Genomic DNA, 57671 nt, shown 5'->3' with positions numbered 1-57671 from the left:
TAAGTGACGTTCGGCGGGGTGTGGTTGGTGTGGTCGAGATTGCAAACGTAGCTCGACCCACTGAGCGTTGCGACGTCGCCAGCGACGTAATCGGTGTCGCTGTCCCACGCGCCCGTGAGGTTGAATCCCTTGTAAATGCCAAGGAAGGTCGAGATACTCGCGATCTTTGACCACAGCTTGCCCGTAGTCGGCTGGAACGCATACTGTTCATTGTCGCCGAGGGACGGGTCGGGCTCGGTCTGGTTGATATTTACAAAGACAAAGAACCCACTCGTGTCCAGCGCCCCCACGATCTGGTCAACCGATCGCGCGTAGGTCTCGCCGACAATGCGCTGCTGCGACACTTTCCAGACAACATAAGACGCGCCGCTTAGTGTCGAGCCCGGCCGGGCGTAATGACAAGATGCGTGTCGTCGGTGACGTCGGTAATCGTTGCAGAAAAGCGACCGTTCTGAAATATGTCGCCCGACTTGACGTTGCCGGCGCTCGACCAAATCGTGCCTGTGACTGTCGTGCCGTCTGCGGTAACGTCAATGGTGCCGGTGGAAACGAATTAAGTGCGGTCATTATGATTTCTTCATCGCCTCTCTGCTCGCAAGCGCTTCATCAAGGGAGCCATTCGCCGTCGATCCTCCACCAAAACTTGCCGCTGGATGGCTGGTAGGCGAGCCAGCCCTTTGCCTCCGGTGGCGGCTCGGTTAGGTCGGGTGGTAAGTTGCTGAGATTGATCATTTGACGCCTTAGTGCGTCACGCGGCCAATCTCTGCCCGACAACGTCTTCAGGCAAGCGATGAATGATGCGCGTGGAAATGCCTCCAGCGGAGATTGTGGTCGTTTGCGCAAAGCCGCCAACCAGCAAGGATTCCGGCCTGCCTCAAAGTCGCGTTGAGCAATCTCACGCTGGGTTTTCAGCGCAGCAATAGCGTGTGCCTCCAGGCTTGCCGGCGCAGCTGCTAGTGCCGAGCGGATCACCTGTTCGTCCGCTTCGGTATTGCAGGGGCATGGATTAAAGCCGCGCGGCGCGTCAATTGCGCACCAAGGCTCTAGGTGCTCGCTGCCGCCCGCAAGGGTCGTGATCCTGAAACCGGAGAGACCATGCCGCTCCGAAATTCAGCGACCGAAACCTCGAATGGACCCGTCGCGCCCATCGCGGCCATCCGCTCGTTCAACTACATAAGGGTTGGACCGATAGTGTTCTTGAACTCACCAAAACTGCCTGCCGTCATCGTCGACAGAGCAAGCCCGACCGCCTGGAAGACAACAAACTGCTCGGCTCGTATCGTCGCTGCGGCGTTGAACTGGGGCAATAAGATCGCCTTGTTGCAGATCGCTACGATTGTCTGGTCCTTCGTGTCCAACACCAGCGCATCTGAAATGAGTCCTCACCAGAGGGCCAGCAAACGCCGCCACGGCGACCAATGCCAACAAGCCATTGATCTGCTTGGCGCCACCATCACCACCAAGCGGATAGGAAACAAAACGCACGACATCCTTGGAGCCAATGCGCCGACGCCGCCAATCGCGGCGCAACACCGCTTCGCCGTTGATTTCAAGGATAGTTGGCAAGCCTTTCTTGAATCGCCAACCATACTTGTGATCTCGCGTAGCCCAGCCCGAACGGCGCAGGAACGCCGTCACGGTCTCTCGAGGCAGCGCCTTTACGCGCGCGGCTTCAACGCCGGGCATGACGAGATGCAGTACCGGCCGGCGCGCGGCGCTAGTCGGAATCGCGCGGCGATTGCTGCGCGGTTTTCGCTTGGTGGATCTGGCTGATCTTTTCGGTGTTCGCGGTCTGCGCCATGTGCTACCGAAGAATTTCGACGTTCAGCGCTTGATGCTTTCCGGTACGCGCATCCAAGCCGATCTCGAATTCCACTCTCTGCCCTTGCTCGAGCCAGAGCGCACTACCAACGAGGCTTTTTCGGTGCACGAAGATATCACCGCCGCCTTCGTCCGGCCTGATGAATCCGAAACATCGATCCTCTTTCCAGCCGACACATGTGCCCAGCGGCATTTCAGTGCGCAATTCAATTCGGCAGCGCTGCGCTAAACGCTTGCAGCGCCGCTCGCCGATAATCTCGGATGTCATCCGGGTCGAAACCAAGGTCCGCCAGAAGCGCAATGACCGCTTCGATGCATTCGCGCGCCGTCATGTCTGCTTGAGCGGCTGCTGAACCCAGTTATCGCAACTGCAGAACATCGGGCGGGCGACGCCTTGCGGGATCGCCTGGAAACGCTCCGAATTGGTTGTGGTGCTCAGCTCGGCGAGGCCGAGCCGGCGGCTGTTTCCTTGTTCATTGGACCTGCAGCTGCCCAGTTTCAAGGTGCCTGCTCGCGCGGGCTTAAGGTCTCAATAAGAACTTGAGGTTCCCGACCGCCTGATAGGCAAATGCACGACGGGCAGGGCAAATTGGAAAGTCGCGCCGGGCTCTTTCTTGCGGACGATTGATAAGTGCCCTCCGTGAGCCTCTATGATCGAACGACATATCGCAAGACCCATGCCAAGGCCAGTCGATTTGGTTGTGAAGAACGGATCCAAGATCCGAACTCTATCATCCTCAGCAATCCCGACGCCGCAATCAGTCACGGAGAGCTGCACGCGTCCCCTATCATCCCTGGATGACTGAATCAGAAGTTCGCGGGGCCTGTCGGCAACTGTATGCATGGCCTCGATCCCATTCATCACCAGATTGATGATCACCTGTTGCAGCTGGACCCGGTCGCCGAGGATCGTGGGAAGTGTGGGCGCCAACTCGGTTCGCAGGCTCACTTGGTGATTAACCAGCTCACGTGTCAAAAGCGCGATGGCCTCGTTGATAACATCATTGATATCGAGCGCTACCATCTCGATATCGCCTTTCTTCGCTAGTGTGCGGACCCTGCGGATCACCTCGCTTGCCCGTATAGCGTCGTCGATGATCCACTGCACCGATCTGCGCGCGGCGGACACATCGGGAGTTTCGCGCGCCATCCAGCCAAGGCACGCATCGGCGTTGCTGACAATGGCCGCGAGTGGCTGGTTTACTTCGTGGGCGATGGAGGCTGTTAGTTCTCCCAGCGTCGTCACGCGCGTCACATGCGCAAGATCCGCTTGTGCCTTACGCAGCTCCTGCTCGGCCTGATCTGCGCGAATGTTCACAGTAATGTCGCTGCTGACGCCACGGTAGCCAAGAAAGTTGCCGCTTACATCAAAAAAGGGCTTGCCACTTGTCCGGACGTAGATCGCAGATCCGCTCCTGTTGACGGTGCGATAAATCAGATCGCGAAATGGGAGGTGTACGTCGAGTATTGCCCGATGCTGCCGCCATTTCTCAGGTTCTTCTTCGACGTCGCACGCAATTTCCCAGCGAGGCTGGCCGAGGAGCCCTGCGGCCAGGATGCCCGCAGCGCTGGCGTGTTCTGATAAGAGGGTGACCGCGTGGTCTGGCCCGGTCTCCCAGAGCCAGTCGGAAGCAGTTTCGGCATAATCACGAAAGCGCTGCTCGCTCTCACGTAGCGCAGCAAGAGTGTTTTCCAGCCGTTCCCGAGCTGCGTGTTGCTCGGTAACATCCATATGCGTTCCGATGAGTTCGACGGTGGAGCCGTCGCTTCCCAACACAGCGTGCGCAACTGCGTGTATATGCCTCACCTTGCCATCGGGAAGACAGATCCGGAAATCGTATTCGAAGTTCCCTGTCTTCTGTTCGATAGCCTGACGCTGCACTACCTGCTGCAGGGGCAAGTCGTCTGGATGGATGCGCGACCGGAGGGCCTCAAGCGAGATGGGCTCATCAGGATCAAAGCCAAATAGACGACTGACTTCGGCGGAGCGATATGCAAAACAGCGACGGTGACAGTCCCAGCACCATGTTCCCATGTGACTGAGCTGCTGCGCGTCGGCCAGATAGCCCTCACTGCGACGCAGCTGTTGTTCCGTCTGCTTTGCTGCCGTGATGTCCGTCGCCGCCCCGACAAATTCGATATCGCCAGACGCGGTTCTCGTCGCCCGTGCCAGCGCGCGAATATGCTTTATCGACCCGTCGGGCATCAGCAGCCGGTATTCGTGCTCGAAATCCTCGCCTCGAAACCCTCGATCGATCGTCTCTCGGACCTCGGCTTTATCTTTCGGGTGAGTGCGGTCAAGGACGTGCTGCGGTGTCGGTTTCGTCTCCGGATCGTATTGGAATATCCGGAAAGTCTCCTTGGACCAAAAGACCTCTCCGGTGGCGACGTTCCAGCCAAAGCTACCAGTGCGGCTCAATTCCTGCGCTTGGGCCAAATGGGCTTCGCTCCGCTGCAGCGCAAGCTCCGTTCGCTTTTGCTCGGTGATATCTTCGCAGGCAATGAGGACGAGTGGCTTGTCGTCAGGCCCCAGCATGGCCTTGGCGCTTTCGCGCGCCCACAGCACCGAACCGTCCTTTCTGACCTTCTGGATGTCCCAGGTCCGCGATTGGCCGATATCTGAAAGACACTCCCCGATGCGTTTGCGAACGACCTCACGATCGGCTTCCAGAAAGACTTTCAGCACGGATAGATCGAGTAATTCCGAAGGCGTATAGCCGAGTTGAGTCGCGCCGAAAGTATTGACGTTAAGAACCGTCCCGGCTTCATCGACCATGAAATACATGGCCGGATTATGCTCAAAGATTGCGCGCCACATTTTCTCGCGATTATGCAGATCGGACGCGCCGCGCCGTACCTTGGCTGCGGCCTCACGCGCAGCTTCCATTTCGTCGTGGGCTTTTCCGATCAGGTACGCTCCGACAGTTGAGGCAGCAAGGAAAGCGACAAGCACCAGCAGGTCCTGGTGGTCGTCGATTCGAAGTCCAAACATGGACGGCGTAAACACGTAGGCCAAAGCAGCGACGGAGACGATGGAAAGCGCCAGTGACGCGATGAAGCTGCCTATCTGCGAGAACAGCAAGATCACCACCAGGCAGGCGAACGCGGTCGCTGCGAAAGAACTGTGAGTATGCAAGGAAGCCAGCGTCACTACCGCTAGCGTAATCCCACCGAAGACAAACTGCCTCGCGGAGCGTCCCAACGTGGTGAGCTGGTTAAACATGTTTGTAGCCGTCAGGCCCTTCTGGCGGGGAGAGATTAATAATCAGACAAAATACAGCAAGTTATTCGACTGCGACAAGCGCTCAAAAGAGCGGTTTAGAGATCGACTGCTGAAACTCAGTACAGCTGAAGAAAGGCGCATTACATACCTTCGTATAGTTGTCTTTAGGCGCCAAATACGAACGCACACATCGAAAATTGCACTTTGGTTTCGCTCTTTCAGTTATTCTGCTTGGTAGCAAGCGCGTCCCGCCGCAACTATGATTACCGCGAGGCCGACAGAAAGATGGCGCGATGAGATCCTGAACAATCCGAACTCCACCGTCCAAGGCCCTAAACTTTTCAACCGCCATCGAGCGAGTACAACGACGAAAATAGCTCGCGGCAGAAGATTTGCCCAAGATGCCGTACTTGATGAATAGGCAACGACAACATCAAGCGCTTATTCGCGTAGGTACCGACGATCCAGCATATGTCGATAGTCGCCAGCTATCGGCAGCATTTCACGAAGCGCCGCGCAGAAGTCAGCTCGTTGCCGGAGCTTATGCCAGCAAAGCTCTTCGGAGGCGCGACTCCGCAGACTCGTTGATCGTAACAAAATTGGATTACGAGAATGGAGCATTGAGCCGGAGCGCGCCCTAATGACACTCAATGTGTGGGGATCGGAGACGACCATGGTGTCTGAAGGCAATTGATCCAGGGCCTCTGCGGTCTTGAGGGGGGCAATATAGAATGCAGGCGCAACAACGACCGAAAGCATAGATGCAGATTCCTATAGACCTGCATCAATCGCGTCAGTTCAGGGTAGGCACCGGTCTGGATGCGTAACGTCAGCCGAGGTCAGGTTTTCCGACGATTGATGGGCTGCGGCTGCATGTGCGCCTCGAGATCGGGACATGCTGACCAGAGCAATTCAGCAATTCCTCTGAGCTGTGCCGGATAAGTGTGCGTCACGTGACGCAATTTTTGGCTGTCCAAGCTCACGTTGCTTGCGCATGACTTTGGATCCGCGCCTCACATTGGCTTCTGAAATGACGAGGCCTGCCCAAGCCGCACGATCTTGCCCCACTCATCATATCGCGGCGGTCACCATGAAGGGTCGCCAGACCGTGCGCCTTGATCGGCCTTCAAAGCCGTGAGCTCCTGGTGCAACTGCGTCGCGATTGAGGTTACCACCTGCAAACTCTCCTGCTTCTTGGACACTGCAAGACGATGCGCCTCCCGAAGTATTGAGGGACTAAAAGCCAACAAGTTCTCCTCCACCTGCTGAGCACTACTGCTTGGCTCGGCGCCATCGCCAGGGATATCGATCGATCCTCCAATGTTGCCGCCCAGGAAATCCCAGCAAGTCCGAAATAACTGGCGATAGCCTTCGGTTGTTTCCCGACCCTTATCAAGGACGCCCGCTTGTTCTGCGAACCGAAGATCCTGCTCATAACCGAGCTCTATCAAAAGCTCTGTCCCGACTAGATCGGTCACAACCTGCATCTCTTCGATGCTCAATTCGGTTTGCCAAGCCTTGACTGAGCGGTCGTCGACCGTCTTCTTCTCTAGGATCTTACGATCTCCGAAAGTGCTGGACTGGAGATAGTCGGTTTGCTCTGCCGTTGCTGATGTCATGTCAGTCGCCGCATAGCCAAGACCGGCAAGCACGCGCCGAATTTCCTCATCGGGATGTGCCACGAGGACTTCGTAATGCACGGTTTGTGTCTCACGCTGACCGCGGCAGGCGGCAAGCGCAGGCAGACCCAGAACGAGATCGGCGAGAGAAGATGCGATCGCAGGCGTAGGCTGACCCAGCACGATGTCGGCGACGCATGATGCGATTGCGGATGGGGAGCTTGCGGCCAGGAGGGGAACGGCCCACGTCGATTTCAGTGACGCGGCAATGGCGTAGGGACTCCGCATCAAAACGATTCGCGGCGCTTCCGGGTAGAGGGATTCCAAAAAATCGAGCACCGCCCAATAGCGCGGTGTCTTGTCTATCAAGGTGCGCTTGCCCGCCGCTGCCAAATACTGGCCATAAGCTGCATCGGCCAAAGCGCGGGTGACGACAGTTCTGTCTATTCGGCTCAAGAATTGCGAGGTCGCTGCCTGAACGAGTGACGCCCCGGCGGGGTGACGGTGGTCCACGCTGCCAAATGCCTCGAGTGCCAGCATTAGCCAGGGCTCAGGCGGAGCCACAATATCTGGGTGCCGCTGAAGCAAATGCGCCAGCAGGGTCGTTCCCGATCGGGGAATACCCAGAAGAAAGCAGAGCGCAGGCAAATGGCTTACATCATGACTCATGATTCATTGAATAGTGAAGGTGATCCATTTGGCTCCAAACAGCGCTTCTCACCTGCAATTGCTAGCTAGCGATTGCTTGCGAGGCCAGAGCGCTCCAGGGTTCCCTCGGTCGCACGGAGATACCAATAGGGAAAAGGCTTGGCAAGCCATACCGAGGTTTATTGGTAGCAGGCGCACTACGCGATAAGTAGGACGTTTCCGCATCGAGCCGGCGCGATGCCGCTGGCCTAAGCGGAGTGGATTAGCGACATGCGCCTCGGATGCTGCTCGGCGCAGCCCTCGGAATTCTTCTCAGGGGCGGGACAAAGATGATAGCTCACTCGGAAATGCTTGATTTGATTTCTACTAAACTGAGCTCTTATCCACCGTTTGTAAGATGGACAAAAATCAATCGTTTTGATCGAATGCATTCAGACCGTGGATAGACCGCGCGACAGCTGCGCGGCGGCTCAGTGATCAAGACGGCGCGCGCCAAAGGCACGGCGTATCTGAAAAGCGGTGAAGCCGATCTTCTCGTCGGCCCTTACGACGTGCATGAGAGCTTCTATCATCGCCATTTGCTGGACGACCACTATGTGTGCGTCATGCATCGCGGCCATCGGCTCGCCGACAGGAGGCTGCGCGTGGAGGACTATGTCAAGGCGAGCCACGCCGTCGTCACCTATGGCGGCACCTGGGGGTCAGAACTCGATGAACGTGGTCTATCGCTCACTTTGGTGGTCGCGATACCGAGCATTTCCGACCTCACGCACATTCTACCCGCAACGGATCTTATCTCGACGGTGCCAAGCCGCATTGCTTCAAACATCGCGACATCCGTCGTGGCAACATCGTGTCCCCTCCCCGAGCCGTTTCAGATTGGCATGACCTGGACGAACCGGCCCATCATTCCCGCCGCTCACCGGTGGCTGAGACAACTTATCGGCCGAATTGCCCGCGCTCTGCCGTACAAGGCCGCTCCCGCTGCGCCCACTGGGCGCAGCGGGAGCGGCGCCAATTCCAGGGATTGAAGTGCCGTCCGCCGGACGCGGGCGTCTTGTCACTGGTTTAGAGCCAAGCTCCTCGATTCGAGGCCGATCGTCAGCTTTTCCAACGGGCCGTCATGACGAACTCGGTGGCAGTCCCATCTCTGCGTTCTCCAATCGGACGAGCCGTCCCGATCGAAACAAGAGAACTGAGGTTGCGGGCCTTGCTATCGGCTTCAAGACCGCTCCTCCTGAGTAGATCGAGCGAGTGTCCCGCGCGAGGCTACCGTCTCGCACGCCACAACCAGCGCAAGTGTAGAGCCCTTGCCGTCAAACAGGTTCGGCGTAGTTGCGCGAGCAGGTACACGAATCTATCACACGCGCTGCTTTTGGTAGATTTTACGCGAGGCCTTCCCGGGTTTAAGCACCGATATGTGTATGTGTCCGACCGGGTCGCCAGCCTATGCGCTTGATAGATGGTGATTGCGCCGTGCCGCCGACACGCGAGGCTAGGATCGCATGAACTCATATCTTCGGCGCCGGCTTGCGGACCACGTGGAGTATCATCGCGCCCCCTGGAATTGTGCGATGCATGTGTTCGGCATCCTATTCTTGTTCCTGGCTACCCTTCTTCCTCTTAGCCTCTGGTTCATCACAGTATTCGGGATCGAGGTCACCTGGCAACCATCGCGCTCGTGCCGGCGCTGATCTTTTGGCTCGTGGTCGACTTCGGGCTTGGCGCTGTTATCCTTGGCGCTGCGATCGCATTCCTTGAAGCAGCTGCCATGATCCTTAACCATGTGACGACCGCCGGAATGTGGTCGCTTACTGCTATCCTGATGGTCACCGGCGCTGCATTGCTGATCATCGGGCAGTTGGTGTTCGAGCGACGGCGGCCGGCCATGATCGACAATCCTGCCCATCTGCTAATCGGACCGGTGTTCATCGCAGCGAAGTTGGTTGTCGCACTCGGATTTCGGCACGATCTCGACATCATCGTCGGGAAGCGTCATCAGGCATCTTCCCGGTAAACCAGGCTTTATTGTTACCGCTCGCAAGTTGTTCATTTGAACATCTATGATTGTTTGTCTGCAGGTCAAGATAAGGTACTGATGACGACCTCTGGCTGCCTGACGGAACATAGCGAATGCATCTATGTGTACTCGTCTCGCTGCTTAGACTTACACGCGTTCTCCATCGCGTAGGGGCCACTGCAATTCATCAACGCGAGTCGGGGGCTTATGATTGCATGTTCTCCAACCATAGGCGCGCGCGAGGGCTAAACGTGCTCCATCGTACTGCTAATGATGTCCGGGACGGGCATGCGTCAAATTGGTTTCTCGCGCGGTGGTCTCCGGCATCTTGCTAGTCGAGGACCCAGGTCGGCGAAGGCCTCGATCAACTTCCGTAACTCGCAGCAATCAGTCGAAGGTCCATCTCGATATCAAAGGTGGAAAGATCGGGACGTTCCTTCCCCTTGCAGGCTCATGAGAGCCTCGACTTGCCGGAGCCTATCGGTCCGAACACCAGCGCATGATTGCGGCGATCTTCCAACTGAATTCGCGCGGTCTGTACGTCCGGCGCAATGCCGGCGTTGATACCGCATCGTCCAATCCGGCCTCGACCTGACCGACCAATTGAGGAAAGGTATCTCCAACAGCATCATCGGCGATCAGACCCGAGGTGCAACACTTCTAGCCCGCACTGCCGCAGCCCGACACACCAACGCCAGCAAACAATGCGTTTTCTTGGCGGGCGAATGGCGCGCATGCCGGCCAACTCTGCCGCCTATGACTCACCGCTCGACATCAATCTGATTAAGTTCCAGACAGGCTCTGCGACGGCGACGAGCAACGCCGCGCCGGCAAAATGACGACACACCTGTCGTCGCAGCGGGGCGCGCCGATCTGAATAAGGCGCGTTGCGCGCCGGCGTTAGCGTGAAGAACATTGATTAGAACCAACAGGCAGCGAAAGAGGACTTCTTCAACGCGGACCTCAGAAGCTCGGCTTTCTCCCCGCAAAGGTTGTCACGCCGACGTCCCGCTTACGAATTGAAGCGCGGCTCGATCATTCCCGCAACACTAATCAGCGGCATCAATTCCAACCTTCCCGGAATGCATCACGGCCGGGCCAGCCAGAACGTCTTATGACAGCGCGGCGGGCCACGCCTGTTGATTCCGCAGGGCGCCGAACTCCTGGGCTGCTGGGCCCTTCACAAAGCTGAGGATGACCCTATGGATGCCACTGTTACTGAAGATCACTGACACTCAGCGAGGGAAAGAAGATTGTCGGGCTGAATGTCGTCCGCCGCCGTCTTGATGTACTTGTGCCCATTGTGTTGTGCGACGAGCAAACCAGCTGTGAGTCCGTTTTCTTCGACATAGAACTCCCATTCTCCACTTTCGATGTCTTTGATCGTTTGACTGACAGATTTCTTCCATCGACGTCCGTCTGGATATACGCCGCCGACAATGCTAATCCTCTCGTGGGGATTCATCCTGTCGGTCTTCTTGACGCAACAAATCCGTGCGAGTCTGGCCACGTGGGTCTCTCCTTCGTCTGCAATGCTAACTGACTAGCTTAGACTTCGGCCATGGAATAGGCCGCCCACCGATCCTGGTAGGTGCGATGCAGTCCTTTTGCTGATACACTTTGGCGGCTCTCGGGGCCTTCTGTCACCGCAGGAGCGCGGTGGTCAGCTTTGGGGTCAGGGCGGCCAGGTCGTTGGAGTGCGTGATGAGGGAGAGCGCTTTGTCAATGACGCTCCAAGGCGGCCGAGTCATGCTCGAGGCGCGGGCGCGTTAGGAGAGATCAGTCAGATGTTTCTCGGCGCCGAGTCGCGTCCGCGCTGTCTCCTATGGTCATCCTGGCGATGGCCATTGACCCAGGGAGAAGTTGCGGCGCGAAGCTGGTAGCAACGAGTCTTCGCCGAACCACCCATCAGATAATGGAAGATCAACCGTCCTGAAGCGGGACTCCATAACGTCGTTGAGGTGATAGAACCCAAACTCGGACAACTTAAACATCGTGCCCGGACTTAGGTCGCCCACCGATCCGGGTAGGTGCAATGGAGATCTTTCGTCGATACAGCTTCGAGAGCATGCTCGTGGATTCGCATCCGCGGGCCGTGCCAGTCAGTTTGCTAGGCAAACGGTAAAGCTGACCATCGAAGTTAGTAGCGTGTGACAGGGACAGCGCTTTACCGGGAAGGACGAGCGCCGAGTCACATCGCCACTGAACTTCGCGAGCAGCGCGGGCGCGGTAGGGACAGCGTCGTCACGCGATCCGTCGACGCCGAGCCGCGCTCGCGCTGCCTCGTTCGAGATAGCGAATGACGGCCCTTGACATTGAATTGGTTGTCGTCGGCACTCGCATTAAGGTGAGCCGAGAGGTCAGTGCGACTCAACCGAGGTGCCATCGCAAACAATGACCGAATGGTTCGAGAAACAGCACGCAGAATTACAGGGCGAAATCACTACTGGTATGGCGGATCTCTTGAACTACCGCGATTCTGACTTTATTGCGCTCGACAGCGAAGAACAAAGGATTTGTGCGGCAATGGTTGAGCGAGGGAATTGCCCGCGCATGCAGTCATCGGCCGGACTTTGACGTTCCGCGCCTGTCTTGCCTTTTTTCGCGGAGAGCAGTTTAGCGAGGCTTGATGGAAACATTCTGAAGAACTTCTTCGGACAAGCTCTTGACGAGACTAAGCGCAAAGCTAGTTTCCGATGCTGCGGATTGTGCTCCATTTGCACGAAGAATGTTTGATGATATGTCCGCCCGAAAAAGCAGGTGGATTGAAGTCTGGCATTCTCGGAGAGAACTTGCCGATCGAAATCTGACATCCACAGCTCTCAGGGAACGGGTTACCTCGCAAATGGCGACGCTAGCAATGGCCGATCGTCGTAGCGAATTTGTTTGGCTGCTTGGGCCGGAAACAAGCCCTACGAAGGCACGGCGCATACGTTCCGCCGCGTTCTCGATGATCTGCTTCAAGTTCACCATTCGTGTACAAAACATAGCTACTCGGCTTTTTGCGCGTCTTTTGCAGCTTGCCTAACAGGAAGATCGAGTCCTCCTGTGCGGAATAGCTTTGTGATGAGCGTTCAACCGTAGCTCAGCCTCAGAAGCGCGCCCCAAACAGCTCTTTATGTCCGTCGCCTACAAATTCCTGTGGTTGACAAGCACGGTGCCCCCAGATGAATCAGTATCAAAGCCACACTCCGAGAAAGAGAGCAAAATATGTCTCCATTGGAAGCCGTCACCCGTTGGCTGGAATCACAAGACTTGGACATGCAACTTGAGATCGCGGGCTTCGCGACGTTCTTGACTTATGGGAATGAAGGTGTGCTCGCGCTTGGCGGATCAGAACAGCTCGAATCACTTCATCGATGGTTGAACGAGTCAAACTTGGCCTCATGCATCGCCGCAGACCGAGCTTTGTCTTTTCGCACTTTCTTCGACTGTTTTGTCGCAGAAAGAATGACGGATGTCGGATGGAAACGAACCGAGGAGCTGATGCGCAAAAGACTGAAAGAGGCCAAACGCGACGGGAAGTCCGCAGCTGCGCGAAAGGCGCAAAGGATGCTAGAGCTTCTGCCCGCTCGAAAGGAAAGTTGGAGGAGGGTCGTGAAGTCCTGGAATGAACTGGCGGGAACTAACTTAACACGCGAGGCCGTCTCAAGTTGGTTCGCCGCCGAGAGGCGTATAGGGCTGAGAGTTATTTCAAGCGGCGTACCTGTTGTTGCGCCCAGGTGGTCTCAGCCGGGCACTGGTTAATGCTGACCTTGAGGAGCATTAGGGCTGTATTGAGACCCCCACGGAGATGGAATCAGGGTCGAGTCGCCCTTGATCTTCATCGCTTTGCATTAGGGTCAAAACCCAATCAGCGGGTTGAGCAGGTTCGGTTTTCCTGATTCTCAGAGGGTGTGGATCTCGGGAGGCGACGTATGGCGTTGTTCTGGTTGTCGGATGCGGCGTGGGCGGCGATCGAGCCGCATCTGCCGAAGAACCAGCCCGGCGCGCGGCGCGTCGATGACCGACGCGTGATCTCCGGCATCCTGCACGTGCTCAAGGTCGGTTGCCGCTGGTGCAATTGCCCGGCCCGACTACGGACCTTCGACAACGATTTACAATCGGTTCAACCGCTGGTCGCGCCGAGGCTTCTGGCTCAAGCTGCTCGACGCGCTGGTGGAGGCAGGGGCGGTCACGAAGAGCACCGCCATCGACAGCACCTACATCAAGGCGCAACGCGCGGCGTTCGGAGCAAAGGGGGGCGTGCGGCCCAGGCGATCGGTCGCTCGCGCGGCGGCTGGACGACCAAGGTCCACGCGCTCACTGACGTCATTGGCCGTCCCTATGCCCTGATGCTGACACCCGGCAATGTCAGCGACATGAAGGCCGCTGCCGCGCTTCTCGAACGGGCCGGGCCGATGCGATACCTGCTGGGTGACAAAGGCTATGACGCCGACCGGTTACGCCGCCTCGCCCGCCAAGCGGGCGCCACGCCCGTCAGACCCGGCCGCCGCAACCGCCGGCGCACCATCCGATATGACAAGCAGCGCTACCGGGGCCGCCACTTGATCGAGAACGCCTTCTGCCGCCTCAAGGACTTCCGGCGCGTCCATACCCGCTATGACAAGCTCGCCGCCAATTTCCTGTCCGCCGTGGCGCTCGCAACCGCCGTCGCCTTCTGGCTCTGATCGAGTCTCAGCCCTTAATTAGATACGGACCCTAGGACGCACTCCGGGTCGGTTAAGCAAGAAAAAACTCGGCAGAGCCATTCCGTCGACGGGCTGGAGCTGCAAAAACCTGAGGGATCGTCGAGCTGTGCATTGGTGTCGGCCCGTCCTGCGGCCTCAGCGACGAAAGCCGGCCCCGTCGCTGCAAGCGCGATGGCGGTCGCAGTCACAAACAAGCATTTTTTCATTCGAGCGTCACTTCCTTAGCTTAACCCCAGCCGTCCTTCTGCTTAACAGAGCGAATGCAAAACGCAAATCTAACGCTACGTCAGGTTACATCTTGTCCCTGTCCGCCGTGGCGCTCGCAACCGCCGTCGCCTTCTGGCTCTGATCGAGTCTCAGCCCTAGCTTCTCCCCGCGAATTTGATAGTCCCTTTGTATGAGTCGATTTTGCGCGAGTCAGACATGCTGTACAGTGTGAAGAGGCGCGAATTGCGGTTGATTTCGCGGAATGTCTCAGCTCTCGCAAGCTCGGAAGCACCGCGTCCGAAGCATTGGCCAAGATCGAGTCAAGGCATCGGCCTGGCTCGGCGCGAGCCGCTCGGGGATTTCGTCAAAGACAGCGGGGAACGATCAGAAATCCTGACCCGAATCTGAATCTTCGTTGATTCTGAGCGCGTCGTGCACTTCGGCGTGCTTGGCTAGCTTGTCGTATTCCTCAGCGATTTTCAGGAGCCTATCTCTGGGTTTGCCGGGTCCGAGCGAGTCCGCTTTGAGCCGCGTTGCTTGCGCACGACCTCGCCAGAGTTGTGGATCGTAGATTGGTCTGTATGGTTTCATGTAGATGAGGATGCATTTCGAAGATCAAGAAAGTGCGACGGCTGGCCTCCGTATCATTACTTAGGTTGCGATCTGTACGGACCAGAACGCAGTCCTCCTGAATTCTGAGTACGCGCCAGCGAACGAGCACAGCTTTGCGCAACACTTGGCGCTCGTCGTCCACAACGTCGCTGAAGGCGATTCGCGAGTTCGTGATGGTGCCCAGGCGATATGCAACGAGCGTACGTACCAACACCGGCGGGCCAGCGTTAACGAACATCCTCGGTACGGCATCGGCGTCTCTGGCTGAATCCGGAGAACCGCTGCTTGGGCCATCCACAGCTTTGCCGGATAAGCCTGGACAATCCGAGTGGTCTGATTTGCTCTCCTGAGCTGGCGCCGCTGTTCGCTCGCAGGGGCAGCTGCCTATCCGTTTCTCTAAACAAAGCATAGAGTGTACGTTCGCGGCATAGTCACGGTGGATCATTGCGCACCTGATCAAACGGCCCACCATTGCGCCGGCGGCAAGCGCAATTAGGCTGGCCAGATAATTGTCCGACCAACTCCAGGAGACATGGGGGCCATCGAGAAACGTGACGAGCATCGCGCCCTTGCGGATCAATCGCATCTTCTAGAGATAGCCGCCAAGATGCGCATCGAAAGCTGCCAAAAACAATGGCACACAAGCCGCGCAGAAGCTCTTCGCTGGGCTACCACCCGACAAATGCAGGAACGCAACGCAAGAGGCCCCGGCGAGCGAGGAACACGCATCGAGCTTCGATATCTTGTCCGAAGGAACGACGACCAGGTGCGGATTCGCATTTGTCATTGCAGCGTCTTCTGGATATGTGTTTACCTGCCTGTGTTGCTTTCCTTCAATGAGCGTTCAGATGGAACACTGCGTGATTGTGCGTGCTTACGGGAGATTATTGGATCAGTTGCGCGAAGAGGCATACTTCGTTTCGCGAGGACACAGGGCGGATTGGTGGATCGAGCGTGGAGACCACGGGGCACGCTTTGGCTTCGAGAGCGCCGAGGCAAAAAAGGCATTTGCGTCGATCTGTGAAACCCTCGCTATTCCGTACAGGGAAGTCTAGGAAGGGGATCCAAATCAGAGGCCCGCAGAGCTGATAGATACCAACGGCATGGATTGTCGTCCGGGCATATGCGTGCACCTACGCTTCCGGCACGGCAACGACCGGAGCCATTCGGCCCGCGTAAATCACTGCCCACGCAAAGGTGGAATTCCAAGGAAGCCGAGGAGGACCACCCACCGGTTCGCTGCCCCGATGCACCATCGACTACTGCGACAATGATCCTTTCAACGCGCCGCGCTATTGCTTTCAGTGTCAACCAGTACGGCGCTCACGCGTCGTCCTTGCCAAACTTCAGATCGGGATGGGGAGCTTCTTCGCCTTGTCGGCGAGGTTGGCAGGAGGCACGGCTGTTTTGTTTCGCGCTGGGCAGCCCTGTTCATTCTGTCCAGTTGCATCTGTTGGCCAGCACGGTTTTCATAATGGACTGCATTCGACCGATTATGTCCTGAAGTTCTCCCCCTCCTGCGATAGTTCGATTTAGACGATTCTTGTCTTCGTGGATGTATTGCAATGTAGAATGGGCAGCAGATTCACTATCGAAAACTCGTGTCACTTCTGCCCAAGTGAAAAATGTCGAGCCCGGACCGCCGAGGACAAATTGATCTTCCGACCGAATCGAGACGCCATCGCTCCGATCGATCCCGGCCGAAAACCGGAACTTCTTATGCCACCACTCCGTAAGTCAGGACCGCGCAGAGCGGTGCCGCGTATGTCCTCGCTGCGTCTCGCATTGAGCCAAATGAAACGAGGCAGCGGTCCAAGAAAAAGTTCGTTAGCTCCTCTGTGCCTAAACTTGGAGCGTGCCGCCTACCGCCGATTGCGGCACATGGAATGGGAATGCCGCCCCCGGCCGCTTACCCCATCCGTGGCTGGGGCCGTTTGAACTTTGTCAGCATCGTTCGATCCGGACCACAATCATGCTAGAGCCATTGCTATTGCGCGATTTGGAGTCGGCAACTTTTCTCAGCTTGATGGAGACGCTCTTCAGTGCGCGTCACTACTGACGCCAAGATCAGGCATGCGAGAGATCGGGCGCGGATTTGGCTTAAGACCCGGCGATCATCCGAAAATCGATTCCAGGTCTACAACCCCCGACGTCCGGCACTTGGCTGTCCCTGATGCGCGGTCCGTCGCGCTATGCGGGGAATGGGCTCTTGCCTGCCAATCAAACTCGCGAGCAGCAAAGTTGAGCTCCAACTCTCTGAGCTCTTCGACTAGCTGCTCTATGATCTCTGCATAGCCAGATGGCGTCAAGGAATGCACGCCGCCCAATGGCCAGTTGGTTCTGAAGGATTGTCGAGGTCATCGCTTTAACGCTCATACGCCTTTTTCCAGAAAAATCCATCTCATGTAGACGCAATACATCTCGCATGTGCATCGTCCGGAAAACTATGTCCGCAAGTTCAGACGCACTTCACTACTTCTTCACCAGTATTCACATTTAACCCGAAATGGGCACCTTCGAGAAGATTTGCGAGTTGAGATCCCACTACCTGACGTCGCGTTCGAGAAGTCAGCCACTATCATCGATCCGCGACCGGTGTGAGATCCACAATTCACAGAACGCCGCACGGTCTACTGCGATCGCAACCAATCCGCGGGAGAGCATTGGAAGGGCGTCCAATTACCGTTTTCTGTGTTCCCCGCCACGGCCAGCCAAGCTTGCGGGTCGACGCATCCCCTACCGTCGCCTCAAGCTGCGGCCACGATTTGCGGCAATCCGCTTTCTGGCGAGGAGCTCCCGCATCCTCGCCAATGATGAGGAATTCTAGCGGCCATTCCGCCTGAGCGTTTTGCTCAGGTTCTGATGCAGTGGCATCGGCGAGGCGCCGCGGCTCCGGCAGCCAGTAAATACGAGCCGCTCGACGGACTATTCAACTGACGTCTCGGGAGTCCTTACGTTACAAATCCGGTGAACGCCTTCGACGATCAATGAACAAGGCGCCCTCGCGCGAAGGCAGCTACCTCTTCGATCGAGGCCATGCCTTCGTGGAGCATCGGCGCAAACAGTTGCCAGGAGTGGCACATGCCGTCACAGACCTTCAGCTCCGCGAAGACGCATGCCTGGCGCAGTCGTTCAGCGAGTTGCACGCTGTCGTCGCGCAGCAGCTCCCACGATCCGACGTGAATCAAAGTCGCCGGCAGCTCAGACAGATCGCGATTCAGCGGCGCAAGATAAGGCGATGTGTGAACTCTGGCGCCGAAATAGACGTACCTGAACAGCTCGGCCAGTTGCGGGGTGAGAAGTGGGGCGTCGGCGACGGAGCGGAACGAAGCGCTCTGGCCGGTGAAATCGAGCGCCGGCGACATCACAACCACCGCACCCGGATTGGGCAGCCCTTCGTCGCGGGCACGCATCGCGGTCGATATCGTGAGGTTACCGCCCGCCGAGTCGCCGGACAGGCAAATCGACGATGGCGCGAAACCCTGCTCAAGTGCCCATTTGTATATGGCGAACGCGTCGTCATGGGCGGCGGGCGCCGGATGTTCGGGCGCGAGCCGATAGTCCCCAACGAGGACGGCAACGCCGGAGGCACGTGCGAGGTTAGCAGCGACGACCCGGTGCGAGCGGGACGAACCGAAGAGAAAGCCGCCACCGTGGAGATGGATAATCAAGCACTTGTCGTTCGAGTTGGAATAGCGGATCAGGTGGTCACCGACAGGCCCCGACGATACCCTCTCGATCATGGCGCCGTCCAGGATCGGCGTCTGCGCATTGACCGCCTCGAACCATGCGCATATGTCTGCGGGGCTGCCATTGGCGGTGGCGGGAACTGCGCGCTCTTCTGCAAAATCGCTGCGAGCTGCTGCTTGGACATGTTTCCTCCTTTTTCGATGGTGAGCGGTATGCCGGTGGATCGGTCTGTTGCCATGTTGTCCTGAAAGGACGAGGTGCCACGCCCGGCCCCTTGCCCGCTACGATTGACCTTTCCTTCAGTTCATTCGCACGATCGGTTTGATTACGGCGCCGGTTTCGGAATCGTTGATCGCAATGTTGATCTCATCGAGAGTGTAGAACTTGACGAGCTTATCGAACGGGAAACGGCCGCTACGGTAGAGATCGATCAGGGTCGGAATGAAGATGGTCGGATCCGAGTCGCCTTCGACGATGCCGATCAGGCGGCGACCGGCGCTCATGAAATGCGTCTCGTTGAGCACGATCTCCGCATCCGGCCCAGACGCACCGAGAATGCCGCAGGCGCCGCGCGGGCCAAGGCTCTCCACGGCGTTGCGGATCACCGCAGGTAGACCGGTCGTGTCGAGCGCGAAATCCAGACCCGTGCCGGTGATCCGCATGATCGCCTCGATCGGATTGGTTTGGCGCGAATCGATCGCATGTGTGGCCCCAAGGGATCTGGCGCTCTCGAGCCTTGCGGGGTTGATATCGACCGCGATGATGGTGCTGGCACCTGCCGCGTGCGCCGCCATCAGCGCGGACAATCCGACCGATCCGGGTCCGAACACCGCGAAGGATTTTCCGGCCGAAATCTTCAGCACGTTCATCACCGCGCCGGCGCCGGTTTGCATGCCGCAGGCGAGCGGCCCGAGCAGTTCGAGCGGGACGTCGGAGGTGACTTTCACCACATTGGCCTCGTGGCAAAGCGCATGGGTCGCGAACGACGACTGGCCGAAGAAATTGCCGTTTATACGAGCGCCGTCCGCCGAGAGCGCGCTCGATCCATCCGCGCGCGCGGCGAAGAAGTTGCGCGGGAAGAATTCATGGCAATAGCTCGCGGCGTGGTCCTGACAGCTCGGGCAGCCGCCACAGGAATTGAACGTCATCACCACGTGATCGCCGGGTTTCACCTTGGTGATTGCAGCACCTACCGCTACGACGACGCCGGCGCCTTCGTGGCCGAGCACGACCGGCAGCGGCGTCGGCAGCATGCCGTTGCGGACGACGAGATCGGTGTGACAGACGCCAGTGGCTTTGACCTTGACGAGGATCTCGTCGGGGCGCGGGGCTTCAAGGTCGATGGTTTCAAGCTTCAGCGGCGCGCCCTTTTCGCGGGCGACGGCGGCACGAATCTTCATTCCTAATCTCCAAAAAAAAATCAGACGGTTCGAGGTGCAAGGCTTCCGGCACGCAAGCGCCGGAAGCTATGCGATATTGCGAACTGGTTCAGAACGGATAGGGCGTCGCCTGCGGCTTCTCCGAGGTCCACACCCACTGCGTGAACTCTTCCCAGATGGCGGGCCCGCCGATGCGGCTGCCGTTGCCGGAACGGCCGCGCCCGCCGAACGGCGCGAACGGCCCGCCATTCACGGTCTGGTCGTTGATGTGAAGCTGGCCGACAGCAAGGCGATCGCCGACAGCCCGCGCCCGCGCGATCGAGCCGGAGATCACGCCGGCGGCGAGGCCACAGTCGGAGCGATTGGCCAGCTCGACAGCTTCATCGTCGGTCGCGAAGATTACGAGGCAGGCGACAGGCCCAAAAATCTCCTCCACAAAGGCGCGCATCCCCGGCTTCACGCCCGCGAGCATGGTCGCCTGGTAATAGCGTCCCTCGTGGCCACCGCCGGCCAGCAGCCGCGCGCCCTTGGCCACCGCCTCGTCGACGATCGCCTGGATCTTCGCGACCTGTGCGTCGCTGATGATGGGGCCAAGCGCAACCTGCCTGGATGACGGATCGCCGGCGGGCAGATGCCGCGCCTTCTCGGCGATCTTTGCCGCTAGCGCATCGGCGATGTTGGCATGCGCGAGCACGAGGCCAGTCGACATGCAGATCTGTCCCTGATGCAGGAAGGTACCCCAGGCGACATTGGAAGCCGCGACGTCGATATCGACGTCGTCGAGGACGATCAGTGAATTCTTGCCACCGAGCTCGAGCTGCACCTTCTTGAGATGGCGGCCGGCGACCTCGCCGACCTTGCTGCCGCCTTCCGCCGAGCCGGTGAAGGAGATCATCGCGATGTTCGGATCGGCGCACATCGCCTCACCTGCCGCAGCTCCGCCCGGCACGACCTGCAGCACTCCCTTGGGCAAGCCCGCATCCTCGAAAATGCGCGCGATGATGATACCGCCTGATACCGACGTTCGGGGATCGGGTTTATGAACCACGGCATTACCCACTGCGAGCGCCGCGGCGATGGCCCGGATGGAGAGCACCAGCGGGAAGTTGAAGGGCGAGATCACGCCGACCACGCCATGGGGCACGCGTTTGGCTGTGTTGGATCGCCCGTGCTCCATCGACGGCAGCATGATGCCGTTCGGCTCGATCGCGATCGCCGCCGCATGGCGCACGAGGCCTGCACCGTGCTCGATCTCGATCGCAGCCTTAGGCTCGATCGAACAGCTCTCGCGCATGATCCAGCCGATCAGCTCTTCGCCATTCCGCTCGAGCAGAGCGGCCGCCTTGTTGAGGATTGCTGCACGTTCCTGCGGTAGTTTCAAAGCCCATGCCTGCTGGGCTTGGCGCGCCTCGCGCGCGGCCTTCGCGATGTCGTTCGGATCGGCGATGCCAACCGAACCGAGCAGCGCGCCCGTCGCCGAATCACAGATATCCATGCCGCCGCCGTCAGTGACGCTCCATTCCCAAGAACGCCTTGCCGCGCCAGCGGTCGACGACAATGAAATCGCGCGTTTGCATATTCATCTGGAGATTCTCCCCTCCGCTTAACGCGGAACAATTGACGGTGCGGCCGTTGTGACCGCGGCTTGCCGGGGAGAAAAAGAGCAAGGAAGTTGCCCCGCGCGGCGACCTGATGGCGCGCCGCACTTCTGGTTCGAGACCGTAAACCGGTCCTCTTGCCTCGCTTCCTCCCGCGAATGGCTCACCGAATAGCAAAGCCGGTGCCAGCCGCCCCGGCGGCTGTGACCAAATGATGAGCCAAAATAAATTACATAGCTAAAACAGCTGCTTAGTTCTGGCACCGCAATACACGGCTTAGACGTCTCCAACGCCCTTCCATCGCCAAGAATTCATGAAATAATGAAGTCCCTCATCGACCTATTTGCGAATTCATGAATACCAAGGCAACCTCATGAGAACTGATGAAACGCGGATTTCCCTAGCGGAAGCATCCCGCCGCGCGGCCCGGATTCTCACCCGCGGTGCCAGCAGCGAGCTCAAGAGCGGCGCTGCGCCAACCTTCAACGATCTCGCCGAGTCGCTGCATTTCGTTCTCGGCGACGGTCGCACCTGGTTCAGCGACCAGCGCATGGTGCTGATGCAGTCGCAGGTGCTGGGGCGCTTGCGCACCGAGATCATCGACGCTTTCGGGATCGAGACCGCGAAAGCGCTTTTCATGCGTGTGGGTTACATGCAGGGTACGCGCGACGCCGAGTTGATCCAGAAGCGTTTCCCAAACCAAGACCTCACCCACGCGCTCGCCGCCGGGCCGCGCGTGTATACGCTGGAGGGCTTCGTCAAGGTGACGACGCGGCATTTCGAATTTGACAGCGACAAGTGCACGTATCTAGGCGAATTCCTGTGGGAGGACTCCTCGGAAGCCGCCGAGCACCTTGCGAGCTATGGCCTCGCCAGCGAACCGGTCTGTTGGCTTCAGGTCGGCTACCCTCCGGCTACACCACCAAGCTTTGCGGCTGGCCCGCCATCTTCCGCGAGGTCGAATGCGCCGGCATGGGCGCGTCACGCTGCATGGTTGTCGGCCAGCACGCCGATGCATGGGGCGACGACGCGCCGGAGCGCAAGTATTTCGGATTGGAATGGAAGAGCCGCTCGGTGCACGCCACCGGCAAGGTCCCGGTCGCGGCAGACCAAAGCCCGACCGCCGCAGGCGATGGCAGCAGCGTCGCGGTCGGCGTCTCGGCCGCGTTCGTTCGCACCCGCCGCCAGCTCGAACGCGTCGCCGAGACCGACGCCACCGTGCTCTTCGTCGGCGAATCCGGCGTCGGCAAGGAGCTGTTCTCCAGTCAGTTGCACGCCATGAGCCGGCGCAGCAGCGGTCCATTTGTAGCGATCAATTGCGCGGCTATCCCGGAGCAGCTCGTCGAGTCCGAGTTATTCGGGGTGGAGAAAGGCGCCTACACCGGCGCCATCGCCTCGCGCGCCGGCTATTCGAACGCGCTTCCGGGGGCACGTTGTTCCTCGACGAGATCGCGTCACTGACCTATTCGGCCCAGGGCAAGGTGCTGCGCGCGCTGTAGGAGCGCAAGATCGAACGGGTCGGCGGCGCGAAGACCAACTCACTGGACCTCCGTGTGGTGGCGGCATCCAACGTCGATCTGACCGCCGAGGTCGCGGCCGGCCGCTTCCGGCAGGATCTGTATTTCCGGCTGAGCGTGTTTCCGATTGCGATCCCGCCGCTGCGGGAGCGGCGCGACGACATCCCACTTCTGATGGCGCATTTCGTCGGAATCTATTGCGCGCGCCACAGCCGGCAGCTTGTGGGCTTCAGCCGCCGCGCCACCGACGCGCTGCTCAAATACGACTATCCTGGTAACATCCGCGAATTGCAGAACCTGATCGAGCGCGGCGTCGTCTATGCCGACGACGGTAGCATCATAGATATCGGTCATCTGTTCAGTGGCTCGGAGCTGCTGCCGCCATTCTCAATCCAGCTCACGAGTGAGGGACGACTGGGACGCACGCCGCTAATTGGAGTGAATGCACCTGCAGCGCAAGACAACAACACTGTCTCGGAGGGACGCGCATCATTGCCGAACGGATCCTTTGCAGAAATGGAGGTTGCCGCCTATCGCTCCGCGCTGGCCCAAGCAGACGGCAACGTATCGGCCGCCGCCCGTCTTTTGAAGATCAGCAGACCAAAACTCGACTATCGACTTCGCCGTCTTGGCCTCAGGCTATAGCGGCATATCGTCCTACTCGCATTAGTGCACCGCGCTTTTTGATTGGCTCTTCTCTTTTGCGAACCAGAGACCCCGATCGAAACACCCTACTGTTGCTTGATGATGTCCAGGGACCTTGAAAGGAGAACGGCACATTAGCCTTGTACCCTCGTTCTTCAGCCAACGTGGGTTATCGTTCGATGACGCCGCGGCGGCGACCATCGCCGGGCACTCATTTGGCGGGATTTCGGCGCGCTGAGGCGCCGCCGTGGGCGCAAAAGGCTTGAGCGGCGGCACTCGCAGCCTCGACGTCTCGATCGAAAGCACAGGCGCGCGGCCGCCGACGTGTTTGGCGCGCGATCTACACGAGGCAACGACTCGCCGTTTGAAGCTTTCACGCGGCGACGGGGCACGCAGGTGACCTCGCTATCGTATGGGCCGGTCACACCATCGGTGACCAGCGCCGAAATGATCAAGCTCACGCTCACAAATTCACAGGTAAGGAGTCTAACATGCGCCTCAGTTGGTTCGCTCGATTGTCGGACTTCCGACGAGGCACCGTTGAGCTGCGCACACGATACCTGCTCCAAACGCACCCCTTCACAATCCGGCTGCATGGCATGGTTGTTGCCAATTTCTTGAATGTCGCATCAATAGGACAAAGAAGATGTCACGATTATCCGCGGTCACGCTGCGCACGCTCGCGCTTCTCTACCCAATATTTGGCGAGCACGCTAACGCGATCACTACGGTGCCGCGCGATCTCGGCGGTCCTAGAGGCGCCGACTTTACCGGAACCTGGTCTAATGAGACTCCGAACACTGGTACTATCACACACATCTTTCAGCGCATGTAAATTCGCTTCCGCGCAATCAGATTGGTGGCTCGAAGCGAATCCGGCTGCTGCCCATTGGCAATAGCCTCAAGACCCAGCCCTGAGGATCGATCATTATGTTCAATGGTATACGATAGCGGCGTAAGGCGCCCACGCTTACCGCCAGGACAACGAGCAGAGAGCCTCTCTCAAGCACCCGGATGAAATTCTCTACGTCGCGCGATCGGATGGAAGAGCCGGTAAGTCCATATCGGGTTATACTCCGTCGATCGAGAGCAGGGCGATGCTGATATAAAGCAGGGGATAGTCACCGTTGCAGACGTCAATCTTGAACAAGTATTTCGATGCCCGCCTGCCTTGGTACACCATCTATCCAACTGTACCCCAGTTCTCCGCCGCGGTCGGTCCCGAAGCTTGTGAGCAATGGCTGAAGAGAATGCCGGCCGACGAGCCAGTCTCGGTCTATATCCACGTTCCGTTCTGCCGATCGATTTGTTGGTATTGTGGTTTTCCGACGACGATGACTCAGCGGGATGCGCCGATCCTCAACTATTTGGCGGTGCTGCGCGAGGAGATCCGTTTGGTCGCAGAGCAAGTGCCGCAAGGGTTGCCAGTGAGCGACATACATTTTGGCGGCGGATCGCCGACCCTCATCAGGCCAATGGAGTTTTTGGACTTGATGAAACTCTTGCGGTTGCGCTTCGCATTCAGGAAATCGGCTAGCTTCGCCATCGAGATCGACCCGCGCACGTCTACGGTCGAGATGGCCGAGGTTTTCGGGGCGGCCGGTGTGAACCGCGCGAGCCTCGGCGTGCAGAGCTTCGATCCCATCGTTCAAAAAGATAAACCGGGTCCAGAACCCGGCGCAAACGGCTACGGCCGTTGAAAATCTGCGCCAACATGGAATATGCCGCATCAACTTCGATCTCATCTACAATCTTCCAAGGCAGACAGTGCAGTCATGCGTACGGACCGCAGCAATCGCGGTAGGCATGTGCCCCGACCGGCTCGCGGTTTTCAGCTATGCGCACATTCCGTCATTTAGGAAGAATCAGCTCCTCATCAACGAGACGGCGCTGCCAGATAGCGGTGCCCGCGCCGAACAGGCAGCCGCGGTAGCCGGTACCCTGGTCGCCGCCGGCTACGGCCCAATCGGACTTGACCATTTTGCCTTGCCTGAAGACGAGCTCGCTCTGGAGCAGAAAGCCGGTCGCCTGCGGCGCAATTCTTTGGGGTACTCGGCAGACACCTGTAGAACCTGATCGGCTTCGGAGCTTCGGCCATTGGTCGTCTTTGCGAGGGTTACGTCCAAAACGAAGTTGCAACCGGTTCCTACAGCCGGCACATCAGAGAGGGTCTACTGGCGACATCAAAGGGCTGCCGTCTCACCCACAAAGATCGCGTCCGAGGAGCAATCATCGAGCGGCTGATGTGCGATCTGGAGGCCGACGTTCCGGCCATCTATGCCGTGCACGGATTTGATCCGATTCCTTTTCTTAGTTCAGCTGAACGCTTGGCGAGGCTCGCCGAAGGTGGGATTGTGGACATCGAAAATGGATTTATCCGCGTGAGGCAGGAGCACCGCCTTTTGATTCGGGCTGTCGCCGCCGCATTCGACGCTTATCCGTACCGCTCACTCTGTTAGCACATCCTAGCGAGCGGAGCATAGCGAGCGCAAAGCCGTACGCGGCCTGGCGTGCAGCGACGTGACCATTCGACGGGACAAGGCATTGATTGCGCATCGGCAAACGCGAGCCCTACCGCAAGTTTACCTGGCGGTGAACTACAAGGAGGATCCCGGACTGCTAAAGCCGCGACTCTGTGACCTACGCCGAACGGATATGAACGCGCTTCGAAGCCGAATTCTCGGGCGGATGCGCATCGCTCAGAGTCTCTCTTTGACCCGCGGGCCGGCTATCAGCCATAATGGGACACGTGTTGCGCCGACGCTATCCGGCAGTCGCTTGGGTTAGGCGGATATTTACCCGCATCATCGATATTCGAGATTTATCACCCCGAGCTGGTCGGAGAGGCAAGCATGATGCTCCCGTCTTGGCTTACTATGCATGCTCGGTTGATGACGCCAATGTTACGAACTCGACAAACCGTCGCGGCTCATTGCGCGGGCATCTGCCGTGCATGCGTGCTTCACTTTTCCAAGCAAGCGAAACCATACTTAGGCCTGGCACGCCGATTGCTGGGATGAAGCAAAGAGGCGCCGCCTGCAAGCCGGTGGTAGCGGCCGTCCCAGGAGTCCAGGAGATCGATAGGCTCGATCTTCCGCATTCTCGCATCAAGCACTTTGCTCCGGCCAGCTATGCACAAGCCGGACAAGACATCATTCTGGAAGGAATTTTGTCTGCGAGGCTCTTCAAGAGCCAAAAATCTCGGGATAGTGCTTTCTACGTCGAGATCGGCGCCAATCACCCCGTCTCTAGCTCGAGTATATATCTTATGTACCAAAGAGGCGCGCTAGGTGTTCTGGTTGAACCCAATCCTGAATTGGCGACGCTGATCCGAACGGCGCGCCCCAGAGAACCGTCTGTTGTCTTGCCCGCTCCGCAGGCGTTTGCCACGCTCTTCATCGGAAATGCCCATGAGCCTCCTCAGTGAATGAAGCACATATTGAAAATTTCGGCGACTTCGACGGCTTAGGAAGTATACAGACCGTATCGAGGTGAACACTGTCGGCATCAACGAGTTGTTGATCCCTTATGCCGACAAGATCGACTTCTTGGCGATCGATTGCGAAGGACTGGATCACGATCTCATCAAAGCCATCGACTAAGAGCGGATCAGACCTGCCCTCATTCAAATGGTACCCAAGCGCTGCCATCGGAGCTAGAATAAGGACGCCCAATAGTGCTATCAACTCGGTCATCAATTTCGCGGAAAAGTTCTCGTAGTTGACGGGTAAGTCTCTCTCAAGAGCATTCGCTCCACTTGAGAATGATTGCAGCATCTGTGTTGCCGACTAGTCTGAATGCTGATTTTTTGCTGAAAGGCCCTTGCTCCCCTAAGAAGCTGTCTTATTTCAGCAGCGCCTGCACTAAGACTCGCAGGCATCGACTGCTAACAACGTTGATTTCCCATCGTGCAAATGCAAGGAGTACCGTATGCAATTTCGTCCGCTTCACGACCGCGTCGTGGTCAAGCGCATTGAGGCAGAAGAGAAGACCGCTGGCGGCATCATCATTCCCGACACTGCCAAGGAAAAGCCCTCCCAGGGCGAAGTCGTCGCCGTTGGCCCCGGTGGCCGCGACGAGAGCGGCAAGCTGATCCCCATTGATGTTCAGGTCGGTGATCGCGTGCTGTTCGGCAAGTGGTCGGGCACCGAGGTCAAGATCGACGGCCAAGAGCTGTTAATCATGAAGGAAAGCGACATCATGGGTGTTCTCACCGACCTGTCGGCCAAGAAGAAGGCCGCTTAATCCAATCGCTCGTACCGCTCACCTTGAGGAGCGCCTGCCGGGCGGCTCGCCAAGAGTGAGATGAGACCAAGACAACTCAGGGGACTAAATATGTCAGCCAAAGAAGTGAAATTCGGCGTTGACGCCCGCGACCGCATGCTGCGCGGGGTCGACATTCTCGCCAATGCCGTGAACGTCACGCTCGGCCCGAAGGGCCGTAACGTCGTGCTCGACAAGTCGTTCGGCGCGCCTCGCATCACCAAGGACGGCGTCACTGTTGCCAAGGAGATCGAGCTCGACGACAAGTTCGAGAACATGGGCGCGCAGATGGTGCGCGAAGTCGCCTCCAAGTCCGCTGACGCGGCCGGCGATGGCACCACCACCGCGACCGTGCTAGCGGCTGCAATCGTCCGTGAAGGCGTAAAGGCGGTGGCCGCCGGCATGAACCCGATGGACCTCAAGCGCGGTATCGACCTCGCGGTCGAGGCCGTCGTTGCGGACCTCCAGAAGAACTCCAAGAAGGTCACCTCGAACGAGGAGATCGCCCAGGTCGGCACCATCTCGGCCAATGGCGACGCCGAGATCGGCAAGTTCCTCTCCGACGCCATGAAGAAGGTCGGCAATGAGGGTGTCATCACCGTCGAGGAAGCCAAGTCGCTCGAGACCGAACTCGACGTCGTCGAGGGCATGCAGTTCGACCGGGGCTACATCTCGCCCTACTTCGTCACCAACGCCGACAAGATGCGCGTTGAGATGGACGATGCCTACATCCTCATCAACGAGAAGAAGCTCTCCTCGCTGAACGAGCTGCTGCCGCTGCTCGAGGCCGTGGTGCAGACCGGCAAGCCGCTGATCATCGTCGCCGAGGACGTCGAAGGCGAAGCCCTCGCAACCCTGGTCGTGAACCGTCTGCGCGGCGGCCTGAAGGTTGCGGCGGTCAAGGCTCCGGGCTTCGGCGATCGCCGCAAGGCCATGCTGCAGGACATCGCGACCCTGACCGGCGGCCAGGCGATCTCGGAAGATCTCGGCATCAAGCTCGAGAACGTGACCCTCAACATGCTCGGTCGCGCCAAGAAGGTGATGATCGACAAGGAGAACACCACGATCGTCAACGGCGCCGGCAAGAAGGCCGACATCGAGGCGCGCGTGGCCCAGATCAAGGCGCAGATCGAGGAGACCACCTCGGACTACGACCGTGAGAAGCTCCAGGAGCGTCTTGCCAAGCTCGCGGGCGGCGTCGCGGTGATCCGCGTCGGCGGCGCGACCGAAGTCGAGGTGAAGGAGCGCAAGGATCGCGTTGATGACGCGATGCATGCGACCCGCGCGGCGGTCGAAGAAGGCATCCTCCCGGGCGGCGGCGTCGCCCTACTCCGTGCCTCCGAGCAGCTCAAGAACCTTCGCACCAAGAACGACGACCAGAAGACCGGCGTCGAGATCGTGCGCAAGGCGCTGTCCTGGCCCGCTCGCCAGATCGCGATCAACGCCGGTGAAGATGGTTCTGTGATCGTCGGCAAGATCCTCGAGAAGGATCAGTACGCCTACGGCTTCGATTCGCAGACGGGCGACTACGGCAACCTCGTCACAAAGGGCATCATCGACCCGACTAAGGTCGTACGCGCCGCAATCCAGAATGCCTCCTCCGTGGCGGCGCTTTTGATCACCACCGAGGCCATGGTCGCCGAGCTGCCCAAGAAGGGCGGCGCCGGTCCGGCGATGCCCCCGGGCGGCGGCATGGGCGGCATGGATTTCTAAGTCCACTTGCTCCAACGACTACGAACCCGGCAGCGATGCCGGGTTTTTTGCTTTCAGCTCGCTTTTCCGCTCGTTTCCGGGGCGCGCGAAACGCGATTCTGAAATGACAGTTTTGAGAAATCCCTCATCTCAACTTCCGCAAATCGTTCCATGCGCGGGTCGCCGTCTTGGGTCGTTGACCAGGAGATGCGCCTGATGCGGTCGATGATCACGCGAATCGTCGCCGGTTAATATATCACGCCAATGTCCGACTGTCCGGCGAGTCGTTTCCGTTTTCTCTCCGGGCAAGGGCCTCGCCGGCAGGCACGGTAAAGACGAGCGTGTTCTCATAATAGCGTCGATACAGCTATAGGTTCCACAACTGACGCCGTTCGGCTCTTGCGTCGGGATCGAGGCCCCAGGCGCTGAGGGAAATCCTTCAACCGCTCGCGCCCGCCGGGCCGTCGTTGATGACGAGCTCGCCCATTCCGATGCTGGCGCCGGACGTCGTTGTCGCCTTCGCCAAAAGTCGATCGAGCGCCAACGCAAGATGTTTGCGGAATTTACGTCGAGCCTCGAAGTCTGTGCGACGAACGATCGATCGCGGTGAACTCTTGTGCTTGCCGAGCTCGCTGTCGGAGACTCTTTACGAGATACCAATCCTAGCGTTGATGTTATGCTATTAGCACTTCGCCAGCGCGGCCTGGCAGGCTTCGCCGATGCAAATCCGGTGAGCTCAGGCGGCTCGCCTGTTGATGCCTAGCTTTGAGCCAGCGCAATTACGCCGGCTCGATGTTGCGGGAGCGATCGGACATTGCGGTAGAGAGGACGTTACCAAGAGCGCTCTGCTTGTCGCGGCGGCGTTGTACCGAGGAGGGAATGCGCATGGCTTCGCGGTACTTCGCGACCGTGCGGCGGGCAATATCAATGCCCGAAGCGCGTAAGCGCTCCACGATGGTGTCGTCCGACAGGATCGCGGACGGTGCTTCCGAATCGATCAGCTGCTTGATGTGGTGACGGACGGCTTCGGCGGAATGCGCCTCGCCGCCGTCGGCCGAGGCGATCGAGGCGGTGAAGAAATATTTCAATTCGAATGTGCCGCGATTTGTCGCCATGTACTTGTTGGCGGTGACCCGCGACACCGTGGATTCATGCATCTGGATGGCGTCGGCGACGGCCTTCAGATTCAGCGGCCGCAGATGCGCAACGCCATGGGTGAAGAAGCCGTCCTGCTGGCGCACGATTTCCGTTGCAACCTTCAGGATGGTCCGGGCGCGCTGATCGAGCGCGCGCACGAGCCAGGTCGCGTTCTGGAGCGCGTCGGTGAAATAGGACTTGTCGCCGTCCTTGCCGATCTTCTTCGACAGCTCGGAGTAATAGGTCTGGTTGACCAGCACGCGCGGCAAGGTGTCGCTGTTGAGCTCGACATGCCAGCCGCCATCGGGACCCGGGCGGACATAGACATCCGGCACCATGGTCTGGAGCCGCGCCGAGCCGAACTTCATGCCGGGCTTGGGATTGAGCCGGCGGATCTCGCCGATCATGTCGGCGATGTCCTCGTCGTCGACGCCGCAGAGCTTGCGCAAGGACGCGATGTCGCGCTTGGCAAGCAGATCGAGATGCTCGACGAGGGCCTGCATCGCGGGGTCGTAACGGTCGAGCTCGCGGAGCTGGATCGCCAGGCATTCGCTCAAATTGCGCGCGCAGACGCCGGGCGGATCGAATTTTTGCAGCACGGCAAGGACGTTCTCGACATCCCCCGCCGAGGCGCCGAGGCGCTCGGCGGCCTGACCGAGATCCGGCGGCAGATAGCCGGCCTCGTCGACGAGATCGATCAGGTACTGGCCGATCATCCGCTGCGCAGGCGAAGTGAAGGCGACCGACAGCTGTTCGGCGAGATGGTCGGACAGCGTGGTCTCCGCGGCGACGAAGGCCTCGAGATTGTAGTCCTCGTCGGAGGAGGCGCCGCCGCCCCATTCGGTATAGGTGGTCGGCGTCGCATCCTGGGCGTTGCGCGCGGCCGCCTCGGCCGGCTCCTCGGAGAAGACGTTGTGTGCGATCTCAGCACGGCTGCCGAGATCGGGATTCGGCCATGCCTCTAGGCCGAGCTCAAACGCTTCGACGGCCCCGCCTAAGGAGTCATGGTCTTGGCTTGCGCGTTCTCCACGGTCGCTGAACAGGCTGGTCTCGTCCGAAACATCACTAGTTGAGAGCTCATTATGGCCAGCAGGTTCGAGTAGCGGATTGCGCTCGAGTTCCTCCTCCACGAACGTCGCGACATCGAGATTGGACAATTGCAGCAGCTTGATCGCCTGCATCAACTGCGGCGTTATCACCAGCGACTGCCGAAACTCAAATTTCTGCGTCAGATTCATAACGCAATCCTTTCTAAACCGGTCCAATTCTTGCCTACCATAGAACAGGCATGCATGACTTCACGAATGGGAGAACAACTTCGGTACGGAGGCATGGCCCTCAAATAACCGTCATCAATCTCCGGACAGCCTGGCTCGCTCGCGGCGTCCTTGCTGCAGCGGGGGGGCGTGCCGTGCGGAGACATCAACCGGGACCACCGACAATCGTGAGGAAGGACTCGCAGTCGCAAGCGGCGGCGCAACGCTGTGCGCATCCGGACTTTGATCCCGGTGGGTTCAGGCAAACAGGGGCTAGTCGCTGTCATTCGTTCAGGACCAATCGGCAGCTGGCGTTTTCGAGTCTGAGATTGACGACTTTAGCACGGAACGTCTAGGGCGATTCCGGAGAAGCGCGACGAACTTTGAGCTATACGCTTATTCAATCTGCGATGGGTGAAGTATTGCTCGCAACGGGGCGCTGCAAAGACACCGGTCGGTGGTGCTTGCGATCGCATCGTCGGTGCAATTGGTCGGATGTTGGCTATCGATCACGACGTAGCCGTATGGAGTCGCGTACATGTTGGTGAGCGTGGTGTTCATGCCAAGTGTCAGATACCCAGGCCGGCTGTAGAATCGGCCAGCGTACCTCCAGGGCTTTTGGACATGTCCAAAGCGCGAGGCGACGGTGATCCCGCCATTGGTCCGAAGTCAGCCAAAGCTAGACGTCGGACAGTGTTGGCGTCGATTGTCGGCTTTCAGACCAATGTTCGCCAACTTGGCGATATAGCCCACTACAAAGCGCCTGCAGAACCTGCGATACTCGATTCGGCACGGCCCTTGCTCTGCTCGAGGCAGCCTCGCCTATTTTTCAGATGCGATAATGTTAGGGGCGGGCTCGGCGCGCGTCGCCGCTAGCGTCGGGTCCGCCCCGTAGTGCTGTGAGGCGACATGAAACAGGATCTTCGACCGGCGACCAGATTCGCTCACGCTCGCCGCCGCCATATACTACGCGGCACGAACAGAAGGACTATGGAATCAATGTCTCCCTAAGCCGCGGGCGACGAGGCCGCATGTCCACGAGATCTTTGCCCTGGCTAAGTGTACCCGCAGCTCCGAAGCAGCCGCGCAGGCCTGCCTCAGGACTCGATGTCGTCGCCTAAACGTCAATGCATAATCCTCCAATTTCGATAAGCTAAAGCAAGGATGCAGACTGGAACGGTAGTGTCGTACAGCGTCGAAAAAGGCTGGGGCTTCGTAAGGTCTGATGGTTGCAACAGCAAGGATTTGTTCGTGCATATGTCCGAACTACGCAACTGCTCAGGGACTGATCTGGTGCCGGGCAGGCGCGTGGCTTTCGATCTTCGCTTCAACAAACGGCGCTTAAAGTACAGAGCCGCCGAGGTCAGGCTAGTCGATTGAAGCGCCACGTATCCTAAAGCATCCAAGATCGCTCTCACAGTGAAAGGACAGACCCCCATTTTGGAACCACGTGCTTCGTTGGAAAGGGCTGCTCCGTTGCTTGACGGAGCGCATGACGACGGCGAAGACGAGACACAAGGTCGACGCGGCACTGAAGGCAAAGAATGCGCCGGAAGCGGTACGGGAGAAGGCGACGATGGCCGATCTGGCCCAGTGCTACGCGGTTCAACCAAACCAGATCCATGCCTCATGCTCACAGCAATGGCGAGCAGACAGAGGCTCTGTCAGAATGATAGTAATGAGCGGTCAGTGTCCAACAAACCGATTCAGGCAATCAAGCTCCGCGGGTCCATTTCAACTACCTGAAATGTCAACGTTCTGCTGCCTCCCGGCTTCCGGGCCGAATGCCTCAACGCCCACTGGTTGTGTGGCTCTTTCATGCGAGCGGCGGATGGATTTGCTCGACCAGCGCGTCGGCCACTTCCATGCCCCGCGCTTCTCGAATTAAGAAGAGCCGAGCTACTACAATAGGTAGGACGGACTTGTGACTTAGTTCGCCGCCGACTTGATGAACACCCGCCCTACTTCATCTTTACTTCGACCTCTGCGCGAAAGGCGTGACGCGAGGTGTCGCGTGAATAGAACATGTGGTCGCCTGGATAGACCACGAGTTTGAGCCGCCGCGCCGACGCAAAAGGCGGCAGCCGATCGAGCGCCAATCTGGAGCCGAAATAGGGCGTGACAATATCGAACAGGCCGAGCCCGACCAGCACGTTCATCTTCGCGTCCGTCGCAAGGATCTGGCGCTGCGCCGACAGTGATTCCGGGGAGCTGCAGTTGCCGAATTGCCAGCCTGCGCGACCGCGCCGTTGAGCAGTTCATAGGAACCGTCCGGCCGCCAGTTTAGCTTGCGCGTAAGGACATCGACTGCGGCACTCGCCATGGGCGTAGCTAGCGGATCGCCCGAGGGATCGCCGAAGTGGTGGCGATCGGAGTCCGGATAGGGATCGAGGCCGCGCACCGAGGCGTAATGACCGGCGGTCACCTTGCCGCTCCTGCGACCGAACTCGCGGCGAAATTTGTTGCGCCGTTGACAAGGTCGGCCAGGAATTCGCCACGCGCGTAAGCTTCGACATCGGCGAGATCGGCACGTTTGACCGCTCGCCTGCCGTCGGCTTTGGCGTCGCGCGCCACCGCGACATAGGTTGGCAGCCTCGCGACATGCTGCAGAAGGCTCGTGCCTTTGGACTCGCGGTAGACGAACAGCGGCGAGACCATGATCAGACCTTTCACGCCTACGCCCTGCTCCATCTGCAGAGTGCGCAAGACTTTCGGTCCGCGAATGCCGCCTTAGCTTTCCCCCGCGACATATTTCGGCGAGGAGAGCCGCTCGTGTTTCTCGAGCCAGTGGCGGATCACGAGCGCGATCGAACCGGCGTCGCCATCGACCGAATAGAACCGCTTGCGCACACCCTCGCCCGTCGCCAAAAAACGGCTATAAAGACGCTCAGCGCCGGCGCCCTCAGGTTGGACGAGATCGACGCGCCCTCAATCGATTCGCTGAAACGGAGAGGAATGTTACCGCGCTACGCCAAGAGAAGGATGAGGCGCGAGCGGCACAGCGAAGGCTTGAAGAAGGCGTAGCATCCAAGCGGATATGCCTGGATAACGTGCTGCTCTATGTGAAAGGTGGGGCTGCGGTCGTCCGTGACAAATACCGGGTCTTCCATTTTGCGTCTGGGCTAACCATCGACAACGGCAACCCCGGCGCGCATGACGCAGGTTTGTCCGCGGACGCGGCGCCCTTGCCACGTGAAAAGCTGGAGGGCGGGCAAGGGTCGGCAAGAAAAAGGCGAGCTCGCCGAGGCGATTGTCGCGTTCCTCGGCGGTCGGTGCCATCACTCGTCTTCCTGGCGCTTGATGATCGCGGGCACCGCCCCGCGGATTGAAGCCGGGCGGGAACGCGCAACATGACGACATCGATCAGATGACGATGATCAGGTGCACGCCTCTAAATGCCGCGATTAGCAGATCACGGTGGCTACTGCTTGCGTCAGGTTTCCAGTGACTGTTCGGATTGTTGAGCTAATCGGCACAACCATAGTTCCACGGTGACCAGTTCGGCGTCGTTGGGTGACAAGAACAACGTCGTTGAGTCGGCTCTGGCGCGAGCTCCCCCGCGTATTGTTCCCGTGCTGACTTCGTTAGGAGCAACCAGACAAAACTCCCTCTGCTTGCAGCGTGGGAACGTCGGCAAACACTTGTGAGCCGCTGAGTAGTTACGTCCAGGCTGTGGGGGATCGTGGGTTGCAACCATGACGCACATTGATCGCTCCGTTCGCTCAACTGCCCGCTTACGCCGCCGCCATTCGCCGGAAAGTATCGCCCAGAAATCCTGTAGCCATCTATGAGCCTTGGCTGGTCATCCCAGGCGGCGAAATCCTTGGGTGGCCCCAAGCAGGCTCAACTATCAGAGCTGATAGTACTCCGGACAGTCGTGGCGGATAATCTTGGCAAGTTGTTTAGCGATCGTCGCGCAGCGTGTCGGGAGGAGCTTTCAACGATGCTGACCGCCGCAGAAATTGCGGACGCCAAAAAGCGCGTCAAGTATCCATACGCAAGCGTTCTGCACGAACATGACGATAGCGTCAGGATCGCCTATCAATGGCTTGATGCGCAAACAACAACCAAGAGAAAGCTGAGGCGAGCGTATCCTCTGAAGGAGATTGTCGAAATTTGGGGCGGCAGGTACGTCGCATCGTTCGATGTAGCAGTTGCGGCTGAAATACACCCTCAAATCCGAGGGACGTACCCTCAATTCAACATTAGCCCTCGCCTTACGCTCCCTTCCGATCATCGGCTTACAGGCATAGCCGAGGCCAGAACGCAAGACTACCTGCTTACGGCAGCTCACATCATCCAGATATATCGTCGGATCGAGGAACCGTAGAGCACGAAGTTAACCGCCAGAATGCCCGTACGCTTTCAGCAACGACTAACACATTGATTTCCAAGCGACGCACACTGACCACCAGAAATCGAGATTGCTGCTCAGACCAGTTACCATCCACTGTGTTCGAAGCCGAAGCATGTGAAATTGCTCGCAATGATCGCGCTCACCAAACAACTCGCCACCCCAGCACCACGGTTGATCGGCTGGGACCACGTCCGTGGCCAGCCCTCGGCGCCTATATTCCTCCGGAGCGGCGACACCAATCTGGAAGCAAGGAATTCCTTCAATAGGATCGACCGCCATCAAATGCGCTGTGACAACCCTGCCCTGGAGACGCACGTAAGTAGATCGCGCGACCATTCGAATGGTCGAGATGAATGAAGAGCTGCGGATCAAGCTTCCGCGCTGGAATTCCCGCGCGCCTGCAAGAAGCGCCTGCTGGAATGATACAAGCGCATCGGTTGGATCTGTCATGATCGACATGAGCTCGTCTCCCACCAATTTGAAGTTTCCGTACAGCATCCCGCGATGCGATGTGAGGGGCTTACGCCGATTTCCGCTCGATTATTTTTGACACGATGGCTTGATTTCGCCTGCCGGGCCCGGATTGGGTGCCGGCGCGGTCATCCTCCATTGGGCGGTCAGGAGCGATATGTAACGCTGCTGGCATTTGCTAGCGCCGGCGTGCTTGGGTAGGCCCCCTGTGCCTTTGCGCAGGCGGCCCGTGCTCTCTCTGGGATAGAGCCGCCTACTAGTCTTAGTAGGTTCGTTGTCGCGCACGGCTGCGAACTCGACTAACTAACTAGACGTAAGCCGTACAACGTTTCCGCTCGGGGCGTCGCGGGCGCCCGCCAGGGAAGCCTACCAGTTTCGGTAGCAATTCCGAGTAGGGATCAGCGATATTTATTGCAGATACGGATATCCGGGGCGGGAAGATTCCAAGCCTAAAAGATCGCCGCCGGGCGCCTCAGAGCCGTCCAATATTCGCTGTGTTTGCGGTAGGACAACCAACAAGGCCACCACATATGCTCAGCGCCGAGCAAATAGCGGAAGCCAAGAAGCGAGTTCGCTATCAGGGACAAGAGAAGATTCACCAACATCACGACTGCATCAGGATCGCATACGAGTGGCTCGATGCGCAGACGACGACGAAGAGATTCTCGACGCGCACCCACTCACTCAAATATATCATCGAAAGGTGGGGCGGGAGATACGTTTCATCATCAGACGTGGAAGTTGCGGCGGAAATACATCCTCGTATCAAAGGAAAGTATCCTCATTTTAATATCAGTTCTCGCCTTACACTCCCCTCTGATCGACGCCTGGCAGATACTTCGGAGGCCAGAACACAAGGTTACCAACTTACTTCGACGCACATCACGCAAACGTATTTTCGAATCGAAGAACCCTAGATGGGGCCATCATACCATCATAGTGGCGGACCCAACCTGGACAGGGCCAGCGAATCACAGCTTAGAAGGGAGTGACTTTTGTCGTCGGCACCCGCTTTAGAGAGAGCTGGGGAATATTCGGCGCCTGTAGCTAAGTTACAAAATACGGGCGGACTAGGCGACGCAGAACGCGACACGCACGCACAATCACCTGCGAATGCGATACAAGCCGTCACGGCGCCCCCCAGGGGAGATTAGGTCATGGAGATCGCCAATTTCGGCCTCCCAGCCTTCGTCGAGGACTTTCCACCGAATAGTCCCGAGTATGCCAAACTGAGCCATCGTTGGACCATCAAAGTCAACGGCTAATCAGGCGACGCCTCCGGAACGTCCAAGGTCATCGTCGATCGCCTCGATCTTGGACCAACCCAGCGCCGTCAATCGGTCGCGCATCGCGTAGTGGAGCGCGCTACTCTCACTGATCTGCCACTGAGTATTTCGTCCAAAAAGGAGTTAGAGTCCGCCCCGAAGAAGGACGGACTGATGAAGCGAGCAAGGTTCACGGAAGAGATTATCGCGGTGTTGAAGGAGCATGAGGCGGAGACGAAGATGGCTGACCTGGCCCGTAAGCATGGTGTTTCCGAAGCGACGATCTACAATTGGAAGGTCAAATTCAGCGGCATGGACATTTACAAAGTGAAGCGGCTGAGGGCGCTGGAGGAGGATGCGAAGCTGAAGAAGCCTACCGGCCGAGCAGATGCTCGATGCGGCCGCACTTCGCGAGTTGCTTTCAAAAAAATGCTAGGGCCCGCCGCCAAGCGCGCTGCGGTCGCACAACTGCAGGCCGTCATGAGCCTGTCGGAACGGCGGGCCTGCTCGATCCTGGGTGCGGATCGGAAGATGATCCGATATCGCTGCAGCCGCCCGCCGGACGGCAGTTCTGCGTGGCCGATCGCGCGATCTCGCCAAGGAGCAGCGGCGTTTCTGCTATTGCCGGCTGTTCGTCCTGCTGCGGCGGGAGGGCGAGCCATCGGGAATCAACCGAATCTACCGGCGCTTTATCGCGAGAAAGCCTCACCATCCGCGTGCGGCGGGCCGCCGCAAGGCCGTGGGAAGCCGTGCCCCAATCCTGGTCGAGGCGAGGCCCAACGCGCGCTTGGTCGCTGGACTTCGTCCACGACCATCTCGCCAATGGCCGACGCTTCCGCATCTTCAACATCGTTGACGACGTCACCAAGGAATGCCTGGGCGCCATTCCGGAGATGTCGATCTCGGGATGGCGCGTGGGCCGCGAACTGACGGCAATCGTCGATCGACGCGCTGGAGCAGGCACTGCAATGACAGGCGGCCGGTCCATCGCGGCGGCCTCGTGCATCATAGCGACCGGGGCAGCCAATACGGCTCGATCAAATATACCGAGCGTTGGCAACAAAGCTCGCGCCCGTATCAACTGGATGTTCACAACAGACAAAGCTCGCGCCAAACTGCGGCGCGCCTATCCAGGCATGACCAAAAAGTCAAAATCACTGTGACGAGCTACTAGCCCCGAATTCTCGCTTAGAGCAGGCTAATCGGCGGACGAAGCCCCTGCAAGGCCTCGCTAAGGAATGTAGAAACGGCCGCTGTCCGACAAGGCAGTGTTCAATCTCTGACGGTCATGGTCCTCAATCCGCCAAAAGCTGTGCAGCGAACACGAGAACAGAAGCTGCTCGGCCAATCTCCTAAGTGACCATGCGTTTGGCATGCACCTTGCACCATAAAAGGTTTGGGGACGTGGTGGAAAAGGCACCGTGCTCGCACAGTTTCCCCCTAAGCGCCGCTTCTCTCAGGTCGTACTTTGACATCGCTTGCGAGCAGTTAGCCGGATGAACCACGCCATGGATAGACAATCCGGCACCACAGCGTGAACAGCATTACGGGGCATACTCTAGAACAGAGGAGGCCAGGCCATGTCTGACTCTTTCCAACGCTCTAATGCAGCCGAGTCGATGAAAGCGCAACGTGCTGAACTTGAACTTGAATTCAACCAGAGCCCATTCAGAATCTACGCTGATCGCACAATAGAGGTGGGTGCCAAGACCATCAACGTGTTGCAAATGACGTGGACACTGCGGGCTAAGCGCAGCTGCGAGATGGCATTCTCGCGCCTGCCCGAGCTTTTGGCAAGCGGCGAACGTCTGGCAAAAGATCTGTGGAACCTCCGTAAGGACGGACGGATTGGGCTTTCCTGGCGCGAATACATCCGCGACGCCGGCGAGCGCGCCATATTGCTAATGGATGTTCTCCGAGAGAGCGGCGACATCTTCCTTGAATATGAGGCGGCGGGCTGTCCACCCGCCCTTTTCTACGAGTACGAGACGATCATGGACGGACGGGATCTTCCTGTAAAATCCAACTTCGTATTGCTACGCATGATCCCAGCACAAGATGTTACCGTCGATTACTCGCATCGTCGGCCCTTTGTTATCATCCCTCCGCGTGCGGGACACACCGCGGGTGTCGGCGCCCACGCAGCGGATAGTCAGGTTGGCGTCGCATTGCGTGCAGGTCATCCCGTTTATCTGGTTTCCTTCCGCCGCGAGCCGGAGCCGGATCAGCATCTCTCTGATGTCGCCTATGCGGAAGCGGCCTTTGTTCGGGAAGTCATGCGCCGGCATCCGCGTGCCGCTCTCCCCGCAATCATTGGCAACTGCCAAGCTGGCTGGGCGACCCTCGTCATGGCCGCAACAAACCCTGACTTGACAGGCCCCATTACCATCAATGGATCGCCGGTGTCAGCCGTGTCGGGGAACATCGGCGACAATACCTTCCGCTACATTGCCGGCATATTCGGCGGAGTCTGGATTCCAATGTTTCTGTGCGACCTTGGCAAAGGAATGTTCGACGGCGCCAATCTAATACACAATTTCGAATTGCTCAATCCCGAGCGGCTGTTCCTAAAGTACGCCGACCTTTTTCGCGACGTGGATACAGCGCGCGAAAGCTTTCTTGCAACAGAGAGGTGGTGGGCCAGCTTCTGCCTGCTGCACGAGAACGAGATCTGCTGGATTCTAGAAAACCTGTTCATCGGCAACCGGCTTGCGAGAAACAGGGCCTATCTAGCATCAGAACGTCAACACGTGGATCTCAAGCAGATCGGGGCACCGATCATCGTGTTTACCAGCCATGGCGACAACGTTACGCCCCCCCAGCAGGCTCTGAATTGGATTACGGATGCTTACGAAAACGAAGAGGAAATCCGCGTTCGCGGCCAACGCATTATCTATTTGGTGCATAATGACGTCGGACACCTCGGCATCTTCGTCTCTTCGAAAGTTGTCAATCGGGAGTTTAGGCAAGTCGCAACCACTCTTGAGGCGATCGAGGCGTTGATGCCCGGGCTCTACGAAATGTGCGTCATGGATATTCAGGAACATGATGGACGAAAAGACTACAGTGTTGAGCTAGTCCAACGCAGTTTCAAGGACATCCTGGCATTTAACGACAATTATCGCGACGAGCGTCCTTTCGGCGCGGTGGACCGCGCATCGCAACTTCAGGCGCAGGTCTATCACACTGTCGCCCGCCCATTCGTCAGAGCGGCGGTCACAAAAGTCACGGCTGACGCCAGTCGAACTGTTCATCCGCAGCGTTTGTCGCGAGCGCTACTCTCTTCGCAAAACCTGATGCTCGTCGGCTTCAAGTCCCGAGCTGAGCAGGTTCTTAGGTCTCGAGCAAAGGCTAGAGCGGATAATCCTTTCTTGATTGCGGAAGCGCTGTATGTGCAGCATATCGAACGGACGATCATCTTCTGGCGCGACCTGCGCGACACGATCTATGAGCTGGTGTTCCACAGCATGTGGAATACTCCTTTGCAGGACTACTTTGGTAGTCACTACGAGGTGAATGCGAGGCAAACGACACTCGAAGAATTGCGGTCGCGCCCTGACGTTTGCTTCGCACTCAAGGCGATTGCGACCGGCGGCTTCATCGAAGCGGTCGTTCGTATGATGACGCTGCTTGTCAACGATCGCGGTGGTATTCGCCGCGATCGTCTGGACCGCTGGTCGCGCGTTCTAACGCAGGACGAACCGTTCCGCTCTCTCGCGTCTGATCGCCTGAATGCAATCACTCGCCAGCAGACCATCATCGCGATCTTGGAGCCGGAAAGAGCAATCGAAACGTTGCCATTGCTACTGGATGACTCTGAGGCACGACGCCGGGCCTATCTCGTCTCATGCTATATACCCGGCCCGGTTGCGGAAATGTCGCCAAGCACGACCGCTCTCTTACGGCGGTTCGCTCAAGTTCTTGACCAGCCACCCATCGCTGGCGATGTAACGGAAGATCCGTTGGTGGAAATGGGGCGCGAGTAACGCGCCGGTGGCTTGGCGAGGAAAGATGTGGCGCCGCCGCGTCGAGAGGCAACGAAGCTCTGTCCCGGAGCTCGGAGTAACTGAGACATGGCGCACCTGTTGACGGGAATGCTCGATCACCACGCACGCGAGCCACATGGTGCTGGTCGGATGCCTGAGTACTAAATCGAAGGAGGGCTGAAGAATCAAGAATGGGATTTGAGGAAGGAAGGGGGTGTACGGATGCGTTTCCCTTTCGAATAAGAGCCCGCCTACTTTCCAGATACTTCTTTCGCCGCTGGAAACCGCAAAATGGAGGTTTTCGTCTTGGACCACGATACTATCCGAGCCGAGCTGATGTACTTGGAGTCCCTTGGCGCCCGACCCTCCGGCTCAAAGCCGCATAATCAACTGGTTGAGCACGTCAAACAGCAGTGGGTAGATTTCGGCATGCGAGTTTACGAGGACGTCCTGCATTTCGATCGCTGGAGTATGACTGCAGAAAACCCCAACGGTCTGGGCCTTTTGATCGACGGACGCGACGTAGCGATCTCTTCCGTCTTTCCCTACTCCGGGACAACCGGGCCCCGAGGGACCGAGAAGCAGTTGCACAGATTGCCTGGCGCAATACCGCGATGGGCCAAAGCGCGCGGAGGCATCGCTGTCGTCGAGGTCCGCAACCATGAGTTTCCGTTTAGTGCGGTGGTCGAGACGTGGGATCGGGCGCGTGCGTGGGGCAAGACTACTATGCCGCTACTGCCCGCCACACTCGCCGGCCTCGGTCTAGCGCGTGCCCGCAGAGCTGGTGTCGAAGCGGTGATATTCGCCTGGCGTGGCATAAGCAGCTCCAACGCCCGAGGACAGTATTTACCATTCACGTTGCCCTACCAGAGCATTCCATCCATCTTCGTAGCTGGAGAGGAGGCCGACTTTGTGCTGGACGCCGCCTCTCGGTGCAGGCGGGCGGTACTCGTCCTTGACGCGGTAATCGAACGAGACAGCACAATGCGAACAATATGGGCGGTCGTCGAAGGTAGAGACGCGCGCAATGAAACTGTGCTCGTGGTAAGCCACAGCGACGGTACAAACGCTGTCGAGGAGAACGGCCATATTGGTTTGACCGAACTCGCGCGCCAGGTTGTCGCTGAACCATTGTCACGCACGGTCATCTTCGTATTGGCCGCTGGACACCTGCGAATCCCGGCAGTCACCGACCATGGCCAGGCCACTTCGCGCTGGTTGCAGGATCACCCACAGTGGTGGGCGGGTGGCCCCGGAAATCGCCTCGCAGTGGCAGGTTTGGTGATCGAGCATCTCGGCGCTCAAGAATACTGTGACAACCCCCTAGAAAACAGCTACGGGCCGACAGGCAAACCTGAATCCGAATTGCTCTATGCCTCTAACCCGCAGCTGACGGCGCTTGTCGAATCGGAGTGGCGCACACCCGCGCAAGCGCCGAGAGTATCGGTCCCAAACGCACTCATTCAGTTCGGCGAAGGCCAACCGCTCTATTTAAAAGGCATCCCCAACATCGCACTCGTAACCGTACCGCAATACCTGCTAAGTACCGAACCGGGCGACTACGTCAATATCATTCTGCTGGACAGACAAGTAAATAGCTTCGCGCGACTCCTGCATCGAATTGACGAAATGCGCACCAATGAAATTGGCACCGTCAAGCCTGTTACGCCACTCGGGAAGGCGGCTGCCGCGCTGCGCGGGATTGGTATTCTATTCATCTGGTATACAAGTTCGTCACATAAAAGATCGCTGGGGTTCTGAAGGAGAGCGGTTGTGGCGAATGCAGGTGTGAGAGGCCGGCCGATCGCGCCGTTGGCGCTGAGTCAACAAGAGCGGGCGTACTTGGCAGGTTCGTCGTCATCGTGTTGCCCGGTCGCTATCTGAGCGATGCCGCGCGATCCTGCGGTGTGCGGATAGCTTGTCAAGCAAGTCTGTGGCTGCTGAACTCGGCCTCCATGAACACACGGTTGGCAAGTGGCGTCGCCGGTTTTTGAAGGATCGCTGTGATGGCCTGCTTGACGAGGCCCGCCCTCGCCGTCCTCGAACCATCAACGACGATCAGGTTGCTGAGGTACTCGAGCGGACATTGCGTACGACGCCCACCGACGCGACGCACTGGTCGATCCGTTCGAGGGTTGCGGAAGTCTTGAAGTTTCTAAAAGAGAATCGATGCTCAGGTTCCTGAAGGCCTCGATATCCATTCTAGACAATTACGCCACCCACAAAACACCCACAATCAAAGCGTGGCTCGCCCGTCGTCCGCATTATCATGTTCACTTCACGCCAACGTCCGCGTCATGGATCAATCAGGTCGAGCGCTGGTTTTCTAAACTTACCAGAAAGCAGATCCAGCGAGGTGTCCACAACTCCGTCAGGCAGCTCGAGGCCGACATCCGCACCTTCATCGACCTGCACAACAAAAACCGAAGCCCTTCAAATGGACGAAGTCCGCAGACCAGATTTTGGCTTCCGTCAAAAGCTTCTGCCACAAAGCCCAGCAGACTTCATGTGGCGAACTCTAGATTCACGTGACTAGCATAACGGCAATTGAGGGCAAGTTAGCAGTTCACGCCCCTCCTTACCTCCAAGGCGGATCCACTGTCGGTATGCGCTAGAATGGTGCAGTATGTATGATCGGCGTTCCGGCTATGCCGTGCGACTTCCGTTGCTGACGCACAACGGCGCGCGCGTGCTTCAGGCGTTCGTCCTCAGATGCGAGATTCCCGCAGCAATGCAGAAGGACGGAATCCTCCATTCTTCCTCGTTGGAATGGGTCAGGCAATCCTGTGTATGTCGGGTGCGGATCGCATGGATGATGCTCGGAGATTGGTGACAGAGTGTCTCCGTCAGGCTCCTGGATGGCGTCGATCGACGGCGGTGCTTCCACCTTGGGTGAGGTCACCCCAGCTCAGGGCCGAATTCATGGAGGCATTTATCAAGGCCGGGCTTCCCGAATGATCAAGGCGAGCTCTCCAGGGTCACAGCGGAGTGAGCGATCGGAAGCTCGACGAATCCGGCCTACGTCAACAGCTCCGACATCACGAATTCTTGCCGCGTGCGCGCCAGCGCGCGATCGAGTCGGACCGACAACGAGCGACGCGCGCCGGGTGTGCTGACCGCAATCCAGAAGTCGCGTCCGCATGTCTGCTTGTGGCCGATTTTGTTGAACGGTAAGCGTGGCCTCGAGGCTCCACTATGCGTGATGACGTTTCACTACAACGCACTCGGCAACTGCGATGGCCGTCAACGCATTACGGAACGCACCGCCACTCCGACAGCTCTCGCGGAAAGCCCATCTCCTTTGGGTTCCCAGCCGTGGGCCAACAGCATGTTCCGTTCGCGAGTTCGTCTGCGGCTACAACGGGGGAGATGTACTGGCCTAAAAGCTGACCGTCAAACAGGAGGGCGCATCCGCCCAGGACGATAATAATCTCGGCTGACCCCGCACTTGTTTCGTACGTCCACTTCACAGCTCTCTACTCGGGCTATAGACCTTCTTCAGCCGTTCGTCAGAAACGGGGCCTCGTGGAGACCGAGCATTTCCAGCGAACCAGGGCGTGCCCAACGCCGCCACAAGAGTCGCCGTCAGTGTTGCCTGCGCCAGTGCATCGCTGAACATGCCGGGACCGAAACTGGACACTAGACGCTCTCCGCTACTTCGTACCCGTTCCTGCCTCGGCTTCTTTACCATGCGATGCCAGACCGAAGCGGCCCACAGGATCGCCCTGGCACACCTCACTACTACCCACCACCGAAGTTAGCAGCGACGTGACTCGACCCTTTCGTGACGGACCAACGAAGCGCTGTCTCTGCCGCGCGCCGCTAACATCTCAAATAGCAAAGCTGATCACCGCGCTGCCCATGGGTGCATGTCCGCCCAATCTATACAGCTAGGAGATCCTGCAGGCACCTACCAGGATTGGTCGCCTGATTAATCCCATGCCGACGTCTAAATTAGTCACCTCAGCACGGTCCGCAAACGCAAACACCCAGCAAACGCCGATGGCTCAGCGACCGCTGACGCCGACAAAAGAGAAGAATACAGTGTGGAAGAATATGCAGACGCGGATAGCGCGAGCTGTTGCTTTTCGCATACACAATCATCACACTTGCAACTGCAGCGATCGCATTCTTTCTCGACCGGCGGCAGTCGAAAGATGGGCAGCGGCCGATCCGCAGATGTAATCGGTAGCGGCCCGACAGTGACAAGCAGCTCCAAACTGCTGGCCGGGGTTGCCCGATCGCTGTTGTGAAATGGACCCTATGCTGAGGACGACTTGGTCCGGTTTCTTAGGTGGAACTGCATCCGTTCGTTCTCCCCCCGATTGCGTCGATGACGCACCTGCCGTGTGGCGACGTTAGCAGCCGGCGCGCTTGCGCGCGTCGATCGCAACGTCACGTTCATCCTCGCCCTAAAGACAGACTTGAATCCGGCTCGAAGGCGACCTGTCTAAACAACTTTATGCTAATCTTGCTTGCTGCTATTGTGGCTGAGGACAATGCGCAGCGTTGTCCAAGCTTCTCGATTGCGCGAAGTTTTATATCCACAGCCTCTTCGCCGAATGCGCCGGTGACACCAGCCCGCCGACCGCGCGCGGTTTTCCAGCGCCTGATGCGAGCGCCACAGCCGCTAGATGAACACGTTATCCATCCAGCGCCCGCGAGCGTCCATCGAGATCCTGACGCCGGTGGCGGCCAGCGTGCCGGTAAGGGCGGCGCTGGTGGACTGGCTCCCTTGGTCGGTATTGTCACGCGGCCGGAGGCAGGTGAAATGATCCGCCGTCTCCTCGCGCTCTACCAACATCCTCGCCCGACCTTTGCACACCGACGAAGGGGAGCGAGCCTCTCCATCGCTTCTGCATCCTGATTCAAAACAGCCCTGATACAATCAAACGTATGCCTGACCTTCTTCGGCCTTCGAATTGCGCTAATTCTTTTGCCATCTTGGCAATTCTGCCCCGTCAAGTTCGAATGTCGTCGACGACTCCCGGACGGGCACATTTACACGTCTTGACAGTACTAGCGGAATGACGCCTCGTGTTGCCGTGGGTATAAGGGGAAGCGATGCCATGGCTTGGCGACGAAACACGATTTACCCAGAGCTGCCGTGTATTGACCCGGCCCGGCGTCCGCCCGCAGCAGTTTCGTTTTCAGCTGGCCCGGCGAACGGCCCCTGATGCCCCTCGAATTCCATCGTGCAGTCGAAGACATGGAAATATGGAGCGCAAGCAGCGACGACTATTCGTTCGTGATCAGCTTCCAGAGCCCCTCTGGACCAGGCTTTTTCGGAAGGTTGGGCTACGTCGCGTCGTGGCGTCCGCTCGACCCGAGCCGTGGCGCGATCAGGGTTCTAGGTTCGCCCCTCCAAAGCTTCGCTGAGGCCGAGGACGCCTGTAACACCATGCTGACTTACCTCAAGGAAGAAACGGATTCCGCTGCCCCTAGAAAACGTGAACCTCCTTAAATGCCGCATTCCAAGTGCCGCCAAGGATATCGGCAACGAGGTGCTACTATCTACAAGTTCGAGTAGTATATAATGCTGCCCAACGCATGTTACAGGTTCACCACACAGCAATGGCTGCTGGGGTCGGCAGTCGTGGCGGCGCGCGATTTCGGTCACAACCGCGCCTGGCTTGGACTCTCCGCGACGATCGGTACCTTCAGCTCGTCCCGCCAGCGCTTTCGGCTTACGCAAGCATGCACTTCGATACGCGGCGACAACGGTCATCCTATGTCGTCCGACTGGTCGTCCATCGCGAGCACACTCTTGCCAAAGCTGCTCTTCTAACGGTGCTCCCAACGCTGCGCACAAACAATCCGAGGCCAACCAACCTTGGTAGCTGACTCGCAGCTGTCTTCAGTAGTATCCAACCTATACATGAGGAAAGACCGTTCGCTTTGCGCAGGAGGCAGCATGGATGATCGAAGTGATATCGCTGCGTCGCTGCTCAATGCGGTGTTTCCACTCCATCAAACCCGCGTTCAGTTGGCAGGCCCGTCATTGGGCCAACTGATGACGCCATTGCAAATAATCAGTGATTGGCTCGAAAAGCAGGACGCAGAGGTACAAAGCGAAGTTGCTAATATGGCAGCGTTTATGGTGTTCGACATTTCTGAGTTTATCGATTATAGCGGCCAAGAGCGAACAGCTTCCCTCAGGCAGTGGCTGACCGAGGTGAATCTACCAACCTATACCGTTCTCAGCCGTGCTTTGAAGTTCAGATCCTGCTTCGAGCATTTCGCGGAACGTAGGTTTACTGAGGCAGGGTGGACGCGGTCCGAAGAGGTTCTTCGTAAAGCTCTCGAGGAGGCTGAGCGTGACGCGAGGTCTGACGCTGCAGGCTTCGTTTCAACTGCGCGGAGAATACTTGACGAGTTTTCCATCCGGCGAAGCTGCTGGATAGAGGCTGGGAAGGCTTGGAGAAAACTGGCCAATACCTATCTGACGTCGCGCGCTCTGAGGGAATGGACGACCTCACAGATTGCGCTGCGAACGCGAGTTTCATCCCAGGGTAACAGCTGACCGACGGTATCGAGTCGTGGCACAGACTTGTAATATTGAAATGGACTCGCGGAGCGGGGCCGATCGGACCGGTTGTTAGTTGGAAACTGACCGCTCCTGACCCGTTTCTATCACATTGCCAGACTCTCTGTCTGCTGCAGTTGCAGTGGGCATGTTTCAACGCATCAGCGTCGTCCACCATGTCCACAGCCTTCGCTGGCCTGCATCCGTTCGCGCCAAAGCGCCATCGGCGTGCGATAGTCGTGCGCCTGATAAGGCGATCGTTGTAGAAGCCGATCCAGCTCGCAACCCCTGTCTTGGCCTCGTTGCCGTCCGCATAGCCCTTGAGACAGATGTCCTGATGCTTGAGCGACCGTCATAGCCGCTTGATGAAGACCTTGTCCATCCAACAACCACGGCCATCCATAGAGATCTTGATCAGGCGCACGCATGAACGCCGGTTGACCCGGCAGCTTCAAGCTGGATCCGTCTCGGCCAGCTTGCCGCCAGCGAGGTTAAATACCTGCAGGTCCCTGTCCACATAGTTGGCCACATAGAGGTAGTCGCTGTTTGGGCTGTAAGCGACGCCCTCCGGCAGGCGGCCAAGCGGCGCACGCGCTGTCACTGTCAGGCTACCGCCAGTGCCATCGACATCAGAACTAGTTCGCCGCTCTTAGTCGAACTGCCAGGCAGGAGCGGGGTAGCTGCGGTCTTCCATCGGGCGCTATCAAGAAACCTTCCGGTCCGACACCGGGGCTCATCAAGTCGATCACGTGGGGATGTGGGCCGGTTGCTTCGATAATCACCGCCGCATCAGCGTTGTTCTTCAGTGCGCCGGTGTTTGAGGCAATGACGTATTCTCCGTCCGGCGTGATGTCGATGTTGTAGGGGTTGAATGCCGAAGGAATGTCCATCGAATTGTCGTAGGTCACGTCTTGTCCATCGATTGCCAAAACCTCGATTTTGTTCGCGAGATGAGGCAGACGAAGGCGCGCTTGCCGTCAGGCGCGATGACTACAGCCGCGGCCTGCTGCTCCACCGGCACTTCGCGGACGGCCGTGACCGTCGTACCCTGGATCGAGACAACAGAGACACTTTTTGCCCTCTCGATTGGCAATCAACGCGAGATCGCCCTTCGAAATCGACAGGCCCCGACCTGCCGTCGGGTGTGCTCTGCAAATTAGTGGCGGCCCCAACAGGGAGTTCGCCACCGGCACGCGGGCGCGAATCTTGGGTTTGGCCCGGGCGGAAACATCAATGACCAGCACGGCGTCGTTACCCGGGGCGCCCTTCGCTTGGCCTTCAGGACCATAGGTGATCTTGCTGGCAAGTCCGATCAGGATGTCGTTGGTTCCCGCCTACGCCGAGCCGCTGCCGACCAGGCCAACAAGGCACATGGCACAAAGAGCATTGCGTAGGTTCACGATGCATTTCGTTGCGCCATCTCTGAGTGCGCCTTTCACCGTTGGCGCAGCATTGATAGCTGGCACCCCTTACCGCGCTCAGGCCGCGCAGCCACGTGACCACCTCGGGTCATGAATGCCAAGCATCGAGTGAGCAGACTGCGTCTGCTCTCGAGCGGATAGCATTCCTCGCTCCGTCTGCGGTCCTAGTCCTGTGAGTGTACAACGAAGGCGATTGAAACAGAAAAGTCCACCTGCCAAAAAAAACTTAGCGGGAATGATTAAGCCGAAGTCACCGCACATTATCTCTGGGGATAATCAGGTGCAATATCGTCGCTGCATCGCGAAGTGGCCCAACCGGCCATGGCTCCGAGTTTAGGTACGTTTAATTTCTCAGATTATGATGCTTAGAACTGGTCCGGAATAGTTGAGGGTGAGTGGCGGCCAGCTCGTGGCCTATCTTGCTCCTAGATATTCGGCCGCTGAAGGCACCGAGGCGAAAAGCGCGACCGGCCATTTCTTCTACGCATCTATCGAGGAATGCCGCAGTCGGATCCCATCAGCTGCCGACTTGACGCGTTCGTAGGCAAGCGGGCGCAGGTTGGGATTGTCATAGGGAGACCGCCCGATCAGCACGCCCCCATTCCCGTCAACGTCTCGCTCTTGCGCTCTGGCACATGGAGGTAATCGTCACTGGACGGGACGGCAACGCGCCGGAACCGTCGATGTGGCCTGCTGTCACCGTACGAAACAGATGCTCGCCTATCAGGCTTTCCCCGCCTCTGCTCTCCAGCCAAGCCTTGGCTTTCTCGCGCGCCTCGCCCGCCACTCACTCACTACGAGGATAATGTTGCAGCGCCGAGGCCGGCTCGGACGATCTCCTTGCTTCGCCATAGGCCGGCATCCGATCGGGACTTTCCTTCGGGCCGGCACGGCGAACGGCGAGCATACGCTCGCTCAGCGAGGCCTTGATGAAGCCGCAGCCGTCATGCGGTCGCAGTGCTATCGGCATTCAACAGGTGCGTCCGATCACGGTTCGCGAGAACCGCGAGTGGAAACCTGCTGTAGCCTATTGTCGCTATGCTGACGTCATCGTCAAAGGGACGAACGCCTATGCTGAGGCCGTCCGCAAGGAGTGCCGGGCCTTTCTGGAAGGCAAGTTGACGCTGAATATGGAGAAAACCCATATCACCCACGTCAACGATGGCTTCGTCTTTCTGGGGCATCGGATCATTCGCAAACGGGGATCAAGCGGGCGGATGGCGGTCGTCACGACCATACCCAAAGAGAAGGCCAAGGCATTCGCACGAAGATTGTCGAAGGTCCTCTCTGGTGACCATGATCTTGCCAAGGTCGATACGGGGCCGCCTGAACCGCCAACTGCGGGGCTCGGCGGCCTTCTACAAGTACACGAACTTCACTGCGACCACGTTACGGCACGTCGATCATGTCGTGTTTTGGAAAACGGCGCTCTGGCTTGCGAGAAAGTATCGGAATCGCATCAAACCATTGATGCGAAGCTGGTATCGAGCACCAGTCGCTGGGCAGGCCAAGACCAGGTTTGTCCACGGGGTCGTGAACGAGGCCCGTGTCGGGAGCATTGCACCGATTGGTATCCAGTCCAAAGAAGCAGTTCCGATGGAGAAACCCGGAAGCAAATCCCTACATCTTCAGGGAGGAGCCCAGGAAGACCATCACCTCGCGATATCATTGATGTCGCAACGGCCACGGGCCAGACTTGAACGGAGAGCCGTATGCGCTGAAAGGTGCCCATAGGTTCGGGGAGGAGAAGCGCTCGTGCGCTTCTTACTCCATTCAAGATCACCAGCGGGGTTGGTACTATCTCTCGACCGTGCTCGACGACTTCTCGCGCTACAACGTGGCCTGGAGGCTTGGTCCGACCATGTGCGCCTCCGACGTCACGGCCACGCTCGATCAGGCACTCGCAGCGTCCGGCTTCGACCACATCACCGTCACAAGGCTTTGAGCGACAATGGCTCAAGTTACGTGGCAGACGATCTGGCCATGTGGCTCGACCAGAAGGGCATGCAGCATGTCCAAGGCGCTCGGTATCATCGGGGAAGATCGAGCGCTGGCATCAGACCCTGAAGAACCGCATTCTGCTCGACAATTACTACCCTTCTGGCGATCTCGAACGGCAGGTAGGGGCCTTTGTCGAGCACTACAATCACGTTCGCTACCACGAGAGCATCGACAACCTCACACCAGCCGACTTCTACTTCGGCAGGGCCGAGGCGATCCTTGCAGAGCGCAACCGCATCAAGCGCGACACCACAAACCGACGCTTGCAGCATCGGTTGCAGGCCGTTTAAACTCTAACCCGCATGAACTAGAGCCTCCCTTCCCAAACCGCCTAATCAGTTTCAAATTATCTGACGAGGACAAGCCATTCAAGACACAGCTTGATGGAATTCTCACGGCAGGGAATCAGCTTCAATCTCTGCGCCTTGTGGAGGCTGCGATCAATCTTCGCGAAGAGCCATTCGAGTGAGAAGGTGTGCGCACGCTTCTAGGAATCGAGAAATCGAAATTCTCCGCTAATGTTGCGTCGATCGTCGTCGCGCTCCGAACCGGTCTGGTTCGTTGGCGAATGCGGCTCTATCAGAGCCCATTGCTTATCATTGAGCCAGACGGTCCTTTGCGCATCGAAGTCCCCCGCGGAATCAATCTGACTCGAGGGAATCAGAGTTCGCTAACTAGGTCCAGACCCTAACTCGAGCTCTCGGCTCATCGTGTGTATCGGCCTGCCCGCACCTTCGTGCTCCCGGTGCCTCTTTTCCGACGGTCGCACCATACGCCACGATGTAGGATACCGCGGCAGAACGTTAGCACCGAAACGTCTCATACCGGTTACAAACGCTTCAGGATGGCGTGGAATGCTCGGAGCTTCGCTGATCATTTCAATCGAACCTATAGGAAGCCTGAAAAAACGTACCCCAGCGCTCCATACTGAATTTGGAGAACTGAGTCCCAGTGGTGATTCCCGGGCCACCACAGCCTGTGCATGTCACTTCGCTGTCTTTTTTGGTCCACATGGCCCAGTAGCGCGCGCCGACGCCGACGCTGAAGTGTTTGGTGATGAAGTAGGATAACACGCCTTCAATATGGACGCCGCCGCCACCATTCCCGCGTTGTTCAGCGAAGGTGGTCGTCGGGCGCAAGAGATGATTGTCACGCCCTTTGAAATCGACCCAGGGCAGGTAAGCGACGTCCGTGCTCAAACGCCATTGCTCGGTGAGCATGGTTTCGGCACTTAGGCCGATGCGAGGCGCATTCCACTGAATATTCTGGCTGCCAACGACCCTGGCGTCGCCGGGTGGCAGGCATCTAGTCATCGGGTTGGCGATCTGTACACACCCCCTCGAGTCGGAGCTCTGTTCGTAGTAGCTCCAGCCGATAAATCCGCCGAACTTGTAGTCGGCGCCGCGCAAGAAATCGTAACCGGCATCGCCCGTGTAATAGCTGAACCTCCCGTTTGCCTGGCCTGATATCGTGTTGACATAGGGCGAGCCCCAATCTTCATCATTCATGTTTCCTTTGTTGAAGCGTCCAAGGCCAATATTGCCCTTCAGGAATACTCCCCACGGGCTATCAACACGGCCAAATGCGTCCCCGGAAAGCCCGTCGAGGCCGTGGTAGGTGAGCCTTGATATAAGAATGTTAGGATCTCCAGTAGCGATCTCGAGGGGCACAGCGCTAGCGTTCCATTGGAATCGTCCCCGGCTGAGCCAGAGCCGCGATCCGCCTTCGAACAACCAACCGGCGGCGTAAGCAATCGGCGGCGCGCCGGCGGGCGCTTTCGCGTACAGCGGTGCATCGGACCACTGCGTCCACGGGGCGGCTCCAAAGTGGTAGTTCAATCCGATTTTTGCGATGTGATAATTGCTGGATAGGCCCGTTGTATTCGCCGGAAGAATCTCAAACGGCGGAGACTGCACGGTGGGAGGAGTAGCGACACTCGGCCCACCAAAATGCAGATAGTCGTACTCTACTTTGACCGACCATGCAGGCGTAAGCGCTTGCTCGGCGCCCAGCCCGATGATGCCACCGAGGCGACCATAGTCGAAGTCGGTCTTCTGCTGTGGCGCGAGGCCTTCAAAGTTGTTAAAGATGTGGCCGCGATTGTTTTGCCAAGCAACGCCCCCCTTGAGATAGGCCAGCGTGTGACCCAGCGCGCCAAACGCGTAACCGACGCGACCGGTCCCGGTAACAAATACGTTGGGACCTGCCTTGCAGTTTGCGCTCACGAGAAAGCCGGACGCGGCGAGGCAGGTATTTGTGCCGTCGGAGACATCACCGCTGACATCAAGTTCGACGCCAAACACCCAGCCGTTGTTCTGCCAGTTGTACCCGACCTGACCACCTGCGAGGAATACTGGGGTATCGACGACGTCGCCATAGATTGAAGGACCGTACGGATTGCTGAAGGAGGTTCGGCCGTAGCCGCCTCCGACGTGGCCGCCAATATACCCCCCGGACCAGCTCCACACCGCCGCTGGCAGGTTCACTACTGGCACAAGGTCTGCCGCATTGGCTGCGTCGCTTGCGACGAGCGCAATTGTCGTCGCTCCAAAAAGAAGAACTCGAGATCGCAGCAGACACATCCCTGCGTTTTCTTCGTCCACAACCGAGCGCCCTTAACTTATCGCCTCAGCATCCGTCGGGCGGACCAGACGCTAACAGCGAGTTGCGCCAAGTCCGTCCCGAAGATCATCGCACTGCGATTGTTGATGATGCGGTGAACTGAGCAAGTTACGTGCCGAAGTGAATTCGTAGGTTATGGAGGCACTTCGTGGTGGCGTGTAGGTCAAATTGCTGACATTGGTCTCAAGACCGACAGCTGGCGCAGCCGGGGCGCCACAATACCGATCAGGGTCCTTGAACTTCGATAAGGCAGCACCGCCATCTTTGCCAAGCTCGGCAGCCGTGAGGGACAACATCCGTGCCCTTCCCGGGCCCGAGCTTTGTCCAGTTCGAACAGTTTGAGCGCTTGGTCCCGATAGTCGAGGGAGACAAGCGCGCCCATCGGCCGATCATGTACTATTCCGCGAAGGGCAAGATTGGGAGCCGCAATCCTTCTTCGCCAAGCTTATCGCAACGTCTGTACCGGAGGTTTAAGCTTGCACACCCGAAAGAGCAGGAAGCATTCGAGCCGACCCGAAAGACGTCACCTCAGAGGGCGAACATACGGTCTAATGAGGACAGGTGTGACCTTTCTAACGGTGGTCCACACACTTCACTCGCATAATGTCTGCACATCCTAGTCTTACTGCGTCATAAATTTCCTTAGCTACTTTGACTTGAGATTGCCCTGATGCAACAAGGGCATCGAGATAGTGTGACGACGAGCGCAGCGCTCAATCTTCATCGGACGGTCGCAATCGAATTCGGGACGTGCCGTTCAGGCCGCAATGGCGGATCCCCTCGGCCGATAGGTTTCGGGAATAGCAACTTCCTTGAAGGCTTGGTGGCGGCTGTTTCTGAGAGGGACTCGTCTCTCGCTCGGAGACTAGAAATCCGCAGGCGGCAATGCACAATGTTGCGTGGTCGTGGAAGCCACGCCAGCTTCGCCCCTCGAAGTGACCAAGGCCAAACTCCTATTTGAGTTCGTGGTAGTCGCGCTCGATGCGCCAGCGCAGCTTGCTGCAATATCGACCAGCCGACGAAATACAATGTTGACCGCAAGCGTTGAAAACCAATATTTGGTTGGTGCTGCCTCGCCCTCAGCCACTCGATCAGCAGCCATTCCTCGTGCCGGCATTCGGCGAGCCAGTAATCTCGATGTGACAGACGGACGCGCACACGGGCAAAACGCGAAGACAGCGGTTCTGCCGTGCCCTCACGCCACGTGATCTTGTGCCAAGCATGCGCTGGCAGACCGATCGCGGAGGCGGGATATCTCATGCCTCGTCCTCCCCATCGCCGTTCGTGCTTTTTTGAGCAGCCGGTTCTCCATAGTCAGATCGGCCACGGCCCCCTTCAAGGCCACAGTCTCTCGGCGGAGATCCTTCACCTCGCCAGAGGTCGACGCGCGCGCCGTTTCGCCCCAGGCGGCGCATCCTCCTTCCGCAAAATCCCTCAATTTGTCTCACAGGCGTTGACGGCGAACAGCAAACGAAGCTCGACTGCAGCATCATCGTTCGAAGCCCGTCCTTCTTGTCCGCATCACTCGCAGAATGAACGCGAAGAAGGCGGGGACAAAGAAGATCGCAAGAACCGTCGCCGAGATCATGCCGCCGAGAACGCCGGTCCCGATAGCATTCTGGCTAGCTGCGCTGGCGCCCGATGCGATGGCGAACGGGACGACGCCGAGCGTGAAGGCGAGAGACGTCATGATGATGGGCCGGAAGCGGACGCGAGCGGCCTCAACTACGGCATCAGCTAGCGATTGGCCTTCAGCGTAGTAGTCCTTGGCAAACTCGACGATAAGGATGGCATTCTTCGCTGACAGGCCGATGATGGCGATCAGTCCGACCTTGAAGTAGAGGTCGTTCGGCAATCCGCGGAGCATCACGGCCAAGACGCAACCGATTGCGCCAAGCGGCACGACGAGCATCACTGAGAGCGGGATCGACCAGCTTTCGTAGAGGCCGGCGAGCAGCAGGAAGACGAAGAGGATGCTTAGGCCGAACAGAATTGGCGCCTGCGATCCTGATTTGATCTCTTCCAGCGACTGCCCGGTCCATTCGGAACCGATACCATTCGGCAACTCGGAGACAAGTCTTTCCATCTCGGCGACCGCTGCACCCGACGAATGACCTGCAGCCGGCTCGCCCGCGATGCGCACCGTCGGATAACCGTTATATCCAACGATCTGCGGCGGGCCCTTCCGCCACTGCGCCATGGCAAACGAGGATAAGGGCACCATCCCGCCGCTCGCATTGCGGACGTTGAGCTTCAGCAGATCCTCCACCCGAAGCCGGTCGTACCCCCGAGCCTGGATGATGACCCGCTGCATGCGACCGGCGTTCGGGAAGTCGTTAATGTAGGACGATCCGAGATTGGCTGTGATGGAGTTGTTGATGTCGGCGAAGGTCACGCCGAACGTGTTGGCCTTTTCGCGATCGATAATGAGCAACACTTGCGCGGCGTCGGACAATCCTTCAATACGAAGGCCTGCTAGCATCTGACTCTTGGCGGCCTTCTCAATCAACTCGGCCGCCGCTTCCGCCAGTGCTGCCTGACCCAGACCCTTGCGATCCTGAAGCCGAAAGGCAAAGCCGCTAGTGTTGCCGAAGCCCTCGATCGGCGGCGGTGAAAGCGCGAAGCTGGTCGCGTCCTTCAATGTAAGCAATTGCCCGTTGGCCCGGTCGGCAATCTCCTGGGCGGCCTGGCCCTCGCCCCGCTCGCTCCAGTTTTTGAGGGTGACGAACATCAAGGCGGCGTTCGCGCCGTTGCCCGAGAAGCTGTATCCCTGAATGGCCACGATATCGCGTATGGCAGGCTCAGACTTGAGAAGCGCCTCGATCTGCTTGATCGACGCCAGGGTCCGGTTGGCGCTGGATTCCGGCGGGCCCTGAATGTCGACGACCAGATAGCTCTGGTCCTCATTTGGGAGGAAGGCGCTGGGGAGGCTGACGAAAAAGCAGCCAAGGCCGATGACCAGGGCAAGGTAGATCATCATCATGCGTCCGGCGCTCCGCACGCT

Annotated in this window: 33 protein-coding genes and 10 pseudogenes (2 of these 43 running past the window's edge); 24 read left to right on the top strand and 19 right to left on the bottom strand. The window is 58.3% G+C overall.

The window, feature by feature from the left end:
• Nucleotides 1-344, bottom strand: partial view of a carbohydrate-binding protein gene (locus NLM25_RS08705; RefSeq protein ID WP_254136652.1) — the 5' portion only. It extends 7 nt beyond the left edge of the window; only the first 344 of its 351 coding nucleotides appear in the window; it begins with the start codon at nt 342-344; its stop codon lies off the left edge, out of view.
• A 703-nt stretch (nt 345-1047) separates the two neighbouring features.
• Between NLM25_RS08705 and NLM25_RS08700 the strand changes: the two genes are divergently transcribed.
• A complete protein-coding gene (locus NLM25_RS08700; RefSeq protein ID WP_254136651.1) occupies nt 1048-1773 on the top strand; it encodes a hypothetical protein in 726 nt (241 codons plus the stop codon).
• Between the two features lie 31 nt (nt 1774-1804).
• Here NLM25_RS08700 and NLM25_RS08695 read toward each other — a convergent pair whose 3' ends face one another.
• The 4 genes from NLM25_RS08695 to NLM25_RS08680 all read right to left on the bottom strand — a co-directional run bounded on the left by NLM25_RS08695 (nt 1805) and on the right by NLM25_RS08680 (nt 7332).
• Complete coding sequence (locus tag NLM25_RS08695) at nt 1805-2014, bottom strand: cold-shock protein (protein WP_254124179.1); 210 nt, start codon at nt 2012-2014, stop codon at nt 1805-1807.
• Between the two features lie 135 nt (nt 2015-2149).
• Complete coding sequence (locus NLM25_RS08690) at nt 2150-2323, bottom strand: hypothetical protein (protein ID WP_254116466.1); 174 nt, start codon at nt 2321-2323, stop codon at nt 2150-2152.
• Between the two features lie 27 nt (nt 2324-2350).
• Nucleotides 2351-5044, bottom strand: a complete 2694-nt coding sequence (locus NLM25_RS08685) for a PAS domain S-box protein (protein WP_254136650.1) — start codon at nt 5042-5044, stop codon at nt 2351-2353.
• Between the two features lie 1085 nt (nt 5045-6129).
• The gene (locus tag NLM25_RS08680; protein ID WP_305887432.1) at nt 6130-7332 is read right to left on the bottom strand and encodes a sulfotransferase; all 1203 of its coding nucleotides are present in this window, start codon (nt 7330-7332) and stop codon (nt 6130-6132) included.
• Between the two features lie 452 nt (nt 7333-7784).
• Between NLM25_RS08680 and NLM25_RS08675 the strand changes: the two genes are divergently transcribed.
• From NLM25_RS08675 to NLM25_RS43875, 3 genes are all read left to right on the top strand, one after another.
• Nucleotides 7785-8342, top strand: a complete 558-nt coding sequence (locus NLM25_RS08675) for a LysR substrate-binding domain-containing protein (protein ID WP_254136649.1) — start codon at nt 7785-7787, stop codon at nt 8340-8342.
• A gap of 650 nt (nt 8343-8992) precedes the next feature.
• Complete coding sequence (locus NLM25_RS08670; protein WP_254136648.1) at nt 8993-9328, top strand: Mpo1-like protein; 336 nt, start codon at nt 8993-8995, stop codon at nt 9326-9328.
• Nucleotides 9329-10035: 707 nt separating this feature from the next.
• A complete protein-coding gene (locus NLM25_RS43875; RefSeq protein ID WP_256565397.1) occupies nt 10036-10170 on the top strand; it encodes a hypothetical protein in 135 nt (44 codons plus the stop codon).
• Nucleotides 10171-10556: 386 nt separating this feature from the next.
• Here the strand turns inward: NLM25_RS43875 and NLM25_RS08665 are convergent, their stop codons facing one another.
• Nucleotides 10557-10841 carry a DUF3892 domain-containing protein gene (locus NLM25_RS08665; RefSeq protein WP_254116462.1) on the bottom strand — a complete coding sequence of 95 codons (285 nt, stop codon included), beginning with the start codon at nt 10839-10841 and terminating at the stop codon, nt 10557-10559.
• A gap of 884 nt (nt 10842-11725) precedes the next feature.
• On the opposite strand from NLM25_RS08665, the gene NLM25_RS08660 reads away from it, so the two are divergent.
• From NLM25_RS08660 to NLM25_RS08650, 3 genes are all read left to right on the top strand, one after another.
• On the top strand, nt 11726-11908 hold the full coding sequence (locus tag NLM25_RS08660) for a hypothetical protein (protein ID WP_254116461.1): 183 nt from the start codon (nt 11726-11728) through the stop codon (nt 11906-11908).
• Between the two features lie 633 nt (nt 11909-12541).
• On the top strand, nt 12542-13078 hold the full coding sequence (locus NLM25_RS08655) for a hypothetical protein (protein ID WP_254136647.1): 537 nt from the start codon (nt 12542-12544) through the stop codon (nt 13076-13078).
• 170 nt (nt 13079-13248) lie between these two features.
• Entirely contained in the window at nt 13249-14001 is a 753-nt protein-coding gene (locus NLM25_RS08650; protein ID WP_254136635.1) for an IS5 family transposase, read from the top strand.
• Between the two features lie 1429 nt (nt 14002-15430).
• Here NLM25_RS08650 and NLM25_RS08645 read toward each other — a convergent pair.
• The 4 genes from NLM25_RS08645 to NLM25_RS08630 form a co-directional block, all read right to left on the bottom strand.
• Nucleotides 15431-15628, bottom strand: a complete 198-nt coding sequence (locus tag NLM25_RS08645; RefSeq protein WP_254136646.1) for a hypothetical protein — start codon at nt 15626-15628, stop codon at nt 15431-15433.
• A 2197-nt stretch (nt 15629-17825) separates the two neighbouring features.
• Nucleotides 17826-18584 (bottom strand): alpha/beta hydrolase, encoded by a 759-nt coding sequence (locus NLM25_RS08640; RefSeq protein ID WP_254136645.1) that lies wholly within the window; start codon nt 18582-18584, stop codon nt 17826-17828.
• A gap of 246 nt (nt 18585-18830) precedes the next feature.
• The gene (locus NLM25_RS08635; RefSeq protein ID WP_254136644.1) at nt 18831-19931 is read right to left on the bottom strand and encodes an NAD(P)-dependent alcohol dehydrogenase; all 1101 of its coding nucleotides are present in this window, start codon (nt 19929-19931) and stop codon (nt 18831-18833) included.
• Between the two features lie 88 nt (nt 19932-20019).
• Nucleotides 20020-21405 carry a benzaldehyde dehydrogenase gene (locus NLM25_RS08630; protein WP_254136643.1) on the bottom strand — a complete coding sequence of 462 codons (1386 nt, stop codon included), beginning with the start codon at nt 21403-21405 and terminating at the stop codon, nt 20020-20022.
• Nucleotides 21406-21881: 476 nt separating this feature from the next.
• Between NLM25_RS08630 and NLM25_RS44385 the strand changes: the two genes are divergently transcribed.
• The 8 genes and pseudogenes from NLM25_RS44385 to groL all read left to right on the top strand — a co-directional run bounded on the left by NLM25_RS44385 (nt 21882) and on the right by groL (nt 29646).
• Nucleotides 21882-22790, top strand: a complete 909-nt coding sequence (locus NLM25_RS44385) for a XylR N-terminal domain-containing protein (protein WP_375167821.1) — start codon at nt 21882-21884, stop codon at nt 22788-22790.
• Nucleotides 22718-23094 (top strand): annotated as a pseudogene (locus NLM25_RS44380) (sigma-54 factor interaction domain-containing protein); the annotation flags it as partial. The gene NLM25_RS44385 and the pseudogene NLM25_RS44380, both read left to right, overlap by 73 nt.
• 105 nt (nt 23095-23199) lie before the next feature.
• Complete coding sequence (locus NLM25_RS08610) at nt 23200-23670, top strand: helix-turn-helix domain-containing protein (protein ID WP_375166936.1); 471 nt, start codon at nt 23200-23202, stop codon at nt 23668-23670.
• A 1127-nt stretch (nt 23671-24797) separates the two neighbouring features.
• Nucleotides 24798-26129: pseudogene (gene hemN / locus NLM25_RS08605) on the top strand (oxygen-independent coproporphyrinogen III oxidase).
• 494 nt (nt 26130-26623) lie between these two features.
• The gene (locus tag NLM25_RS08600) at nt 26624-27097 is read left to right on the top strand and encodes a hypothetical protein (protein WP_254116453.1); all 474 of its coding nucleotides are present in this window, start codon (nt 26624-26626) and stop codon (nt 27095-27097) included.
• A gap of 52 nt (nt 27098-27149) precedes the next feature.
• A pseudogene (locus tag NLM25_RS44375) lies at nt 27150-27272 on the top strand (hypothetical protein); the annotation flags it as partial.
• Between the two features lie 328 nt (nt 27273-27600).
• Complete coding sequence (groES, locus tag NLM25_RS08595) at nt 27601-27915, top strand: co-chaperone GroES (protein ID WP_254116452.1); 315 nt, start codon at nt 27601-27603, stop codon at nt 27913-27915.
• 90 nt (nt 27916-28005) lie between these two features.
• A complete protein-coding gene (gene groL / locus NLM25_RS08590; protein ID WP_254116451.1) occupies nt 28006-29646 on the top strand; it encodes a chaperonin GroEL in 1641 nt (546 codons plus the stop codon).
• A gap of 758 nt (nt 29647-30404) precedes the next feature.
• On the opposite strand, the gene rpoN is transcribed toward groL, so the two are convergent.
• Nucleotides 30405-32000, bottom strand: coding sequence for an RNA polymerase factor sigma-54 (gene rpoN / locus NLM25_RS08585; protein WP_254136641.1), 1596 nt, complete (start codon nt 31998-32000; stop codon nt 30405-30407).
• 1182 nt (nt 32001-33182) lie between these two features.
• On the opposite strand from rpoN, the gene NLM25_RS44370 reads away from it, so the two are divergent.
• A complete protein-coding gene (locus tag NLM25_RS44370) occupies nt 33183-33398 on the top strand; it encodes a cold-shock protein (protein WP_375166826.1) in 216 nt (71 codons plus the stop codon).
• Nucleotides 33399-33979: 581 nt separating this feature from the next.
• Here NLM25_RS44370 and NLM25_RS08580 read toward each other — a convergent pair.
• A pseudogene (locus NLM25_RS08580) lies at nt 33980-34931 on the bottom strand (peptidase S10); the annotation flags it as partial.
• A 1030-nt stretch (nt 34932-35961) separates the two neighbouring features.
• Between NLM25_RS08580 and NLM25_RS08575 the strand changes: the two are divergent.
• The gene (locus NLM25_RS08575; protein ID WP_254116449.1) at nt 35962-36348 is read left to right on the top strand and encodes a hypothetical protein; all 387 of its coding nucleotides are present in this window, start codon (nt 35962-35964) and stop codon (nt 36346-36348) included.
• A 45-nt stretch (nt 36349-36393) separates the two neighbouring features.
• Here NLM25_RS08575 and NLM25_RS08570 read toward each other — a convergent pair whose 3' ends face one another.
• Nucleotides 36394-36834 carry a hypothetical protein gene (locus tag NLM25_RS08570; protein ID WP_254116448.1) on the bottom strand — a complete coding sequence of 147 codons (441 nt, stop codon included), beginning with the start codon at nt 36832-36834 and terminating at the stop codon, nt 36394-36396.
• A 1451-nt stretch (nt 36835-38285) separates the two neighbouring features.
• On the opposite strand from NLM25_RS08570, the pseudogene NLM25_RS08565 reads away from it, so the two are divergent.
• From NLM25_RS08565 to NLM25_RS08550, 4 genes and pseudogenes are all read left to right on the top strand, one after another.
• A pseudogene (locus tag NLM25_RS08565) lies at nt 38286-39062 on the top strand (transposase); the annotation flags it as partial.
• 629 nt (nt 39063-39691) lie between these two features.
• On the top strand, nt 39692-42097 hold the full coding sequence (locus NLM25_RS08560) for a DUF3141 domain-containing protein (protein ID WP_254136640.1): 2406 nt from the start codon (nt 39692-39694) through the stop codon (nt 42095-42097).
• Between the two features lie 291 nt (nt 42098-42388).
• Nucleotides 42389-43858 (top strand): hypothetical protein, encoded by a 1470-nt coding sequence (locus tag NLM25_RS08555; protein WP_254136639.1) that lies wholly within the window; start codon nt 42389-42391, stop codon nt 43856-43858.
• 12 nt (nt 43859-43870) lie between these two features.
• Nucleotides 43871-44619, top strand: a pseudogene (locus tag NLM25_RS08550) (helix-turn-helix domain-containing protein).
• Between the two features lie 2111 nt (nt 44620-46730).
• Here the strand turns inward: NLM25_RS08550 and NLM25_RS08545 are convergent.
• Nucleotides 46731-46844, bottom strand: a pseudogene (locus NLM25_RS08545) (IS3 family transposase); the annotation flags it as partial.
• 1167 nt (nt 46845-48011) lie between these two features.
• On the opposite strand from NLM25_RS08545, the gene NLM25_RS08535 reads away from it, so the two are divergent.
• Complete coding sequence (locus NLM25_RS08535; protein WP_254136638.1) at nt 48012-48620, top strand: hypothetical protein; 609 nt, start codon at nt 48012-48014, stop codon at nt 48618-48620.
• Nucleotides 48621-49258: 638 nt separating this feature from the next.
• Here NLM25_RS08535 and NLM25_RS08530 read toward each other — a convergent pair.
• Both NLM25_RS08530 and NLM25_RS44365 read right to left on the bottom strand, forming a co-directional pair.
• Nucleotides 49259-49531 carry a hypothetical protein gene (locus NLM25_RS08530; protein WP_254136637.1) on the bottom strand — a complete coding sequence of 91 codons (273 nt, stop codon included), beginning with the start codon at nt 49529-49531 and terminating at the stop codon, nt 49259-49261.
• Between the two features lie 892 nt (nt 49532-50423).
• A pseudogene (locus tag NLM25_RS44365) lies at nt 50424-51011 on the bottom strand (shikimate kinase); the annotation flags it as partial.
• Between the two features lie 194 nt (nt 51012-51205).
• On the opposite strand from NLM25_RS44365, the gene NLM25_RS44110 reads away from it, so the two are divergent.
• On the top strand, nt 51206-51778 hold the full coding sequence (locus NLM25_RS44110; RefSeq protein ID WP_375167820.1) for a group II intron maturase-specific domain-containing protein: 573 nt from the start codon (nt 51206-51208) through the stop codon (nt 51776-51778).
• A gap of 55 nt (nt 51779-51833) precedes the next feature.
• Nucleotides 51834-52335 (top strand): annotated as a pseudogene (locus tag NLM25_RS08515) (transposase); the annotation flags it as partial.
• Nucleotides 52336-52923: 588 nt separating this feature from the next.
• Here the strand turns inward: NLM25_RS08515 and NLM25_RS08505 are convergent.
• The 3 genes and pseudogenes from NLM25_RS08505 to NLM25_RS08490 all read right to left on the bottom strand — a co-directional run.
• A complete protein-coding gene (locus tag NLM25_RS08505; protein WP_254136636.1) occupies nt 52924-54648 on the bottom strand; it encodes an outer membrane beta-barrel protein in 1725 nt (574 codons plus the stop codon).
• Nucleotides 54649-55909: 1261 nt separating this feature from the next.
• A pseudogene (locus NLM25_RS08495) lies at nt 55910-56069 on the bottom strand (IS3 family transposase); the annotation flags it as partial.
• Between the two features lie 87 nt (nt 56070-56156).
• Nucleotides 56157-57671: the final stretch of a multidrug efflux RND transporter permease subunit gene (locus NLM25_RS08490; RefSeq protein WP_254116441.1), read on the bottom strand. It continues 1593 nt past the right edge of the window; only the last 1515 of its 3108 coding nucleotides appear in the window; the start codon falls outside the window, past its right edge; the stop codon is at nt 56157-56159.

Source organism: Bradyrhizobium sp. CCGB01 (assembly GCF_024199795.1).
Lineage (GTDB): Bacteria > Pseudomonadota > Alphaproteobacteria > Rhizobiales > Xanthobacteraceae > Bradyrhizobium.
This window is presented reverse-complemented; position numbering and strand designations above follow the sequence as displayed.

What these genes read in the sequence shown, in the direction of transcription:
- NLM25_RS08695 (WP_254124179.1), bottom strand. Translation starts at nt 2,014, where the DNA reads ATGCCGCTGGGCACATGTGTCGGCTGGAAAGAGGATCGATGTTTCGGA.
- NLM25_RS08635 (WP_254136644.1), bottom strand. Translation starts at nt 19,931, where the DNA reads ATGAAGATTCGTGCCGCCGTCGCCCGCGAAAAGGGCGCGCCGCTGAAG.
- NLM25_RS44385 (WP_375167821.1), top strand. Translation starts at nt 21,882, where the DNA reads ATGAGAACTGATGAAACGCGGATTTCCCTAGCGGAAGCATCCCGCCGC.
- NLM25_RS08685 (WP_254136650.1), bottom strand. Translation starts at nt 5,044, where the DNA reads ATGTTTAACCAGCTCACCACGTTGGGACGCTCCGCGAGGCAGTTTGTC.
- NLM25_RS08660 (WP_254116461.1), top strand. Translation starts at nt 11,726, where the DNA reads ATGACCGAATGGTTCGAGAAACAGCACGCAGAATTACAGGGCGAAATC.
- NLM25_RS08575 (WP_254116449.1), top strand. Translation starts at nt 35,962, where the DNA reads ATGCTGACCGCCGCAGAAATTGCGGACGCCAAAAAGCGCGTCAAGTAT.
- NLM25_RS08645 (WP_254136646.1), bottom strand. Translation starts at nt 15,628, where the DNA reads ATGACAAATGCGAATCCGCACCTGGTCGTCGTTCCTTCGGACAAGATA.
- rpoN (WP_254136641.1), bottom strand. Translation starts at nt 32,000, where the DNA reads ATGAATCTGACGCAGAAATTTGAGTTTCGGCAGTCGCTGGTGATAACG.
- NLM25_RS08640 (WP_254136645.1), bottom strand. Translation starts at nt 18,584, where the DNA reads ATGATCGAGAGGGTATCGTCGGGGCCTGTCGGTGACCACCTGATCCGC.
- groES (WP_254116452.1), top strand. Translation starts at nt 27,601, where the DNA reads ATGCAATTTCGTCCGCTTCACGACCGCGTCGTGGTCAAGCGCATTGAG.
- NLM25_RS08555 (WP_254136639.1), top strand. Translation starts at nt 42,389, where the DNA reads ATGGAGGTTTTCGTCTTGGACCACGATACTATCCGAGCCGAGCTGATG.
- groL (WP_254116451.1), top strand. Translation starts at nt 28,006, where the DNA reads ATGTCAGCCAAAGAAGTGAAATTCGGCGTTGACGCCCGCGACCGCATG.
- NLM25_RS08630 (WP_254136643.1), bottom strand. Translation starts at nt 21,405, where the DNA reads ATGGATATCTGTGATTCGGCGACGGGCGCGCTGCTCGGTTCGGTTGGC.
- NLM25_RS08655 (WP_254136647.1), top strand. Translation starts at nt 12,542, where the DNA reads ATGTCTCCATTGGAAGCCGTCACCCGTTGGCTGGAATCACAAGACTTG.
- NLM25_RS44110 (WP_375167820.1), top strand. Translation starts at nt 51,206, where the DNA reads ATGGCTTCGTCTTTCTGGGGCATCGGATCATTCGCAAACGGGGATCAA.
- NLM25_RS08560 (WP_254136640.1), top strand. Translation starts at nt 39,692, where the DNA reads ATGTCTGACTCTTTCCAACGCTCTAATGCAGCCGAGTCGATGAAAGCG.
- NLM25_RS08610 (WP_375166936.1), top strand. Translation starts at nt 23,200, where the DNA reads ATGGCGCATTTCGTCGGAATCTATTGCGCGCGCCACAGCCGGCAGCTT.
- NLM25_RS08650 (WP_254136635.1), top strand. Translation starts at nt 13,249, where the DNA reads ATGGCGTTGTTCTGGTTGTCGGATGCGGCGTGGGCGGCGATCGAGCCG.
- NLM25_RS44370 (WP_375166826.1), top strand. Translation starts at nt 33,183, where the DNA reads ATGCAGACTGGAACGGTAGTGTCGTACAGCGTCGAAAAAGGCTGGGGC.
- NLM25_RS43875 (WP_256565397.1), top strand. Translation starts at nt 10,036, where the DNA reads ATGCGTTTTCTTGGCGGGCGAATGGCGCGCATGCCGGCCAACTCTGCC.
- NLM25_RS08535 (WP_254136638.1), top strand. Translation starts at nt 48,012, where the DNA reads ATGGATGATCGAAGTGATATCGCTGCGTCGCTGCTCAATGCGGTGTTT.
- NLM25_RS08600 (WP_254116453.1), top strand. Translation starts at nt 26,624, where the DNA reads ATGCGTGCTTCACTTTTCCAAGCAAGCGAAACCATACTTAGGCCTGGC.
- NLM25_RS08570 (WP_254116448.1), bottom strand. Translation starts at nt 36,834, where the DNA reads ATGTCGATCATGACAGATCCAACCGATGCGCTTGTATCATTCCAGCAG.
- NLM25_RS08680 (WP_305887432.1), bottom strand. Translation starts at nt 7,332, where the DNA reads ATGAGTCATGATGTAAGCCATTTGCCTGCGCTCTGCTTTCTTCTGGGT.